Source organism: Polymorphobacter fuscus, assembly GCF_011927825.1.
Classification (GTDB): Bacteria; Pseudomonadota; Alphaproteobacteria; order Sphingomonadales; family Sphingomonadaceae; genus Sandarakinorhabdus; species Sandarakinorhabdus fusca.
Genome location: NZ_JAATJI010000001.1, coordinates 1,936,132 through 1,989,088, shown reverse-complemented (window position 1 = coordinate 1,989,088; position 52,957 = coordinate 1,936,132). Strand labels below are relative to the sequence as shown.

The 52,957-nt window shown below is 67.1% G+C and carries 65 protein-coding genes (2 of these 65 running past the window's edge); 40 read left to right on the top strand and 25 right to left on the bottom strand.

Translation table 11 applies throughout. The features are described from left to right. Positions 1-540, bottom strand: the 5' end (the start) of a protein-coding gene (locus tag GGQ62_RS09400; protein WP_152577557.1) for an acyl-CoA dehydrogenase family protein. It extends 603 nt beyond the left edge of the window; only the first 540 of its 1,143 coding nucleotides appear in the window; it begins with the start codon at positions 538-540; its stop codon lies off the left edge, out of view. A gap of 100 nt (positions 541-640) precedes the next feature. After that, positions 641-1,849 carry an acyl-CoA dehydrogenase family protein gene (locus GGQ62_RS09395; RefSeq protein ID WP_152577558.1) on the bottom strand — a complete coding sequence of 403 codons (1,209 nt, stop codon included), beginning with the start codon at positions 1,847-1,849 and terminating at the stop codon, positions 641-643. 110 nt (positions 1,850-1,959) lie between these two features. Here GGQ62_RS09395 and GGQ62_RS09390 point away from each other — a divergent pair, with 110 nt between their 5' ends. Further along, positions 1,960-2,181 carry a hypothetical protein gene (locus GGQ62_RS09390; RefSeq protein ID WP_152577559.1) on the top strand — a complete coding sequence of 74 codons (222 nt, stop codon included), beginning with the start codon at positions 1,960-1,962 and terminating at the stop codon, positions 2,179-2,181. Positions 2,182-2,360: 179 nt separating this feature from the next. On the opposite strand, the gene rpsD is transcribed toward GGQ62_RS09390, so the two are convergent. Then, positions 2,361-2,972, bottom strand: a complete 612-nt coding sequence (gene rpsD, locus GGQ62_RS09385) for a 30S ribosomal protein S4 (protein WP_152577560.1) — start codon at positions 2,970-2,972, stop codon at positions 2,361-2,363. A 220-nt stretch (positions 2,973-3,192) separates the two neighbouring features. On the opposite strand from rpsD, the gene rpoZ reads away from it, so the two are divergent. The 4 genes from rpoZ to GGQ62_RS09365 all read left to right on the top strand — a co-directional run bounded on the left by rpoZ (position 3,193) and on the right by GGQ62_RS09365 (position 8,339). Then, complete coding sequence (gene rpoZ / locus GGQ62_RS09380) at positions 3,193-3,534, top strand: DNA-directed RNA polymerase subunit omega (RefSeq protein ID WP_152577561.1); 342 nt, start codon at positions 3,193-3,195, stop codon at positions 3,532-3,534. Between the two features lie 245 nt (positions 3,535-3,779). Continuing rightward, entirely contained in the window at positions 3,780-5,882 is a 2,103-nt protein-coding gene (locus GGQ62_RS09375; protein ID WP_152577562.1) for a RelA/SpoT family protein, read from the top strand. A 99-nt stretch (positions 5,883-5,981) separates the two neighbouring features. Beyond that, on the top strand, positions 5,982-7,934 hold the full coding sequence (locus GGQ62_RS09370) for a serine hydrolase domain-containing protein (RefSeq protein ID WP_207790489.1): 1,953 nt from the start codon (positions 5,982-5,984) through the stop codon (positions 7,932-7,934). A gap of 15 nt (positions 7,935-7,949) precedes the next feature. Then, positions 7,950-8,339 (top strand): VOC family protein, encoded by a 390-nt coding sequence (locus GGQ62_RS09365; protein ID WP_153401230.1) that lies wholly within the window; start codon positions 7,950-7,952, stop codon positions 8,337-8,339. 10 nt (positions 8,340-8,349) lie between these two features. Here the strand turns inward: GGQ62_RS09365 and GGQ62_RS09360 are convergent, their stop codons facing one another. Continuing rightward, positions 8,350-9,291, bottom strand: a complete 942-nt coding sequence (locus GGQ62_RS09360) for a CsgG/HfaB family protein (RefSeq protein WP_243446093.1) — start codon at positions 9,289-9,291, stop codon at positions 8,350-8,352. 157 nt (positions 9,292-9,448) lie between these two features. Here GGQ62_RS09360 and pyrE point away from each other — a divergent pair, with 157 nt between their 5' ends. From pyrE to lepB, 4 genes are all read left to right on the top strand, one after another. Further along, positions 9,449-10,030 carry an orotate phosphoribosyltransferase gene (pyrE, locus tag GGQ62_RS09355; RefSeq protein ID WP_152577565.1) on the top strand — a complete coding sequence of 194 codons (582 nt, stop codon included), beginning with the start codon at positions 9,449-9,451 and terminating at the stop codon, positions 10,028-10,030. Further along, complete coding sequence (locus GGQ62_RS09350) at positions 10,027-10,773, top strand: pyridoxine 5'-phosphate synthase (RefSeq protein WP_152577566.1); 747 nt, start codon at positions 10,027-10,029, stop codon at positions 10,771-10,773. The genes pyrE and GGQ62_RS09350 overlap by 4 nt, the downstream gene beginning before the upstream one ends. 76 nt (positions 10,774-10,849) lie before the next feature. Then, entirely contained in the window at positions 10,850-11,197 is a 348-nt protein-coding gene (gene acpS, locus GGQ62_RS09345) for a holo-ACP synthase (RefSeq protein ID WP_243446136.1), read from the top strand. Further along, a complete protein-coding gene (lepB, locus tag GGQ62_RS09340) occupies positions 11,194-12,009 on the top strand; it encodes a signal peptidase I (protein WP_152577567.1) in 816 nt (271 codons plus the stop codon). The genes acpS and lepB overlap by 4 nt, the downstream gene beginning before the upstream one ends. A 2-nt stretch (positions 12,010-12,011) precedes the next feature. On the opposite strand, the gene GGQ62_RS09335 is transcribed toward lepB, so the two are convergent. Then, complete coding sequence (locus tag GGQ62_RS09335; RefSeq protein ID WP_152577568.1) at positions 12,012-12,530, bottom strand: GNAT family N-acetyltransferase; 519 nt, start codon at positions 12,528-12,530, stop codon at positions 12,012-12,014. A 47-nt stretch (positions 12,531-12,577) separates the two neighbouring features. On the opposite strand from GGQ62_RS09335, the gene GGQ62_RS09330 reads away from it, so the two are divergent. From GGQ62_RS09330 to GGQ62_RS09320, 3 genes are read left to right on the top strand one after another with little or no spacing between them, the layout of a single operon-like run. Further along, the gene (locus tag GGQ62_RS09330) at positions 12,578-13,591 is read left to right on the top strand and encodes a phosphotransferase family protein (RefSeq protein WP_207790490.1); all 1,014 of its coding nucleotides are present in this window, start codon (positions 12,578-12,580) and stop codon (positions 13,589-13,591) included. Beyond that, on the top strand, positions 13,588-14,784 hold the full coding sequence (locus GGQ62_RS09325; protein WP_152577570.1) for an acyl-CoA dehydrogenase family protein: 1,197 nt from the start codon (positions 13,588-13,590) through the stop codon (positions 14,782-14,784). Before GGQ62_RS09330 ends, GGQ62_RS09325 begins: the two co-directional genes overlap by 4 nt. Further along, complete coding sequence (locus GGQ62_RS09320; RefSeq protein WP_152577571.1) at positions 14,781-15,278, top strand: NUDIX hydrolase; 498 nt, start codon at positions 14,781-14,783, stop codon at positions 15,276-15,278. Before GGQ62_RS09325 ends, GGQ62_RS09320 begins: the two co-directional genes overlap by 4 nt. Before the next feature lie 8 nt (positions 15,279-15,286). Here the strand turns inward: GGQ62_RS09320 and ccmB are convergent, their stop codons facing one another. Together ccmB and ccmA are read right to left on the bottom strand one after the other, a co-directional pair. Then, positions 15,287-15,913: a heme exporter protein CcmB gene (gene ccmB, locus GGQ62_RS09315; RefSeq protein ID WP_152577572.1), complete on the bottom strand. Its 627-nt coding sequence runs from the start codon at positions 15,911-15,913 to the stop codon at positions 15,287-15,289. Beyond that, positions 15,913-16,488, bottom strand: a complete 576-nt coding sequence (gene ccmA, locus GGQ62_RS09310) for a heme ABC exporter ATP-binding protein CcmA (protein WP_152577573.1) — start codon at positions 16,486-16,488, stop codon at positions 15,913-15,915. Before ccmA ends, ccmB begins: the two co-directional genes overlap by 1 nt. A gap of 88 nt (positions 16,489-16,576) precedes the next feature. On the opposite strand from ccmA, the gene ispZ reads away from it, so the two are divergent. After that, the gene (gene ispZ / locus GGQ62_RS09305; RefSeq protein ID WP_152577574.1) at positions 16,577-17,176 is read left to right on the top strand and encodes a septation protein IspZ; all 600 of its coding nucleotides are present in this window, start codon (positions 16,577-16,579) and stop codon (positions 17,174-17,176) included. Here ispZ and pspF read toward each other — a convergent pair whose 3' ends face one another. Beyond that, complete coding sequence (gene pspF, locus GGQ62_RS09300; protein ID WP_152577575.1) at positions 17,177-18,235, bottom strand: phage shock protein operon transcriptional activator; 1,059 nt, start codon at positions 18,233-18,235, stop codon at positions 17,177-17,179. It abuts the gene before it with no gap. Between the two features lie 185 nt (positions 18,236-18,420). Between pspF and GGQ62_RS09295 the strand changes: the two genes are divergently transcribed. The 14 genes from GGQ62_RS09295 (at position 18,421) to GGQ62_RS09230 (ending at position 23,433) form a co-directional block, all read left to right on the top strand. Further along, complete coding sequence (locus GGQ62_RS09295) at positions 18,421-18,597, top strand: hypothetical protein (RefSeq protein ID WP_153401235.1); 177 nt, start codon at positions 18,421-18,423, stop codon at positions 18,595-18,597. 103 nt (positions 18,598-18,700) lie between these two features. Then, positions 18,701-19,375 carry a phage shock protein PspA gene (pspA, locus tag GGQ62_RS09290; protein WP_152577576.1) on the top strand — a complete coding sequence of 225 codons (675 nt, stop codon included), beginning with the start codon at positions 18,701-18,703 and terminating at the stop codon, positions 19,373-19,375. 4 nt (positions 19,376-19,379) lie between these two features. Then, positions 19,380-19,670, top strand: coding sequence for an envelope stress response membrane protein PspB (gene pspB, locus GGQ62_RS09285; RefSeq protein ID WP_152577577.1), 291 nt, complete (start codon positions 19,380-19,382; stop codon positions 19,668-19,670). Positions 19,671-19,688: 18 nt separating this feature from the next. Then, positions 19,689-19,886, top strand: coding sequence for a PspC domain-containing protein (locus GGQ62_RS09280; RefSeq protein WP_152577578.1), 198 nt, complete (start codon positions 19,689-19,691; stop codon positions 19,884-19,886). Positions 19,887-19,915: 29 nt separating this feature from the next. Next, positions 19,916-20,296, top strand: a complete 381-nt coding sequence (pspC, locus tag GGQ62_RS09275) for an envelope stress response membrane protein PspC (protein ID WP_152577579.1) — start codon at positions 19,916-19,918, stop codon at positions 20,294-20,296. 22 nt (positions 20,297-20,318) lie between these two features. Then, positions 20,319-20,570, top strand: a complete 252-nt coding sequence (locus GGQ62_RS09270) for a hypothetical protein (RefSeq protein ID WP_152577580.1) — start codon at positions 20,319-20,321, stop codon at positions 20,568-20,570. Positions 20,571-20,594: 24 nt separating this feature from the next. Then, positions 20,595-20,888: a hypothetical protein gene (locus GGQ62_RS09265; protein WP_152577581.1), complete on the top strand. Its 294-nt coding sequence runs from the start codon at positions 20,595-20,597 to the stop codon at positions 20,886-20,888. A 12-nt stretch (positions 20,889-20,900) separates the two neighbouring features. Further along, positions 20,901-21,164, top strand: a complete 264-nt coding sequence (locus GGQ62_RS09260) for a hypothetical protein (RefSeq protein WP_243446094.1) — start codon at positions 20,901-20,903, stop codon at positions 21,162-21,164. Between the two features lie 11 nt (positions 21,165-21,175). Beyond that, entirely contained in the window at positions 21,176-21,490 is a 315-nt protein-coding gene (locus GGQ62_RS09255; RefSeq protein ID WP_167649558.1) for a hypothetical protein, read from the top strand. 37 nt (positions 21,491-21,527) lie between these two features. Further along, positions 21,528-21,800: a hypothetical protein gene (locus GGQ62_RS09250; protein ID WP_152577583.1), complete on the top strand. Its 273-nt coding sequence runs from the start codon at positions 21,528-21,530 to the stop codon at positions 21,798-21,800. A 21-nt stretch (positions 21,801-21,821) separates the two neighbouring features. Then, entirely contained in the window at positions 21,822-22,061 is a 240-nt protein-coding gene (locus GGQ62_RS09245) for a hypothetical protein (RefSeq protein ID WP_152577584.1), read from the top strand. 48 nt (positions 22,062-22,109) lie between these two features. Beyond that, positions 22,110-22,520 carry a SufE family protein gene (locus GGQ62_RS09240; protein ID WP_152577585.1) on the top strand — a complete coding sequence of 137 codons (411 nt, stop codon included), beginning with the start codon at positions 22,110-22,112 and terminating at the stop codon, positions 22,518-22,520. Continuing rightward, complete coding sequence (locus GGQ62_RS09235) at positions 22,517-22,978, top strand: PaaI family thioesterase (protein ID WP_152577586.1); 462 nt, start codon at positions 22,517-22,519, stop codon at positions 22,976-22,978. The genes GGQ62_RS09240 and GGQ62_RS09235 overlap by 4 nt, the downstream gene beginning before the upstream one ends. Beyond that, positions 22,975-23,433 carry a PaaI family thioesterase gene (locus tag GGQ62_RS09230; protein ID WP_243446095.1) on the top strand — a complete coding sequence of 153 codons (459 nt, stop codon included), beginning with the start codon at positions 22,975-22,977 and terminating at the stop codon, positions 23,431-23,433. The genes GGQ62_RS09235 and GGQ62_RS09230 overlap by 4 nt, the downstream gene beginning before the upstream one ends. Before the next feature lie 162 nt (positions 23,434-23,595). On the opposite strand, the gene GGQ62_RS09225 is transcribed toward GGQ62_RS09230, so the two are convergent. The 3 genes from GGQ62_RS09225 to GGQ62_RS09215 all read right to left on the bottom strand — a co-directional run bounded on the left by GGQ62_RS09225 (position 23,596) and on the right by GGQ62_RS09215 (position 27,706). After that, entirely contained in the window at positions 23,596-24,669 is a 1,074-nt protein-coding gene (locus tag GGQ62_RS09225; RefSeq protein ID WP_152577587.1) for a glycerophosphodiester phosphodiesterase, read from the bottom strand. A gap of 71 nt (positions 24,670-24,740) precedes the next feature. Further along, a complete protein-coding gene (locus tag GGQ62_RS09220) occupies positions 24,741-25,937 on the bottom strand; it encodes a right-handed parallel beta-helix repeat-containing protein (RefSeq protein ID WP_152577588.1) in 1,197 nt (398 codons plus the stop codon). A gap of 155 nt (positions 25,938-26,092) precedes the next feature. After that, the gene (locus tag GGQ62_RS09215; RefSeq protein ID WP_152577589.1) at positions 26,093-27,706 is read right to left on the bottom strand and encodes a phytoene desaturase family protein; all 1,614 of its coding nucleotides are present in this window, start codon (positions 27,704-27,706) and stop codon (positions 26,093-26,095) included. 333 nt (positions 27,707-28,039) lie between these two features. On the opposite strand from GGQ62_RS09215, the gene GGQ62_RS09210 reads away from it, so the two are divergent. Continuing rightward, positions 28,040-30,646, top strand: a complete 2,607-nt coding sequence (locus GGQ62_RS09210; protein WP_243446638.1) for a TonB-dependent receptor plug domain-containing protein — start codon at positions 28,040-28,042, stop codon at positions 30,644-30,646. 99 nt (positions 30,647-30,745) lie between these two features. Further along, on the top strand, positions 30,746-31,240 hold the full coding sequence (locus GGQ62_RS09205; RefSeq protein ID WP_152577591.1) for a RidA family protein: 495 nt from the start codon (positions 30,746-30,748) through the stop codon (positions 31,238-31,240). A 51-nt stretch (positions 31,241-31,291) separates the two neighbouring features. On the opposite strand, the gene GGQ62_RS09200 is transcribed toward GGQ62_RS09205, so the two are convergent. Both GGQ62_RS09200 and GGQ62_RS09195 read right to left on the bottom strand, forming a co-directional pair. Further along, the gene (locus tag GGQ62_RS09200; protein ID WP_152577592.1) at positions 31,292-32,062 is read right to left on the bottom strand and encodes a tetratricopeptide repeat protein; all 771 of its coding nucleotides are present in this window, start codon (positions 32,060-32,062) and stop codon (positions 31,292-31,294) included. Further along, the gene (locus GGQ62_RS09195; protein ID WP_152577593.1) at positions 32,062-33,672 is read right to left on the bottom strand and encodes a lysine--tRNA ligase; all 1,611 of its coding nucleotides are present in this window, start codon (positions 33,670-33,672) and stop codon (positions 32,062-32,064) included. The genes GGQ62_RS09200 and GGQ62_RS09195 overlap by 1 nt, the downstream gene beginning before the upstream one ends. Positions 33,673-33,719: 47 nt before the next feature. Here GGQ62_RS09195 and GGQ62_RS09190 point away from each other — a divergent pair, with 47 nt between their 5' ends. Both GGQ62_RS09190 and GGQ62_RS09185 read left to right on the top strand, forming a co-directional pair. Beyond that, entirely contained in the window at positions 33,720-36,542 is a 2,823-nt protein-coding gene (locus GGQ62_RS09190; RefSeq protein ID WP_152577755.1) for an ATP-dependent DNA helicase, read from the top strand. After that, on the top strand, positions 36,539-37,087 hold the full coding sequence (locus GGQ62_RS09185; RefSeq protein ID WP_152577594.1) for a SixA phosphatase family protein: 549 nt from the start codon (positions 36,539-36,541) through the stop codon (positions 37,085-37,087). The genes GGQ62_RS09190 and GGQ62_RS09185 overlap by 4 nt, the downstream gene beginning before the upstream one ends. Positions 37,088-37,157: 70 nt before the next feature. Here GGQ62_RS09185 and GGQ62_RS09180 read toward each other — a convergent pair whose 3' ends face one another. Genes GGQ62_RS09180 through GGQ62_RS16700 form a run of 3 tightly spaced genes read right to left on the bottom strand, consistent with a single transcriptional unit; the run spans position 37,158 to position 40,182 of the window. Beyond that, complete coding sequence (locus GGQ62_RS09180) at positions 37,158-38,366, bottom strand: acyl-CoA dehydrogenase family protein (protein ID WP_152577756.1); 1,209 nt, start codon at positions 38,364-38,366, stop codon at positions 37,158-37,160. A gap of 11 nt (positions 38,367-38,377) precedes the next feature. After that, entirely contained in the window at positions 38,378-39,475 is a 1,098-nt protein-coding gene (locus tag GGQ62_RS09175) for an acyl-CoA dehydrogenase family protein (protein ID WP_167649557.1), read from the bottom strand. Further along, positions 39,472-40,182 (bottom strand): limonene-1,2-epoxide hydrolase family protein, encoded by a 711-nt coding sequence (locus tag GGQ62_RS16700; protein ID WP_243446639.1) that lies wholly within the window; start codon positions 40,180-40,182, stop codon positions 39,472-39,474. Before GGQ62_RS16700 ends, GGQ62_RS09175 begins: the two co-directional genes overlap by 4 nt. A gap of 49 nt (positions 40,183-40,231) precedes the next feature. Between GGQ62_RS16700 and GGQ62_RS09165 the strand changes: the two genes are divergently transcribed. After that, positions 40,232-41,002 carry a helix-turn-helix transcriptional regulator gene (locus GGQ62_RS09165; RefSeq protein ID WP_152577596.1) on the top strand — a complete coding sequence of 257 codons (771 nt, stop codon included), beginning with the start codon at positions 40,232-40,234 and terminating at the stop codon, positions 41,000-41,002. 39 nt (positions 41,003-41,041) lie between these two features. Here the strand turns inward: GGQ62_RS09165 and GGQ62_RS09160 are convergent, their stop codons facing one another. From GGQ62_RS09160 to GGQ62_RS09150, 3 genes are read right to left on the bottom strand one after another with little or no spacing between them, the layout of a single operon-like run. Continuing rightward, on the bottom strand, positions 41,042-41,704 hold the full coding sequence (locus GGQ62_RS09160) for a TPM domain-containing protein (protein ID WP_152577597.1): 663 nt from the start codon (positions 41,702-41,704) through the stop codon (positions 41,042-41,044). Next, positions 41,704-42,525, bottom strand: a complete 822-nt coding sequence (locus tag GGQ62_RS09155) for a TPM domain-containing protein (protein ID WP_152577598.1) — start codon at positions 42,523-42,525, stop codon at positions 41,704-41,706. The genes GGQ62_RS09160 and GGQ62_RS09155 overlap by 1 nt, the downstream gene beginning before the upstream one ends. 50 nt (positions 42,526-42,575) lie before the next feature. Beyond that, the gene (locus GGQ62_RS09150) at positions 42,576-43,175 is read right to left on the bottom strand and encodes a LemA family protein (RefSeq protein ID WP_152577599.1); all 600 of its coding nucleotides are present in this window, start codon (positions 43,173-43,175) and stop codon (positions 42,576-42,578) included. Positions 43,176-43,333: 158 nt separating this feature from the next. Here GGQ62_RS09150 and mscL point away from each other — a divergent pair, with 158 nt between their 5' ends. The 3 genes from mscL to GGQ62_RS09135 are packed head-to-tail and all read left to right on the top strand — an operon-like array spanning position 43,334 to position 44,765. Then, entirely contained in the window at positions 43,334-43,768 is a 435-nt protein-coding gene (gene mscL, locus GGQ62_RS09145) for a large conductance mechanosensitive channel protein MscL (RefSeq protein WP_152577600.1), read from the top strand. Then, positions 43,765-44,319: a hypothetical protein gene (locus GGQ62_RS09140; RefSeq protein ID WP_152577601.1), complete on the top strand. Its 555-nt coding sequence runs from the start codon at positions 43,765-43,767 to the stop codon at positions 44,317-44,319. The genes mscL and GGQ62_RS09140 overlap by 4 nt, the downstream gene beginning before the upstream one ends. Next, on the top strand, positions 44,316-44,765 hold the full coding sequence (locus tag GGQ62_RS09135) for an META domain-containing protein (protein ID WP_152577602.1): 450 nt from the start codon (positions 44,316-44,318) through the stop codon (positions 44,763-44,765). Before GGQ62_RS09140 ends, GGQ62_RS09135 begins: the two co-directional genes overlap by 4 nt. Positions 44,766-44,807: 42 nt before the next feature. Here GGQ62_RS09135 and GGQ62_RS09130 read toward each other — a convergent pair whose 3' ends face one another. The 5 genes from GGQ62_RS09130 to GGQ62_RS09110 all read right to left on the bottom strand — a co-directional run bounded on the left by GGQ62_RS09130 (position 44,808) and on the right by GGQ62_RS09110 (position 49,187). Continuing rightward, the gene (locus GGQ62_RS09130) at positions 44,808-45,869 is read right to left on the bottom strand and encodes a sulfate/molybdate ABC transporter ATP-binding protein (protein ID WP_152577603.1); all 1,062 of its coding nucleotides are present in this window, start codon (positions 45,867-45,869) and stop codon (positions 44,808-44,810) included. After that, positions 45,866-46,705 (bottom strand): sulfate ABC transporter permease subunit CysW, encoded by an 840-nt coding sequence (gene cysW, locus GGQ62_RS09125; protein WP_152577604.1) that lies wholly within the window; start codon positions 46,703-46,705, stop codon positions 45,866-45,868. Before cysW ends, GGQ62_RS09130 begins: the two co-directional genes overlap by 4 nt. Beyond that, complete coding sequence (gene cysT / locus GGQ62_RS09120) at positions 46,702-47,541, bottom strand: sulfate ABC transporter permease subunit CysT (RefSeq protein ID WP_152577605.1); 840 nt, start codon at positions 47,539-47,541, stop codon at positions 46,702-46,704. The genes cysW and cysT overlap by 4 nt, the downstream gene beginning before the upstream one ends. An 81-nt stretch (positions 47,542-47,622) precedes the next feature. Beyond that, a complete protein-coding gene (locus GGQ62_RS09115; RefSeq protein ID WP_152577606.1) occupies positions 47,623-48,627 on the bottom strand; it encodes a sulfate ABC transporter substrate-binding protein in 1,005 nt (334 codons plus the stop codon). 134 nt (positions 48,628-48,761) lie between these two features. Next, positions 48,762-49,187 carry an RrF2 family transcriptional regulator gene (locus GGQ62_RS09110; RefSeq protein WP_152577607.1) on the bottom strand — a complete coding sequence of 142 codons (426 nt, stop codon included), beginning with the start codon at positions 49,185-49,187 and terminating at the stop codon, positions 48,762-48,764. Positions 49,188-49,457: 270 nt separating this feature from the next. Between GGQ62_RS09110 and GGQ62_RS09105 the strand changes: the two genes are divergently transcribed. Continuing rightward, positions 49,458-49,790 carry a UrcA family protein gene (locus GGQ62_RS09105; protein ID WP_152577608.1) on the top strand — a complete coding sequence of 111 codons (333 nt, stop codon included), beginning with the start codon at positions 49,458-49,460 and terminating at the stop codon, positions 49,788-49,790. 76 nt (positions 49,791-49,866) lie between these two features. Here the strand turns inward: GGQ62_RS09105 and GGQ62_RS09100 are convergent, their stop codons facing one another. Next, on the bottom strand, positions 49,867-50,085 hold the full coding sequence (locus GGQ62_RS09100) for a hypothetical protein (protein ID WP_152577609.1): 219 nt from the start codon (positions 50,083-50,085) through the stop codon (positions 49,867-49,869). Between the two features lie 136 nt (positions 50,086-50,221). Here GGQ62_RS09100 and GGQ62_RS09095 point away from each other — a divergent pair, with 136 nt between their 5' ends. The 4 genes in view from GGQ62_RS09095 to GGQ62_RS09080 are tightly spaced (each overlapping or abutting the next) and all read left to right on the top strand, a layout consistent with a single transcriptional unit that may run on beyond the window. Continuing rightward, positions 50,222-51,256, top strand: a complete 1,035-nt coding sequence (locus GGQ62_RS09095; protein WP_152577610.1) for an alanine racemase — start codon at positions 50,222-50,224, stop codon at positions 51,254-51,256. Further along, positions 51,253-52,050 (top strand): MlaE family ABC transporter permease, encoded by a 798-nt coding sequence (locus GGQ62_RS09090; protein WP_152577611.1) that lies wholly within the window; start codon positions 51,253-51,255, stop codon positions 52,048-52,050. The genes GGQ62_RS09095 and GGQ62_RS09090 overlap by 4 nt, the downstream gene beginning before the upstream one ends. Next, complete coding sequence (locus GGQ62_RS09085; RefSeq protein WP_152577612.1) at positions 52,047-52,805, top strand: ABC transporter ATP-binding protein; 759 nt, start codon at positions 52,047-52,049, stop codon at positions 52,803-52,805. The genes GGQ62_RS09090 and GGQ62_RS09085 overlap by 4 nt, the downstream gene beginning before the upstream one ends. Further along, positions 52,802-52,957, top strand: the 5' end (the start) of a protein-coding gene (locus tag GGQ62_RS09080) for a sigma-70 family RNA polymerase sigma factor (RefSeq protein WP_243446640.1). The gene runs 423 nt beyond the window's last position; only the first 156 of its 579 coding nucleotides appear in the window; its start codon is at positions 52,802-52,804; its stop codon lies beyond the right edge, outside the window. Before GGQ62_RS09085 ends, GGQ62_RS09080 begins: the two co-directional genes overlap by 4 nt.

Genomic DNA, 52,957 nt, shown 5'->3' with positions numbered 1-52,957 from the left:
CTGGTCGCCGCCGGTGCGGGCGGTGACGAGCAGGTGCGTCGCATAGGGCGCCGAATAGACCACCGATTTGTGGCCGCTCAGCAGATAGCCGGCGCCGTCCTTTTTCGCCGTCGTGCGCAGGTCGGCGAGATTGTAGCGGCCCTGGGGTTCGGCATAGGCAAAGGCGATGACGGCGGTGCCGGCAATGATCTCGGGGATAACGGCGTCGGCCAGGTCGCCGCCGGTCGCCTTCAGCGCGCCACCGGCGATGACGACGGTCGGCAGATAGGGTTCGATCACCAGCGCGCGGCCGATCTCCTCCATGACGATCATGTTTTCGACAGCGCCGCCGCCAAGACCGCCATGCGCTTCGGCAAAGGGCGCGCCGAGGATGCCGAGTTCCTCGGCAAAGGCCTTCCAGACGGCAGGGTTCCAGCCGGCACCGCCGGCGACATCACCATGCACGGTCTTCATGCGGTTATCGAAGCTGTAGGTGTCGGCGAGGTAGCGCGCGACCGTGTCGCGCAGCATCGTCTGTTCGTCGGTGGTGTTGAAATCCATGGTGCGTCTCCCCGGCGCTTCTGGTGAGCGCCATATGTACAAAGCACAATGCCGGCGGGGGGTGTCGCACCCCACGCCGGCCGCGTGTCGCAGTCCGAATTTAAAGCCCCAGCACCATCTTCGCGATGATGTTCCGCTGGATCTCGTTCGACCCGCCATAGATGCTGGTCTTGCGCATGTTGAAATAGGTCGGCGCGGTCCGGTGGGTATAATCGGGGCCGATCGGGTGCTCGTTGTCGCCTTCGCCGAAGCCGCGGAAATAGGGAGCGCCGTAATGGCCCGCGGCTTCCAGCGCCAGTTCGGTGATGCGCTGCTGGATCTCGGTGCCCTTGATCTTGAGCAGCGACGATTCGGGCCCCGGGCCCTTGCCCGACGATTCGCCAGCCAGCGTGCGCAGCTCGGTGAATTCCAGCGCCGACAGGTCGACCTCCAGCTCGGCGATCTTGCGCTTGAAGAACGGGTTCTGGATCAGCTGCTCGCCTTCGTCGAGTTCGGAACGGGCGATGGTCTTGATCCGCTCGACCCCGCGCTTGGAGGCGGCGACGCCGGCGATGCCGGTGCGTTCATGGGCGAGCAGGAACTTGGCGCAGGTCCAGCCCTTGTTCTCCTCATAGATGCGCTGGTCAACCGGGACGATGACATCCTCCAGCCAGACCTCGTTGACCTCATGCTCGCCGCCCAGGGTGATGATCGGGCGCACGGTGATGCCGGGCGATTTCATGTCGATGAGCAGGAAGGAAATGCCCTCCTGCGCCTTGGCCGTGGGGTTGGTGCGCACGAGGAAGAAGCCCCAGTCGGCGTGCTGCGCCATCGTCGTCCAGGTCTTCTGGCCGTTGACGCGGTAATATTCCTTGCCGTCGTCGCCGGTGAAGCGCTCCGCCTTGGTGCGCAGGTTGGCGAGGTCCGACCCGGCGCCCGGCTCCGAATAGCCCTGGCACCACCAGACATCGCCCGACAGGATGCCGGGGAGGAAGCGGTCCTTCTGTTCCTGGGTGCCGAAGGTGTAGATGACCGGACCGACCATCGACAGGCCGAAGGGCATCAGGCGGATGGCGTCGGCGCGCGCCGTTTCCTCCGACCAGATGTAGCGCTGGACGCTCGTCCAGCCGGTGCCGCCGTACTGGACGGGCCAGGCCGGCGCGATCCAGCCCTTCTGGGCAAGGACCTTGTGCCAGCTGAGAAAATCTTCCTTGGAAAGCTCCTCGCCCTCCTCGATCTTGCCGTTAAGGTGCGGCGGATAGCTGTCCTTGATGAAGGCGCGGACTTCGTCGCGAAAGGCGATATCCTCAGCCGAGAAACTCAGGTCCATGAACGCTCTCCCCAGATGCGATAGTGGTTTACGTTCACGTTAAGCGTGATTCGAATGGGGGGCAAGCGGTGCCACTTGTCGCGCGACGTTTCGGCCCCATATGCGCGGCCATGCTCAACATCCTCTCGATCATCATCGGCCTCGGCGCGCTCCTGCTGCTGGTGCCGGCCTTTCTGCCGCTGCTGGGCTGGGCCAACTGGGGCATCATCCCGGTGGCCGCCGTCGGCCTGGCGCTGGGCGCGATGTCGAGCAGCAATGCCGGGCGGAATCTCAACATCGTGGTGATCGTGATCGGCGTGCTGCGGCTGATGCTGGGCGGCGGGATCTTTTAGGCGCTGCCGGCAGGGGGCCAAAAAGAGGCCTGCGTGGAACAAAAAAATACCCGGGCAAAGCCCGGGCAGCCTGCCCCGGACTTGATCCGGGGTCGGACGAGTCCGGCGGGGAAACCCCGCCGTCTCGCCGTCCGGCCTCTGGCGAGTCGGTGCGCAGCAGATGCTGCGCACGCGCCGCCTTATCGGCTGTAAAATTCGACGACCAGGTTGGGTTCCATCTTCACCGGATAGGGCACTTCGTCGAGCGTCGGGACGCGGACATAGGTGGCCTTGGGGCCTTCGATGGTGACATATTCGGGCACTTCGCGCTCGGTCAGGCCCTGGGCTTCGATGACCAGTGCCATGTCCTTGGCCTTGGCGCCGAGTTCGACGGTGTCGCCGGGCTTGATCCGCGCCGAAGCGATGTTGCAGCGCTTGCCGTTGACGATGATATGGCCATGGTTGACGATCTGGCGGGCCGCGAAGATCGTCGGCGCGAACTTGGCGCGATAGACGACCATGTCGAGACGCTGTTCAAGCAGGCCGATGAGGTTCTGCGAGGTATCGCCCTTCATCTGCACCGCGGCGGCATAGGTGGCGCGGAACTGCTTTTCGGTGACGTCGCCGTAATAGCCCTTGAGCTTCTGCTTGGCCTTGAGCTGGATGCCGTAGTCCGACACCTTGCTCTTGCGGCGCTGGCCGTGCTGGCCGGGGCCGTATTCACGCTTGTTGACCGGCGACTTGGGGCGACCCCAGATGTTCTCGCCCATGCGGCGATCGAGCTTGTACTTGCTGTTCTGGCGCTTCGACATGTCTTGCTTTCATTTGCAGGCCCGACCATTCGGGCTGAAACCCCGGCCTCGCACCGACCGCCCTTGAAAGCGGCCGCGGCGCCTGCTTCACCGGGGGTGCAGGGCCAATTGCGAAGCGGCGGCGATTAGACGAAGGACGGGCCTGGGTCAAGTGTTTGCTTGACTTTTGGCGGGGTTTGCCACAATTGCCGCGCTTCCCGAAATCGGAAAGTTCTGCCCCATGGCACGCGTTACCGTCGAAGATTGCGTCGACAAGATCCCCAACCGGTTCGACCTGGTGCTGTTCGCCGCCACCCGCGCCCGCGCCATTTCGTCGGGCGCCGAAATCACCGTCGACCGCGACCGTGACAAGAACCCCGTCGTCGCGCTGCGCGAGATCGCCGAGGAAGAAATCAAGCCCGCCGACCTGAAGGAAGCGCTGATCGCTTCGATGCGGCGTGTGGTCGAGAATGAGGACGATACACCCGATGCGATCGGGTCGCTGTCGGCATCGGCCGAGGCGTTGCGGATCACCGCCGCGCAGCCGCCGCGGAACCAGAATCTCGGGCCGGATTACGAATAAACGCGGCAGCGAATAGCGAAGCTATTCGCCGACTCGCGTTTATTCCGGCCGGCGGGGCGTTCCGACTCGCGGAACGAACCCGCCCGACGCGTGGGCTTTGCCCACGCCCCGCCTTCCTTGCTGCCTTCCTCCCTTGCTTTCTTTCTCTCCAACCCCGGGCCGCGCGTCGCGCGTCTCGCAATCTCTATCCGGCGGGTCGAGGTTAAGTGGTTGCGTGTGTGCGCCCCGCACACCACACTCGTGCCATGCTCCGCCAGTATGAACTCGTCGAACGCGTCAAGGCCTATGATCCCGATGCGGACGAGGATCTGCTGAACCGCGCCTATGTGTTTTCGATGAAGGCGCATGGCAGCCAATTGCGGGCCAGTGGCGACCCCTATTTCAGCCATCCGATCGAAGTCGCCGGCATCCTGACCGAATTGAAGCTCGATGCCGAAACGATCGCCACCGGCATCCTGCACGACACCATCGAGGATACCGTCGCCACCCAGGAACAGATCATCGCCCTGTTCGGGACCAATGTCGGGCGGCTGGTCGACGGCGTCACCAAATTGTCGAAGATCGAGGCGCAGACCGACAGCGAACGCCAGGCCGAAAACCTGCGCAAGTTCCTGCTCGCCATGTCGAACGACATCCGCGTCCTGCTGGTCAAGCTCGCCGACCGGCTGCACAACATGCGGACGCTGCACTTCATCAAGTCGGAGGACAAGCGCCGCCGCATCGCCCGCGAGACCATGGACATCTATGCGCCGCTGGCCGAGCGCATCGGCATGTACGGCTTCATGGACGAACTGCAGGAGCTGGCGTTCCGGCAACTGGAGCCCGACGCCCATGCCACGATCGCGGCACGGCTCGCCAAGCTGCGCGAAGGCGGCGGTGACACGGTGGCGCGCATCGCATCGGGGATGAAGCTGCTGCTGGCGCAAAAGGGCATCGATGCCGAGGTGACGGGGCGCGAAAAACGGCCGTTCTCGATCTGGCGCAAGATGCAGGGGCGCGGCGCCGCGTTCGAAACCCTGTCGGACGTCATGGCCTTCCGGGTCATCGTCGCCGACACCGCCGACTGCTACCGGGCGCTGGGGACGGTGCACACGCGCTGGCCGATGGTGCCGGGCCGGTTCAAGGACTTCATCTCGACGCCCAAGCGCAACGGCTACAAGTCGATCCACACCACCGTGCTGCACAGCGAGAATTCGCGCATCGAGGTGCAGATCCGCACGCGGCTGATGCACGAGGAGGCCGAATTCGGCCTGGCGGCGCACTGGGCCTACAAGCAGGGCGGCGACGGTGCCAAGGCGCGCGAGGCCTATCCCTGGCTCGACGACCTTCTCGAAGTGCTCCACGACGCCGCCAGCCCCGAGGAGCTGCTGGAAAATGCCCGGCTGGCGATGTTCCAGGACCAGGTGTTCGCATTCACGCCGAAGGGCGCACTCCACCAGCTGCCGCGCAATTCGACGCCGGTGGATTTCGCCTATGCGGTCCATTCGGATCTGGGTGACAGCTGCATCGGCGCCAAGGTCAACGGCCGCATCGTGCCGCTGCGGACAAAGCTGGCGAATGGCGACCAGGTCGAGATCATGCGATCGAAGATCAAGGCGCCCGACCCGGCATGGGAAGGTTTTGTCGTGTCGGCCAAGGCCCGCGCCGCGATCCGCCGCCATGTGCGGCAAAAGGCGTTGCAGGAAAGCCAGGCAATGGGCAGCAAGCTACTCGAATCGCTGGCATTGCGGCTCGGCATCGGGCTCGGCGACGACATGATGGGGCCGGCGCTCGGGCGGTTGAAGCTGGCCGACCGCGCGGCGCTGGAACTTGCCATGGCGCGCAACCAGTTGACCGACGCACAGGTGTCGGAAGCCCTGGTGCCGGGATCGACGGCGGGCAAGAAGCCGCGGCGCATGCGCGGCAAGCCGGGCCCGGCGGCGGTGGTGATCAGCGGCATGACGGCCGGCGTGGCGTTCGAGCTCGGCGCCTGCCATCCGGTGCCGGGGGACCGGATCGTCGGCATCCGCCATCCCGACCAGCCGATCATGATCCACACCATCGATTGCGCCAGCCTTGCCGACGAAGCGGGTGAATGGGTGGAAGTGTCCTGGGGTCCGGAAAGCGATGGCGCCACGGCGCGGCTGGCGATCGTCGTCCACAACCAGCCGGGGTCTTTGGCATCGCTGGCGGCGTCGCTGGCGGCCCACCATGCCAATATCGTCAACCTGTCGCTCAAGCATCGCGACCGCGAATTTCACACCGATGTCGTCGATATCGAAGTCGAGGACCTGAAACATCTGACCGCCATCATCGGCGCGCTGCGACAGGTGAAGGCGGTCGTCTCCGTGGAGCGGATGCGCGGATAAGGTTGTCCGGTTGCGAACGGCACCGGAATGACGATAAAATTAACCGGGGATTCCGGGGGACTGACGATGCGCATCCTGTTTGCCACGGCCTGCACAGCCATGATGACGGCATCGGCCCTGACTCCAGCGGCGGCACTGGCGGCGCCGGTCGCGGCAGATACCGCCGGCAAGACAGCGGCCGGAACCGCCTTCATCCAGCCGACCGGGTTCGATCGCGTCGACAAGGGCGCGGTGACCGAAATCCAGGCCCCCGAGGCGGATACGCGCGTCGCGATCGTCGAGGTCGGCGCGGCGGCCGATGCCGCGGCGGCGGCCAAGGCGGCGTGGGGGCAATGGCCCGGCCATGCGATGCCGCCGGTGCGGCTGGAAACGGCGCGCCCGGCGAAGGATGGCTGGGATGCGCGCGCCGTGTTCGGTTACGACACGCCGCCCAACGCCCGGCGTGCGGTCCAGGCGGTCGCACTGCGCCACGGCAGCAGCTGGACGGTGCTGTTGTTCGATGGCGCCGAGGCGACGGGGGAAAAGCGCGGCGCGGCGCTGGGCCTGGTCAGCCAGAGCCTGCGCCCGGCCGGTTACACAAGGGAGAGTTTTGCCGGCAGGACGGCGCTGCCGCTGACACCGGAGCGGGTCGAGGCGTTGAAGGCCTTTGTGCGCGACGGCATGGCGGCGCTCGACGTGCCGGGCGTCGGGCTGGCCTTCATCGAAAATGGCAAGGTGGTCTGGGAAGGCGGGCTCGGCGTGCGGTCGCTGGCGACCCGGCAGCCGGTCGACGAACACACCAATTTCATGATCGCTTCGAACACCAAGTCGATGGCGACGATGCTGCTCGCCGAACTCGCCGACGCCGGCAAATTGACCTGGGACACGCCGGTCACCAAGGTTTACCCCGCCTTTCGCCTCGGCGATGATGCGACGACGGCGGCGACGCAGATTCGTCATCTTGTGTGCGCCTGCACCGGCCTGCCGCGCAAGGACATGGAATGGCTGTTCGCCACCACCGCCCAGACGCCGGCGAGCGACACCTTCCGGCAGCTGGCGGCGACCCAGCCGACGAGCAGGTTCGGCGAGGCGTTCCAGTACAACAATCTGATGGCGTCGGCGGCGGGCTATGTCGCGGCGAACCTGTTCTATCCCGGCATGGAAGTCGGCGCCGGCTTCGACAAGGCCGTGGGCGAGCATATCTGGGCGCCGGTCGGCATGACCGATTCGACGATGGCGTTCGACCGTGCGCTCGCCGGCAACCATGCCAGCCCGCACGCTGTCGATCTCGACGGCAAGGCCGTCGTCAGCGTCGCCGGCGCGGACGTCAACCGCACCATCGCGCCGTTCCGCCCGGCGGGCGGCGCCTGGTCGTCGGCGCATGACATGATCCGTTATGTCGGGCTGGAGCTGGCCGGCGGCAAGCTGCCCGACGGCAAGCAACTCGTGTCACAAAAGAACCTGTTCGAGCGGCGCGCGCGCGGCGTGCCGACCGGGCAGGACCGCTGGTACGGTATGGGGCTGGAAGAGGACATGGCCTGGGGCGTGCCGATCATCCACCATGGCGGTGACCTTCTGGGCTTTCACAGCGACATGATGTGGCTGCCGCAGGCCGGTGTCGGTGCCGTCATCCTGACCAATGGCGATGACGGTTATGCGCTGCGCCGGCCGCTGATGCGGCGCCTGGTCGAGATTCTGTATGACGGCAAGCCCGAAGCGGTCGCCGATGTGGCCGCCGCCGCGACGCGCACCCGGGCCGAAGTCGCAGAGTTCCGCGGCCGGGTGACGCAGCCGGCCGACCCGGCGGCGACCGCGGCGCTCGCCGTCCGGTACAGCAATCCCGAACTGGGGCCGCTGACCGTCACCCGGCGCGGCGACAAGGTCGATTTCGCCTTCACCGCCTGGCACAGCGAGATGCTGACGCACGTCAACACCGACAGGACAATCAGCTTCCTGACCGTGACACCGGGGCTGACCGGGCTCGATTTCGTCGTCGGCGGCAGCGGTGGCAAGCGCACGTTGACAATGCGCGACGCCCAGCACGAATATGTGTTCACCGAAGCGGGTGGCTGACGAAAGGCGATCGCGATGGATACTCCCAGCCTGATGAGCCATGTCTCGGTCGGTGTTGCCGACCTGGACCGGGCCAGCCGCTTCTATGACGCGGTGCTGGCCACGCTGGGTGCGCGGCGGATCGTCGATGAAGCCTTTGGCATCGCCTATGGCCGGCAGTTCCCGGAATTCTGGATCGGCCGGCCGCACGATGGCCAGCCCCCCGTGGCGGGCAATGGCGCGCATTTCGCCTTTCTCGCCGCCGATCGCGGGCAGGTCACGGCCTTCCACGCCGCCGCGCTGGCAGCCGGCGGCAGCGACGACGGCGCCCCCGGCCCCCGGCCGCATTATGGCGCCGAATATTACGGCGCCTTCGCGCGCGACCCGGACGGCAACAAGATCGAGGCGATGGTCTGGGAGGGGTAGGCCCGCCCGGTCAGCGCGCGACCGCGAGCGCGACCTCGCTGACCCAGCCCTTGCTGCCCAGCTCGTCCTCGACTTCCCAGAAGCCGCCCTGCTTCTTGCCGGTCGGATAGAGCATGGCGCCGGCATCGAGCGGCTTCAGGACCTTGGTGTTGGTGGCGGGGCCGGTGAACATGCGGCCGGCATTCTTCATGGCGACGGCGCGTTCGGCCTGCGGCCCGGCGATGGCTTCGCTCATGCCGCCGAGATCGTTGACCAGCTTGGTATAGGCATCGAGATAGGCCAGCGCGACGACCTGGCCGATTTCGGTATTGTCATAGCCGCTGGCGCCACCGGCGCCGAGGAAGCCGCCAGAAAACAGCCCGCCGCCACCGCCCCAGCCCAGATCGGACTTCTTCGACTGGCCCTCGGCGACGAATTCCTCCGACGACTTGTTGTTGACGACGTTGAGGATGACGTTGGCGGACTTTTTCTTGATGCTGATGCCGCTGGCCAGCGCGCCGAAGCCGCCGGGCAGGAAACCGCCGACAAGGCCGCCGATGTTGAGGCCGCCCTTGTTGTTGTTGCTGGTCACGATGTCGGGGATGACGGTGAAATCGGCTTCGACCATCTGGCCCTTGCCGAAGCTGCCGCCGCGCCGGGTTTCGCCGCCGGCGGCAAGCGCGCGTTCCTGCTGCATCGCCGCCATGCCGCGATTGCTGCGGTTGACGAGGCGGAAGCACTTCGATTTCTGGACATAGACGCGGATCAGCGCCTCGGGCGAGCTGAGCCCCAGTTCCGTCCACCAGCGGTTGGTGTTTTCCGGTTCGGACAGCGCCAGCGTGCCGATCGGACGGGCACAGACGGGAAGTTCGGCGACCTTGGCGGCGCGGTCGTTCTCGATCTCCTTGCCGGCCTTGGACTTCATCTGTGCCGTGGCCGGCATCGCGGTGACCGCCATCGCGATGACAGCCAAGGCTGCGCCGTTCCGAATCAATGCCCGCATGTTCCGCTCCCCCAATGAACCGCGGCTCTTTACAGAAATGCAATGCGGCAGGAAAGCCGATTTCAGGGGGGTCGGCGCGCCGATTTGCTCGCTTTGCCCGCGGCCGCTGCGATGCTAAGCGCCGACCATGACCGACGATGACATCCTTGCCGAATTCCGTGCTGCCGAAGCCTTGCTGGAAGGCCATTTCATCCTGTCGTCCGGCTTGCGGAGTTCGCGCTATCTGCAATGCGCGCGGGTGCTGATGGACCCGGCGCGCGCGGCGCGGCTGGCGACCGCACTGGCGGCGAAGATCCCGGCGGACGTGAGGGCGCGGGTCGATGTGGTGGTCGCGCCGGCGATGGGTGGGCTGATCTGCGGGCATGAACTGGCGCGGGCGTTGGGCGTGCTGTCGATGTTCGTCGAGCGGCCGACGGGGACGTTCGAACTGCGCCGGGGCTTCCGGCTGGAACCGGGGCAGACCGTGCTGCTGATGGAAGATGTCGTGACGACGGGCCTGTCCTCGCGTGAGGCGATCGCGGCCGTGCAGGCGGCCGGCGGCGCGGTCATCCATGCAGCGTCGCTGGTCGACCGGTCGAACGGCACGGCCGATCTGGGCGTGCCGTTCACGCCGCTGATCCGGCTCGATGTGCCGAGCTATTCCGCCGACGCGCTGCCGCCCGAACTGGCGGCAATTCCGGCGGTCAAGCCAGGGAGCCGGGCAGCGTGAACCACCTCAGACCCGATCGATTGAGACTGGGCGTCAACATCGACCATGTCGCCACCATCCGCAACGCCCGCGGCGGGCTGCACCCCGATCCGGTGCGCGCGGCGCTGATGGCGGCCGAAGCCGGCGCCGATGGCATCACGGCGCATCTGCGCGAGGATCGGCGGCACATCACCGATGCCGATCTCGACGCGCTGGTCGGCAGCATCAGCCTGCCGCTCAACCTGGAAATGGCGGCGACCGATGAAATGCTCGGCATCGCCCTGGCGCATCGGCCCCATGCCGCGTGCATCGTTCCGGAACGCCGGGCGGAACGGACAACGGAGGGCGGGCTCGATGCGGCGGGCCAGCACAATTCGCTGGCACCGATCGTGGCGCGGCTGCGGGATGCCGGTATCCGGGTCAGCCTGTTCGTCGCGCCCGAGCGTCACCAGCTCGATGCCGCGGCCAAACTCGGCGCGCCGGTGGTCGAACTGCACACCGGGCCATACAGCCACGCCGTCACCGACGCGGAGGTGGCGGCGGAACTGGCGCGGTTGCGCATCGCGGCCGAACATGGCGCGGCGCTGGGGCTGGAGATCCACGCCGGCCATGGGCTGACCTATGACAATGTCGCCCCTGTCGCGGCAATGCCGCAACTGGCGGAACTCAACATCGGGCATTTCCTCATCGGCGAGGCGGTCTTCACCGGGCTGGGCCCCGCGATCGCGCGGATGCGGGCCGCCATGGACGCGGCGCGGGCCTGACGTGAACATCCCGCCGGGCCTGCTTGTCCTCGGCCTCGGGTCGGACCTGTGCAACATCACCCGCATCGAAGCCAGCATGGCGCGCTTCGGGGACCGGTTTCTCGATCGGCTGTTCACCGATGTCGAACGCGCCAAGGCCGACCGGCGGCAGCTGACGCGCGCTGCCACCTATGCCAAGCGCTTTGCCGCCAAGGAAGCGTGCGCCAAGGCGCTGGGCACCGGCTTTCGCCGCGGCGTGTTCTGGCGCGACATGGGGGTCGTCAACCTGCCGTCGGGCGCGCCGACGCTGGCGCTGACCGGCGGCGCCGCGGCAAGACTGGCGGAGATCACGCCAGCGGGCTATACGCCGGCCATTCATCTGACGATAACCGACGACCATCCCTGGGCGCAGGCCATCGTGCTGATCACAGCGAGTTCCCAATGAGCGAAGCAACAGCCGTGGCGAAAAAGCCGACAAACTGGGCGCACGAGATCTGGCAGCTGTTCCTGCTGGTGCTCGCCGTGCTTGCGGTCCATTCGCTCGTTGCCAAGCCCTTCTTCATCCCGTCGGGGTCGATGCTGCCGTCGCTGCTGATCGGCGACCGGCTGATCGTGTCGAAATTCCCCTATGGCTATTCCTATCTGTCGCCGTCGATCAACATCCTTCCCGAAATCCCGGGGCGCATCTTCGGGCGGCTGCCGGAACGCGGTGATGTCGCGGTCATCAAGGCGCCGCGCGACAAGGTCGACTATATCAAGCGCGTCATCGGTCTTCCCGGCGACACGGTGCAGATGAAGAACGGCCAGCTGTGGCTCAACGGTGCCCCGGTGTCGCGCGTGCGCGTTGCCGATACCGAAATCCCGGTGTCGCCGAACAGCGATTGCGTGTCGCCGATCGACGCCCGGTTCCGCACCACCAACGCCGCCGGCGAACCGGTGTGCAAGCTGCCGACCTATCGCGAGACGATGCCCGGCGGGCGCAGCTATCTGACGCTCGATCTCGCCGACACGCCGCAGGACAACACCGATCCGATGATCGTGCCCGAAGGCCATATCTTCCTGATGGGCGACAATCGCGACAACAGCGAGGACAGCCGTTTCGACCCGCTGATCGGCGGGTTGGGCATGCTGCCGATCGAAAATCTCGTCGGCCGGGCGGAGTTCCTGACCTTTTCGCTCGACGGATCGACCAGCCTCAACCCGACGACCTGGGTGAGCGCGCTGCGGCAGGGGCGGTTCTTCAAGACGATCGAATAGGGTCAGCCGAACCGATATTCCCACAGCCCCGTGGGCGCGTCCTTGTAGCGGCCATCGGCGAAGTGGCGAAAGCCGCAGCGCCGCGCCACCGCCTGCGACGCGGCGTTTTCCGGATTGATCATCGCCACGGTGCGCGCGAAGCGGCCGTTGCCCCAGGCCAGCGCCGCCGCGACCGCTTCGCTGGCGAACCCCTGGCCCTGGGCAGCGACGGTCAGCCCCCAGCCGATTTCGGGATCGCCGTCGAAACCGTCAACGCCGGTGCGCCGCGCCTCCAGATAGCCGATGTCGCCGACATAGGCGCCGGTGTCGCGCCGGCGGACGCACCAGAAACCATGGCCGAGCAGCGCCCAATTGCCGGCATAGCGCAGCAGCCGCGCCCAGCTTTCCTCGGCATTGCTGGGCACGCCGCCGAGCAGCCGGACGACCCGGGCGTCCCCCCACAGGGCGCAAAGATCACCGAAATCGGCAACGCGGTGCGGCGCCATGGTCAGCCGGGGGGTGGTGAGGATGCGGTCCTCCATGGGAAGTTTATAGAAGGCCGCCGCCGGCCATGCTAGCGGCGGTGGCGATGGACGATGATCGTGACGCCCTTGCCGCCTGGCTGCCGGCGCAGGGGCTGGCCATGGTGCCGGGCAGCGGGCTGGTGCCGCTGTCGGGCGGCATCGCCAATCGCAACGACCGGATCGAATTGACGACGGGCCCGGCCGTTTTGCGGCGGCCGCCGCCGGGGGTGCTGGCGACCGGCGCCAGCGACATGGCGCGGGAATGGCGCGTCGTGTCGGCGCTGGCGCCGCATTTCCCGCTGGTGCCGCGCGGGCTGGCCTTTTGTCCCGACGCGGACGTGCTGGGGACGCCGTTTCTGGTCATCGAACATCGCCCCGGCATCGCGGTCGGCGCTGCCCTGCCGCGCGGCGCCGACATCGCGGCGCTGGTCGGCGCGACTCTGGGCCAGATGGTGGCGCTGCACGCGCTGGCGCCGGAGGCGGTGGGCCTGGGCAATCTGGGCAGGCCCGAAGGCTTTTATGCGCGCCAGCTGGTCGGCTGGGCGCAGCGCGCGGCCACGGTCTGGCCGGACGGCCTGCCCGGCGCCGCAGCGGCGCTGATCGGCGCGCTGGAAAATGCGCCCGCGCCTTTGGACGCGGCGCCGGTGCTGCTGCACATGGATTTGAAGCCCGACAATCTGCTGGTCGACCCGGTGACGATGGCGCCGCTGGCGATGATCGACTGGGACATGGCCACCCGCGGGCCGCGCGGTTTCGACCTGGCGATCCTGCTGTCCTACTGGATCGAACGGGGCGATCCGGTGGCGGTGCACGCCCTGCAGGCGGTGCCCTCGCTGACGCCCGGCGCGCCGGGGCGGACGGCGATTGCGGCGCAGTACGCGGCAATGGGCGGCATCGACCCGGGGCCGCTGGCCTGGCCGGTGGCGCTGGCGCGGCTGCGCCTGGCGGTGGCGTGGATGCAGCTTTATCGAAAATGGCAGCGCGGCGAGATGGCGAGCGACCGCTATGCGGGCTTCGATGCACTGGCGCAGGCGATCCTGCGCCAGGCGCTCGACCAGTTCAGCAAGGGACGCATATGACCGATTTCACCATGGCGCCGGACACCGTAGCGCTCGCGCGGCGGGTGCGCGACTTCGTCATCGACAAGATCATCCCGTTCGAAAAGGACCCGCGGCTGACCCAGCACGGCCCGACCGATGGCTTGCGCGACGAGCTGGTGGCGCTGGCCCGCGCCGAAGGGCTGCTGACGCCGCAGGCGCCGGTCGCCCTCGGCGGCATGGGGTTCGACCATGCGACACAGGCGGCGGTGTTCGAGGCGGCGGGCTGGTCCACGCTGGGTCCGGTGGCGATGAACTGCGCGGCGCCCGACGAGGGCAACATGTATCTGCTCGGCCGCATCGCGCGGCCCGACCAGGTCGAACAGTTCCTGCGCCCGATGGTGGCCGGCGACCGCCGCTCGGTATTCGCGATGACCGAGCCCGGCGGCGCCGGCAGCGACCCGAGCCAGTTGCAGACGACGGCGGTGTTCAACGGCAATGATTACGAGATTTCCGGGCTGAAATGGCTGATCACCGGTGCCAATGGTGCCAGGACCTGGATCATCATGGCGCGGGTGCCGGAAAATCCCCATGGCCCATCCGGGCCGACATTGTTCCTGTGCGAAGGCGATACGCCGGGAATCCACATCGAACGTGTCATGGATTCGATGGACCGCAACTATGTCGAAGGCCATGCCGTGGTGCGCTTCGAAGGCTTGCGGCTGGGGCCGACCCAGGTGCTGGGGGAGGTCGGCAGCGCGCTGCGCTATGCCCAGATGCGGCTGGCGCCGGCGCGGCTGACGCACTGCATGCGCTGGCTGGGCGCGGCGGCGCGGGCGCAGCATATCGCGCTGGAACACGCCCGGGTCCGGACCGCCTTCGGCAAGCCGCTGGTCGAGCACCAGGGCGTCAACTTCATGCTGGCGGACAATGAAATCGCCATGCACCAGTGCCGGCTGGCGATCCGCCACACCGCCTGGCTGCTCGACCAGGACGTGCGGGCGCGGCACGAAAGCAGCATCGTCAAGGCGTTCGTTTCCGAGGAATTGTTCAAGGTTGCCGATCGCTGCGTGCAGATATTGGGCGGCATCGGCGTGACCGGCGAAACGGTGGTGGAAATGATCTTTCGCGACATGCGCGGCTTCCGGCTTTACGACGGCCCCACCGAAGTCCACAAATTCGCCATCGCCACGCAGTTGCTGCGCACCGGCACGGCATTCGCGGAGCCGACATGACACTGGAATGGCAGGGCAAATATCTCGAGGTCCGCAAGCAAGACACCTGGGAATATGCGGCCCGCGTCGGGGCGATGGGGGCCGCGGTCATCCTCGCCATCACTGACGCCCGCGAGATCGTGCTGGTCGAACAATATCGCGTCGCCCATGGCCGGCGCAGCATCGAATTGCCGGCCGGCCTGATCGGCGACACCGACGCCGATGATACCGGCGCAGCGGCCGCGGCACGCGAATTGCAGGAGGAAACCGGCTTCGACGCGGCGACATGGGAGGAGGTCGGCGCCTTCGCCACCTCGCCGGGTATGTCGTCGGAAATGTTCACCCTGTTCCGGGCGCGCGGGTTGACGCGCACCGGGCCGGGCGGCGGGGTCGATGGCGAGGATATCACCGTCCATGTCGTGCCACTGGCGGGGCTGGCGGATTTTCTCGGGCAACAGCGGCAGGCCGGGCGGGTGATCGATTGCCGCCTCGTCGTGGCGCTGGGGCTGGTCTGACCCTTTGGTCAGTCCTGTTTCAGGGCAGCGGCGGCGGCAAAGGGGCTGACGGCAAGGGCGACGAGGCTGGCGGCGGCAAGCAGCTTCAGGGCGCCCGGCGCATCGGCGCCGACGCCGAAGATCAGGATGGGCAGCGCCAGCGGCAGCACGATGAGCCCGGCAAGCGCGCCGCCGCCGCGCAAGGTCGCGGTCAGCGCCGCAGCCACAGTGCCGAGCGCCGCCAGCGCCGGCGTGCCGAGCAGCAGTGCCAGCGCCAGCCGGCGCGCGGCGGCGCCATCCATGCCCAGCAGCACGGCGGCGACGGGCAGGGCGGCGATCAGCGGCACGGCAAAGCCCAGCCAATGCGCGAGGATGCGGGCCGCCACGACCATCTCCATGGCGATGCCGCGCGATGCCAGCTGGTCGATGGTGCCATCCTCGACATCGGGCGCGATGAGGGTTTCGACCGGCAGCAGCGCCGCCAGCAGCGCCGCCACCCAGACGACGCCGGGGGCGATGCGCGCCAGCAGCCGGGCATCGGGACCGACGGCGAAGGGGAACAGCGCGGCGACGAGGACGAAGAACATCACCGGCATCCACAGCGCCGGGGAGCGCGCGATGAGCGTCAGGTCGCGGCGGATGAGCAGCCAGAACATCAGCCGAGCCGCAGCGTGGCGGGGGCCGCAAGGCCGATGTCGCCATGGACGGCGGCGACGACCATGCCGCCTGCCGCGCGGTGGCCGGCCATGGCATCGGCCAGCAGCGCCGACGACGCGGTGTCGAGCCCGGCGGTGGGTTCGTCGAGCAGCCACAGCGCCGCGCCGCTGGCGATGACACGGGCCAGCCCGGCGCGGCGGCGCTGGCCGGAGGACAGGTGGCGGCACGGGACATCGGCAAGCCCGGCCACATTGACCGCAGCCATGGCTGCCGGCAGCCGGGCCAGGCCGCCATCGAGGCGGGCCCAATGGGCAAGTTCGGCGCCAAGCGTCATGGCCGGTTTGAGCGCTGCGTCATGGCCGAGATAGCCACGGGCGCCGCCGCCATCGATGGTGCCTTCGGCAGGGGCCAGCAGCCCGGCGAGGATGCGGAGCAGGCTCGATTTGCCGCTGCCATTGGGGCCTTCCAGCGTCAGCGCAGCGCCGGGTTCGACGCGGAACGACAGACCGCTGAACAACAGCCGGTCGCCGCGCCGGCAGGCAAGATCGGTGACGGTGAGCGGGTCGGGTGGCACGCGGCGGACGCTAGCGTGGCGGATGGGGGGTGCAAGCGGAGAATGGCACCGGTTCCGCAAAAGCCCGAAAGCCTTTATAGCGACAGCGATGTCCCAGCCTGTTCCCGAACCCGCACCCCGCCCGCAGCTTTCGACCGGCCTCAACCTGGCGGTCAACTATGGCCCCCTGCTGCTGTTCTTCGTCGCCAACAAGTTCGGCGACCTGTTCATCGCGACGGGCGTGTTCATGGCGGCGATGGTCGTCGCCGTCGGGGTTTCGTGGTGGAAGATCCGCCATGTGCCGCCGATGCTGCTGCTGACCTTTGCCATCGTGCTGGTCTTCGGCGGGCTGACGCTGTGGCTGCAGGACGAAACCTTCATCAAGCTCAAGCCGACACTGATCTACGGCATTTTCGCTGCGCTGCTGTTCTTCGGGCTGGCGACGGGACGGCCGACGCTGAAGCTGGTGATGGATGGCGCGCTGCCCGGAATCGATGCCGCCGGCTGGACCAAGCTGACACGCAACTGGGCGCTGTTCTTCGTGGCGATGATGGTCGCCAACGAAGTGGCGCGGCGGATGCTGACCACGGACCAGTGGGTCAGTTTCAAGGTCTGGGGGGTCACGCTGGCGTTCTTCGTCTTTGCCCTTGCACAGGCGCCGTTGATGACGCGGCACGGGCTGAACCTGGGCGACGAGCCCAAGCCCTGATCAGTCGCCGCCGGGTTCGGCGCCCAGCATGTTGTGGCGTTTCAGGGCATGGCGGAGCTGGTCGTAGGTCAGCGCGAGCGCGGTTGCGGTGCGGCGCTGGTTGTGGCGGCAGCGCTCGAGCGCGGCGATGAGGATGCCGCGTTCATAGGCATGGACGGCGGCGCGCAGGTCGCTGACGCTGGTCAACGACGGGGACGGCAGCGCGGCGGTTTCGGCGATGGGATCGATGCTCGGCCGGTCTTCGGCGGCGGCCGCAAGCGCGGTGCCGGGCAGCGGCGCGGGCCGCCAGGGGGATTCGAACGGGTCGAGGATGATGCGTCCGATGGGGGTTTCGCCATCGGCCCAGCGGTAGAGCGAGCGTTCGACGACATTCTTCAGTTCGCGGACATTGCCGGGCCAGGGGTGCGAATCGAGCAGCGTCCGGGCCCTGGCCGCGAAACCCGGAAAGCGCGCCCAGCCAAGCTCGGCGGCCATGCGGCGGGCGAAGTGCAGCGCCAGCGCCTCGATGTCCTCCGCGCGTTCCCGCAAGGGGGGCAGGGTGATGACTTCAAAGCTCAGCCGGTCGAGCAGATCGGCGCGGAAGCGGCCGCGGTCGACCAGCCGCGGCAGGTCCTCGTTGGTGGCGCCGACCAGCCGGACATCGACGCTGATGGCGCGGTTGGAACCGATGCGGGTGAGTTCGCCATATTCGACGACGCGCAGCAGGCGTTCCTGCGCCGCCGGGGACAGGGTGGCGATTTCGTCGAGGAACAGCGTGCCGCCATCGGCGTCCTCGAATCGGCCGGCGCGCGCCCGCTGGGCGCCGGTGAAGGCGCCGGCTTCGTAACCGAACAATTCGGCGTCGATGAGGTTTTCGGGCAGCGCCGCGCAGTTGATCGAGATCAGCGGCGCACCCCAGCGCGGGGACAGCCGGTGGAGGCGTTCGGCGATCAACTCCTTGCCGGTGCCGCGTTCACCGATGACCAGCACCGGGCGGTTGAGCGCCGCCGCCGCCGAGGCGCGTTCGACGGCATCGAGGAAGATCGAGGACGAGCCGATCAGGGCGGCGGGTTTGGCCATGCCGGGAGTTAGTGCGATTTCCCAAAAAATCGCAAGTTATCTCGTTCCGGCCCAAAACAAATCCAACCGACACAAGTGATTCCAACAAGTTGCGAACGGCGCGCCACTTGGCACGGGATATGCATTGCTGTTGGCATGGAGGCAGCGGCCATCGCCGCAGCGCCCCACCAGACAGGAGAACGACGATGAACAATCTTTTCAACCCCGCCGAAATCGCCCGCAACCTGACCGGCCTTGTCGCCGCGCTGGTGCTGGGCACCACCTTGATCGCCGCGGCCGCCGGCCCGGCCGTGGTCGGCAATCCCGCTGCAAACGCGGGCATGACGGCAGCCACGGAATCGAATATCGTCGCCCGTGCCTGATGCACTCGTGACGATGGCCGGAGGGGCCCGGTTGCAGGGCTATCCCCTCCCCCTCCCCGCTTCCCCTCCGGCCCCCTTTTCGAACTTTGTGGAGATCAAGATCATGGGCATTTTTTCGCGGACCCGCGATATCATCGCCGCCAACGTCACCGACCTTCTCGATCGCGCCGAAGATCCGGCGAAGATGATCCGCATGATCATCATGGAGATGGAGGAAACGCTGGTCGAGGTTCGCGCCGGCGCCGCCCGTACCATCGCCGACCAGAAGGAGATGCGCCGCGCCATCATCCGCGCCGAAGCCGCCCAGCTGAGCTGGGGCGAAAAGGCCGAGCTGGCGCTGAGCAAGGGCCGCGAAGATCTCGCCAAGGCAGCGCTGATCGAAAAGGGCAAGGCCAAGGCCTTTGTCGACCAGACGCGCGCCGAAGTCGGCGTGCTCGACGACAGCCTGGCGCTCAACGAGGCGGATATCGCCAAGCTGGAAGCCAAGCTGCGCGAAGCCCGCACCCGGCAGAACACCATCCTCAACCGCATCGAAAGCGCCGACCAGCGCTCGCGGATGCGCGAGATGATCAAGGGCCCGCGCGTCGACGAAGCCTTTGCCCGGTTCGAGGTGATGGAACGCCGCGCCGATCTCGCCGAAGGGCGCGCCGATGCGCTCGGCCTGGGTGGCCCGGGCCGCAGCCTGGCGGACGAATTTGCCGAACTGTCGGTCGATGACGATGTCAACGCCGAGCTGGCCGCCATGAAGGCGCGGTTGGCGCCGAAGTCGGAAGGCTGAGGCGATGGAAGACATTCTTGTCCCCATCGGCGTCGTCGGCATGCTGTTCATCGGCCTGCCGTGGCTGGTCCTCCACTATCTGACCAAGTGGAAGTCGGGCCGGGGCATTTCCCCGCAGGACGAGGTCCTCCTCGACGACCTGCACGAAATGGCCCGCCGGCTCGATGCCCGGCTCGACTCGGTGGAACGCATCATCGCCGCCGACAACCCCCATTGGAAGGACAGCAAGCTGTCCGACCTGTCGGGGGAACGCATGGAACGCTTCGAACGCGACGCGCGCCGCGAGCTGCGCTGAACCCTGAAAGGACCGATCATGACTTTCAACACCCCTTTCCGCCTCGACAAGGCCAACGCCCGGCTGATGGGCGTCTGCGCCGGCATCGCCAACTACACCGGCATCGAAACCGTCTGGATCCGCGTCGCCTTTGTCGCCGGCACCCTCTTCGGCTTCGGCAGCCTGGCGCTGGTCTACCTCATCATCGGGCTTGTCGCCGACAAGCAGCCGGCCTGATCGCCCTTCAAACCCCGAGGATACGCGTCATGTCCGTTCGCCGCACACGTTTCTATCTCGACAAGCGCAACAAGCGCTTCATGGGGGTCTGCTCAGGCATCGCCGATTACTTCGGCTGGGATGCCACCTGGGTGCGGGTTGCCGCGGTCGCGGCGACGGTGCTCGGGGTCGGCTTCCTGCCCTTCGTCTATCTCGCCGTCGGCTGGATCGCCGATCCCAAGCCGTCGATGCTGTACAATGACGATCCCGAGGAAGCCCGCTTCTGGAAGAATGTCCGGGTCGCGCCGCAGCGCACCGTTCGCGATGTCCACGCCTCCTTCCGCGAATCGGACCGCCGGCTGCGCGACATGGAGGCCTATGTGACCTCGTCGAACAGCCGCCTTGCCAACGAGATCGAAAAGCTGCGCTGAAGCGCCGCCGGGGGGACGCGCCATGTCGGGGACAATGGTTTTCATCATCATCATCGTGGCGATCGTCACGGTCGGGCGGATCGTCAAGGCCGGGCTCGAATCGGAACGCCGCAAGGGCGGCAAGGACGGGGACAACGAGGCCCTTGCCCGACTCGAACGCGAAAACGCCGCGTTGCGCCAGAAGCTGGAGCGCCTCGAAGGCCGCACCGCCGTCCTGGAACGCATCGCAACCGACGCCCCCGCGCGACTGACCGCGCAGATCGACGAGCTGTAACGCTCAGCAACAGGGATTTTCACCATGAGTTTCGGCGGACCTGCCTTTGTCCTCGCCATCATCGCGATGAGCTTCATCGCCTGGATCATCACCACCGCCATCCGCGCCAAGCACGGTTACCCGGTCAGCAATGAATGGGGCGGCGCGGTGAAGAAGGACGACGGCGAAATGAAGCGCCAGAACGATATTCTGGAGCGTGAGAACGAGATGCTGCGCGGCAAGGTCGGCCGGCTGGAGGAACGCATGGCGGTGCTCGAACGCATCGCCACCGACACCCCGGCGCGGCTGACCGCCGAAATCGACAAACTGCGCGATTGAGGAGCAACGACAATGTGGAACTACATGGTCCCCATCCTGGTGTTCATGATCCCGATCGTCGCGATCCTGTCGGGCGTCGCCAAGCGCTGGATGAAGCTGAAGGAAAAACAGCTCGAACTGGCAGCCCAGACCGCCGGCGAGCAGGCGGCGCAATATGCCGCCAAGATCGAGCGGCTGGAGGCGCATGTCGCGGTGCTCAACCGCATCGTCACCGACCGCAACGAGGGGCTGACGGCGCAGATCGAAGCGCTCGGCGACAGCCCCCGGCCGAACTGAAAGGAGACGTCATGGCCCTTGATCCCAACATCATCGGCGCCCTCGCGCCTGTCGCGGTGGTCGGCGTCATCGGCTGGGTGGTGACCACCTGGTTGCGCGTCAAGCACGGCTATCCGCTGGAAAACAGCTGGGGCAAGCCGATGTTGCCGGCAAAGAACAACGAGATGGTCGAGCGGATCAAGCTGCTCGCCCAGGAAAATGCCCAGCTGCGCGCCGAGGTCGGCAGCGTCAAGGACCGGCTGCAGGTGCTGGAACGCATCGCCACCGATCCGGGCAAGCGCCTGGCGTCCGAAATCGACGCGCTGTCGACCAAAGCCCTCAACTGACCCGATAACCCCGCAACCTTCTGCCGCGAGAGCCACGATGAACCCGTTTGAAATGGTCGTGCTGATCATCCTGATCGTCACCATCGGCCGCGTCGTTTCCGGGCGCATGAACAACCGCCGCGACCGGGAACGGCTGCGCGCCTTCGACCGCGGCGAAGGCACCGGCGACGGGGCTTCGGCAGCCGAGGAGGCGCGGCTGCGCAGCGAGGTGACCCGGCTCAACGAACGCATCCAGGTGCTCGAACGCCTGGCGACCGACCCGGGCAAGCGCCTGTCGGACGAGATCGAAGCGCTGAAGAACAGCAAGTGACAGTGGAAAAGGAGGACGGACATGCCACCGCTTGAATCGCTCCTGGTGCTCAGCACCGCCAGTCTTGCCGGCATCGGCCTTGTCGGCGGCTTTGCCGCCTGGGGCTGGGGCGGGTGGCTGCGGCTGCGCGCCCAGGAGATCGAACGCGACCGCACCGCCGGCGGCAACGACTTGCCGGCGATCGGCCAGCGCATCGACCTCGCCGACCTGAAGGAACGCATCCGCAAGCTGGAAGCGATTGCAGCCGGCGTCGATTTCTAGACGATTTGCAGCATTGACCCGCTGCCGCCAGCGCCGCAAACCGCGCGGATGACGATTGCCACTTTCGACGATGTCGAGGCCGAATTCGAAGCGCTCGATGACTGGGACGACCGCTATCGCCTGCTCATCGACCTCGGCCGCGCCCTGCCGCCGATGCCCGAGGCGCTGAAAACCGATGCCACCCGCGTCCGCGGTTGCGCGTCGCAGGTCTGGCTTCACACCCGCCATGACGGCGATGTGCTGCGCTTCGCCGCCGACAGCGACGCCGCCATCGTCAAGGGCCTCGTGGCGCTGGTGCTGATGCTGGCCGATGGCCGGCCGGCGGGCGCCATCGACGCCGCCGCGATCCGCGCGCGACTCGACGCGCTGGGGCTGGCGAAGCACCTGTCGTCGAACCGCACGCAAGGCCTGGCATCGATGGTAGCGCGCATCGGTGACCTGGCGCGCGAGGCCGCATGACCGAACGTCCGGTGCTGACTCCCGAGCAACGCCAGCAGCGCTTCGTCCAGCGCTTCCTGGGGGCGGTGCCGCACCTGGCGGCGCTCGGCATCGCCTATCGCACCCATGGGCCGGACTGGGCGGAACTGGAAATGCCCTTCGCCGACCAGCAGCTTGCCGACCCCGATTACGGCATCATCGCATCGGGGGCGATCTTCACCTTGATGGATTCGGCGGCCGGCTTTTCGGTGCACATGGCACTGGGGGAATTCCTGCCGATCGCCACCATCGACCTGCGCATCGATTATCTGCGCGGGCCGGCGCCGGGGGCGACCGTGGTCGGGCGCGGCAGCTGTTACCGGATGACGCGGCAGATCGCCTTTGTCCGCGGCTATGCCCATGATGGCGACCCCGACCGTCCGATCGCCAACATGGCCGGAACCTTCATCGTCACCCGCCCGCCGGTGGTGGCGGCATGACCAGCATGGCCCTCGCGCAGGCGCTGCGCAGCGACCGGCACGGCCGGCTCGACATGCTACCCTATGCGCGGTTGCTCGACCTGCGTTTCGAACAGGATGACGAGGAAGTGCGGCTGGTGATGCCGTTCAGCATCGGGCTGGTCGGATCGCCGGGGCGGTTGCACGGCGGTGCCATCGCCGGGCTGCTCGAAATCGCCGGGCTGGCGGCGGTGATTCTCGCGCAGCAAGGGGCGCAGCCCGATGCCGACCGGCTGCCGCGGCTGCGGCCGGTGACGGTGACCGCCGATTTCATGCGCGAAGGCACGCCGGTGGACACCATCGCTGCGGCCGAGGTGACGCGGCTGGGGCGGCGGATCATCAACGTCAGCAGCCGCGCCTGGCAGGTCGACCGTGGCCGGCCGATCGCGATGGCGAATATCAACTTCCTGGCGGATTGGCCGGACGCCGGGGCCTGATCCCTGTCCTACACGCGCCGCATCGGATACGGACAGGACTGTCCTCGGCATCGATCAGACTGATGGGGGCCGCCGTTCGTCACACACCCGCAATCGCTGTGACTTTCGAGACTTTCCGAAGATTTGTTAACCTTTTCCGGGCGTCCGGACGATGGCGAGGGCTCAGCGGACCGGCGCCATCGCGGCCATTGCCGCGGCCGGCGAATCGCTGAAGACGCCATCGACGCCGGCTTCCAGCCACAGCCGGATCTCGCCGGGGGCATCGCCGCGAGCGCGGGGGTCGCTGCCGCTGCGGAACGGCCGGGCGAGGAAATAGTTTTCGGGGCGGAAGGTCCAGGGGTGGACCTGCAGGCCGGCGGCATGGGCGTCGGCGACGACGGCGGTCGGCTTGCCGAGCACGCCGTCGGCATCGCGCGGGATGATGCGGTCGCGCGCCGGGCCGATGCCATTGGCATAGGCGGCGATCGCCTTCAACCCGGCGGGGGTCAGCATGGCGTCATAGGATTGCCCGTCGGCGGAGGTGCCGCTGTCGATGAGCTGGACCAGCCGGACCTTGGTGAGCGGCCGCAGCGCCTTCAGGTTGCCGACTTCGAACGACTGGATGAACACCGGGCTGTCGGCCTGGGTCCAGCCGGCCCTGGCCAACGCCGCCAGCAGCACGGGTTCGAGCGGCAGCTCGATCCCGCGAAAATAGCTCGGATGCTTGGTTTCGGGGTAGATGCCGATGGTGCGGCGGGTGCGCGCGCTGGCGGATTTGGCGAGCGCGATGATCTCGTCGAGCGTCGGGATACTCTCCTTGCCGTCAAAGGCGGTGTTGGCGGTGCGCAGCTGCGGCAGGCGTTCGCGGGCCCGCAGTGTCTTCAGTTCGGCAAGGGTGAAGTCTTCGGTGAACCAGCCGGTCATCGCGGTGCCGTCGATGGTCTTCGTCGTCTTGCGGCTGGCGAATTCGGGGTGGTCGGCGACGTCGGTCGTTTCCGAAATCTGGTTCTCGTGGCGGGCGACGAGTTGATGGTCCTTGGTCGACACCAGGTCCGGCTCGATGAAGTCGGCGCCCTGTTCGATGGCGAGGGCATAGGCGGCCAGCGTGTGTTCGGGGCGGTCGGCACTGGCGCCGCGATGGGCAATGATGATCGGCGGCGCCGGCGGTGCCAGCGGGCGCACCGGCGGCAACGGGGCGCCCGGGGCGGCGGTGCTGGCAACCATGGCAAGAACTCCGGCAAGCACGAGACGGCGCATCTGGGCATCCTGATGGCCCTGATGGCCGCCGCCGTGGTAGCCGGAGTTTGTGACAGGCGCGAGCCGCCAGATCAGGCGAAGACGTTGAAATTCTGGTCGTAGGTCGGCAGCCATGCGGCGGCCTGGGCAGCGGCCGTGCCCGACAGTGCGCCGATTTCGGCAACGGCGCGGAACCCGGCGCCCGACTGGGCGGCCGCCGAGGTGCCGATGACATCGAGGTCACTGAAATCCAGATCGCCATTGTTCGCCGGCGCGAACAGGTCGGCGACGGCCACGCCCTTCTTGAACTGGGAATCCCAGACGTCGATGTTGTTGGAAAACACCATGTCGCTGTTCTTGAGGGTGCGGTGTTCCAGCATCAGCGTCGAGACATTGTTTTCGATCAGCCCGCCGCGGATGTCGTTGAGGTTGATGGCCGGCACCAGCCCCTTGTGGTCGCCCATCAGCACGGTGTTGTCGCGAACGATGACGTCGTCGGCATTGGCGACGGTGATGGCATGGCGATAGGCGCCTTCATAATAGTTGTTCTCCACAAGGATATTCTCGTGGCGTTCCCCGCGCCCCACCGCCTGGCTGCTGATGAAGAAGCCGCCGACCGGGCCATCGCCCGGCAACAGCACATTGTCGCGAAAGATCAGGTCGGAACTGGCAACGGCGGTGCCGCCGCTGTGGACCTGGAACATGTCCGGGTGGGCGCCGGCGGCGTAATTGGCCTGCCAGTCGGCCATGTAATTCTGGGCAAAGACCCCCTTGGTCATCGAACTGATGCTCAACCCTTCCTGGACCTCGGTGACGCTGTTGCCGGCAAACAGGAAATTGTCGCCGCGCACGATCAGCGCGGTGCGAAGCTGGGTGAAGGTCGAATTGAGGATGGAGATATGGCTGCCCGTCGAAATCGACATGCCATGGCCATCGTCGAGCGCCGATCCGTTCATCGATCCGCTGATGTCCATCCCGATGAAGGTGACATTCTTGCCGCCATTCACCTGCACGGCGGCGCCGTTGCTGCTTTCGCCGGGGTTCAGCGGGCGGTGGACGTCGAAATCCTGCAGCGTGACGTTGTTCGACCGCGTCATCCGCAAGGTGCGGAACACGGCGTCATTGTCCGGATCGGCCGACTTGATGGTAATATTGCCTGCCGGGTTGAGGTTGGACAGGTTGACGTCGCCATAATTGCCCGGGGCAAGAAGGATGGTGTCGCCCGCCTTGGCCACCTTGGCGGCGGCGGACAACTGGGCGGCGGTGGCGACGGTGACGGTCTTCGACATGGGGACACTCCTCGACTGGTTACGCAACACGACGTGTGGACACGGGCTGAAGGGAATCGAAGCGTGCGTGCCGACAGCAGCAGCAACGGCGTCGCGGCGCCGGGCTTGCCGCGGCTTCGTGGTAAATCGCGGTTGAGGTTAACCCGCGAAAACCGTCAGCGCCGACGCCACCAGCGGCGTGCCAGGGCGCGGTCGCGGAGCATTTCCCGCGCGGCATTGTGGCCGGGGGCGCCGGTGACGCCGCCGCCGGGGTGGCTGCCCGACCCGCACATGTATAGGCCGGCGATCGGCGCGCGATAATCGCCGGCGCCGAGCACCGGCCGCGCCGCCCAGAGCTGGTCGAGGCTCATGCGGCCGTGGAAGATGTCGCCGCCGACAAGGCCGAACTTGCGTTCGAGGTCGAGCGGCGCGTGGATCTGCCGGGCGATGATCGCGTTGCGGAAATTGGGGGCATGGGCGGTGACGGTGTCGATGATGTGATCGGCAGCGGCCTCGCGCACATCGTCCCACGACCGGCCGCCGGGCAGCGTCGGGGCGAAATGCTGGCAGAACAGGCTCGCGACATGGGCGCCGGGCGGCGCCAGGCTGTCGTCGACGGTGGACGGGATGGTCATCTCCACGACCGGCTGCGCCGACCAGCCGTCGCGCCGGGCATCGGTGAAGGCGCGGTCCATATAATCGAGGCTGGGGGAGATGACGATGCCGGCGCCATGATGTTCGGCCTGGGCGGTGCCGGGCAGCACGGCGAAATCGGGCAGTTCCGACAGCGCAACGTTCATGCGGAAACTGCCCGACCCGGTGCGGTAGGTCGCCATGCGGCGGCGAAAATCGTCGGGCAGGTCGGCCGCGTCGACCAGCTGGCGGAACAGCAGCGCCGGGCCGACATTGGCGGCGACCGTGCCGGCCGCGATCTCCAGTCCCGATGCCAGCCGCACGCCGGTGACCCGGCCGCCGCCGACGAGCAGCTTTTCGACCGGCGATTCGAGGCTGATCTCCACGCCGGCCGCGGTGCACGCCGCCGCCATCGCCTGGGTGATGGTGCCCATGCCGCCGACGCTGTGGCCCCATTGGCCCTTCTTGCCGTTGACCTCCCCGAAGACGTGATGGAGCAGCACATAGGCGCTGCCCGGGGTGTCGGGGCTGGCGTAATTGCCGACGATCGAATCGAACCCGAAGGCGGCCTTGACCGCATCCGATTCGAACCAGCCGTCGAGGACATCGCGCGCCGACCGGGTGAACAGCGCCAGCGCGTCGCGCTGTGTCGCCAGGTCGAGCCGCAGCAGCGGGCGCCCCTGCGCGGCGGCAGTGACCAACGCCCGCAGACCCACGCCGGCGTTGGGCGGTGTGCGCAGGCTGAGATCGCGGAGCAGCGCGGCGACGCGCTCCAGCGCCGCCTCATAGGCGGGCAGCGCCGCGGCGTCGCGGGGCGAAAAGCGCGCGAACTCGGCCTGGGTGCGCGCCGTGCCGCCGCCGAGCTTGAGATAGTCGTTCGCCAGCGGGAGGAAATTCGCCACCGGACGTTCGATGACGCGAAAGCCATGGTCGCCCAGCCGCATGTCGGCGATGATTTTCGGGCGCAGCAGGCTGACGGTGTAGCTTGCCGTCGAGTTGCGGAACCCCGGCGCGAATTCTTCGGTCACGCAGGCGCCGCCGACGACCGTGCGCGATTCCAGGATGCGGACCTTCAGCCCGGCGCGGGCCAGATAAAAGGCGCAGACCAGCCCGTTGTGGCCGCCGCCGATGATGACCGCGTCATAGGATTTCGTCATGAACCCCGCCCGGTTGCGAGGATGGCCGGGGTGTCGACGGGGGTCAAGATTGCCGACCGCACCGGAGTGCGTGGCAAATATGTTACAATCGACTCGCGATTTGAAAGTGGGTTTGTGTAACATCTTGCCAATCGGCAAGGCTCTCACGCACTCTTGTTGCCTGAACACCGGGGTGTGGGTGTGATGCGGGGCGGTTGCAACGAACGCACAAATCTGCGGCGGGGCGAGCGTTCCGGGTGGCGGGGACTTCGATCGGAGAGTTCGAAGCCGCGCCTTTGCGATGGGGAGGTCCGACGATTCATTTCGAAAGGGCCAGACGTGATATCGACCAGAGTGAAGTTCGACCGAATTGCTGCAGTATCGCTGTCGGCGCTGGCAATCGCCAGCCTGGGCGATGCCGCGTCCGCACAGACAACGTCGGCGACGGCGGCGGCCGATGAACGCGCCGGGGGCGACGCGATCATCGTCACCGGCACTCGCCGGACCGACCGGACCGTGACCGAATCGGCGGTGCCCGTCGATGTCTTCACGACCCAGGATCTGGCGACTCAGCCCAGCCCGAGCTTGCAGACGATCCTGAAGAACCTGGTTCCGTCGTTCAACCAGCAACGCAATGCCGGTGCGGACGGGTCGGCTTTCGTCCGCCCCCCGACGCTGCGCGGCCTTCCGCCTGACCAGATCCTCGTTCTCATCAACGGGAAGCGCATGCACCGGTCCGCGCTGGTGCAGGTTGCCGGTGACTCGCTGTCGGCGGGTTCGCAAGGTGCCGATCTTTCGCAGATCCCTTCGGTTTCGCTTGGCCGCATCGAAGTGCTGCGCGACGGTGCCGCGGCCCAATATGGGTCGGACGCCATCGCCGGCGTCATCAACCTCGGGCTGCGCACGAACGATTCGGGCTATGAACTCAATGCGCGCTACGGCCAGACCTACCGCGGCGACGGCAAGGACATCCAGGTGTCCGGAAATGCCGGTTTCAAGCTTGGCGAAGGGTTCATCAATATCTCGGGTGAATTCGTCGACCAGGGGCTGTTCGACCGCGCTGTCGATCGCCCCGACTCGGCGGCGCTGCGCGCTTTGGGCGTCGATGTCCCGAGCCCGCCGACGCGCTATGGTCAGCCGGAAAGCACGACCTACCGCTTTGTCATCAATTCGGCGGTGCCGGTCGGTGACAAGGATGAAGTCTATTTCTTCGGCAATTATGGCTATGCCGACCAGGAGGTCGACTTCAACTATCGTCGTCCGATTGCGGTTACGGTGCCGGGTGCATCGCCGGCGCCGGGGCAGCCTTTCGCGCCGTCTCAGACCTTTGGGCGATCGCACTCGACCATCTATCTCGACACGATCCCAGGGTTGTTCAACGCACAGGGCCGGCCGGTGTACAGCGCCACCGGTGCAACGTTCGAACGCAGCAGCCTGTATCCCGAAGGCTATGTGCCGCTGTTCCTCAGCACCAACGAGGACGTGGCAGGGGTTATTGGCTATCGTGGCGAAACCGAAAGCGGCATCCGCTTCGACGTCAGCGCCGCGTCGGGGCGCAACCGCATCCGCTACAACATGACCAGCACGCTCAACCCGTCCCTGGGCCCGACGTCGCCGACCGAATTTTACCTCGGCACGCTCGAACAGCGCGAAACCAACCTCAATCTCGATGTCAGCAAGCCGGTCGAGGTCGGCTTCGCCAGCCCGCTCAACATCGCGGCTGGCCTTGAATTCCGCCGTGAATCCTATGTCGTCGGATTGGGCGATGAAGCGTCGTGGACGGCAGGCCCCTATGCCGTGCAGACGGTGCAGCGCGCTGACGGAACGCGCTTCCAGACCACTGCGGGGATCGGCGCCGATGGCTTCCCGGGCTATGGGCCGTCGTCGGTTACCGATACGTCGCGCAACAGCTATTCGGCCTATCTCGACCTGGAAGCCGATATTGTCGAAAGCTTCACGCTGGGTGTCGCAGCGCGTTACGACAATTTCAGCGATTTCGGCGGGACCTTTAACGGTAAGGTCAGCGCGCGCTGGGCGGTCAACGATGCGTTCGCGCTGCGCGGGGCCGGCAGCACCGGGTTCCGGGCTCCGACCCCGGGCCAGGCGGCGACGGCCAATGTGCAAACCGGTTTCCCCAACAACAGCCCGGTGCCGGTCGCAACGGCGACGGTGACTCCGGGGAGCACGACGGCGCTTTATTTCGGGTCGGAACCGCTGAAACCCGAAAAGTCGGTCAGCTTCTCGGGCGGTGTGGTGGTCACGCCGGGTGGTGGCTTCAACCTGACCGTCGACTATTACAACATCACCGTGCGCGACCGCATCTCGATCACCTCGCCGTTCGTGGTGACGGCAGGGGATCAGGCGGCGCTGTTCGCACAAGGCGTGTCCAATGCGTTCGATCTGGGGCAGGTGACCTACTACACCAACGGCTTCAAGACGCGGACACAAGGTGTCGATGCCGTGGCGTCGCATCGTGCCAGCACCGATTTCGGGACCTTCAACACGTCGCTGGCGATCAACTACAACCAAACCCGCGTGATCGAACGGACGCGACCCGAAGCGATCAACCTGCAGCGGGCCGCGAACATTGAAGGGCTAACGCCCAAGTTCCGCGGCGTCCTGGCCGAAACCTGGAACCTCGGCATGTTCGATGCCACGGGCCGGGTGAATTATTTCGGGACAATCACCTCGTACAACAGCAACGACGTGTCGGCGACGGCCTTCACCACCCAGAAATTCGGTGCGGACGTCAGCTTCGACCTGGAAGTGGGCATCACCTTTGCCGAGCGGTTCCGCGTCGCGGCAGGGGGCGAAAACCTGTTCAATCGCTACCCTGACCGAGACCTGCGCAACATCTATGCGCAGACCGGGGCCAGTGCTGCGGGCCGGCTGTACAATGATGCATCACCGCTCAGCTACATGGGTGGCTTCTGGTATGTTCGCGGCCAGGTGAAGTTTTGAAGACGCTCGTTTTGATTACGGCCCGGTAATCCGGGTTGCGGATGCGGGCGGCAGGGCTATCCTGTCGCCCGCACTGCTTTTTGCTGAGGGGACAATTGCATGAAGACCTTGATTGCCGTTCTGGGCCTTGCCACCGCGGCGCTGGCAGCGTCGGCAAATGCGCAGGCGGTCAACCGCATTACCAACCCGCCACCGGCGATCATCCTGTCGGGCGCCATCGTTCCGCCCGGTGCCGAGATCTTCCATCTTTCGGGGCAGCTGGCTTCCCCGATCGACCCGTCCAAGCCGGTCACCGGGCCCGAGAGCTTTGGCGACACCAAGACGCAGACGATCAGCATCTTCAACAAGATCAAGGCGATCCTGGAGAAGCAGGGCTACAAGATGTCCGACGTCTTCAAGCTGACGGTGTTCGTCGCCGCGGCGCCGAACATGGGCGGCAAGATGGACTTCACCGGCTTCAACGACGGCTACAAGCAGTTCTTCGGCACCGCCGAAAACCCCAATCTGGTGGCACGCTCGACAGTGCAGGTCGCGGGCCTTGCCGGGCCGAATTTCCTCATCGAGATCGAGGCGACGGCAGCCAAGGTCAAATAAGCGCGGCGCCGGGGCCGATGGCCCCGGGCCCGTCTGTCAGGCCCCCGTCTGTCAGGCCAGCGTGCCGAAGGCCTGGAGCCGCCTCGCCAGTGCCTGGGCGGCCTTGACGTTGCCCGCCTTCAGCGCGGCGGCGAGTTGAACGCCCTGGGCGCGCAGCAACGCTTCGAACCCGTCGCGCGCCGGCAGCGCGCCGATGCCGCCGAGCACGGTCGCGGCGCGCGCGGCGTTGCCGGCATTGAGATCGAGCAACGTCATCGCATAGATGGTGCGCAGCGACGGGTTGTCGGGATCGAGCTTCAACGCCTGGCCGAAATTGCGATCGACTTCGGCCGATTTGGCGCCGAGCACGGTGCTCGCCATGAAATTGCCCAGCGTCGCGATGGCGCCACCATGCCAGCCGCCGATCGCCGACCAGGCCAGGCTGTTGTCGGGATGGGCGTCGCGAAGGGTTTCGAACCGCTTGCGCGCATCCTTGGCAAGGCCGGGGGCCTTGGTCAGCTTGGCGCGATAGCCGATGGCGACGGCCTTTTGCATCTGCGCGGCGATATCGCCGGGATTCTTGGCCAGCGCCGCGTCGAAATCGGCTTCGGCGCGCTGGACCAATGCCAGCGCCTGCGCCTTGTCGCGCGTGTCATAGGCCGCGATCGCAAGCTGGGCACGCCCGGCCAGGGTCAGGCTCGCCGGCGTGGCCTCGGCACGGCCTTGGCTGATCGCCGCCGGCCATTTGCCGTCACGAAAGGCGCCACTGGCATCGGCCAGTGCCGGGCCGGCCAGTGCCAGAGACGCCAGGCCGGTGAGCAGCAGCGCGAAACGTGATGTCATCAACCATCCTTTGCGAGCGCGGTCCGAATCAGCGCCCGGGTCTGCTCAAGCCCGTAAAGCGCAATGAAGCTTCCCATACGCGGTCCCTGTGAACTGCCGATGAGCGTTTCGTAGAGCGCCTTGAACCAGTCGCGCAGATTGTCGAAGCCGGCGGCCTTGCCGGCTTCATAGACTTCGAACTGATAGGCCTCCGCATCGGCGCCGGGACCGACGGCCGCGAGGCGGGCGTCGAGATCGGCCAGCGCTGCGGCCTCGCGCGCGTCCGGGGCGCGGCGCTGCAGGCCGGGGACGACGAAATCCCGGGCATAGCGCGCGGCATGGTGGACGAGGCGGTCGAGCTCGGCATGGGTTTCGGGGCTGGTGCCGGGCGCCTGGCGGGCGACATAGGCCCACAGCTTTGCGGGGTCGTCGGTCGCCGCCACCGAAGCGAGGTTGAGCAGCAGCGAAAAGCTGATCGGCAGGTCGGTCGCCGGCGGCGTGCCTTCGTGGATGTGATGGACCGGGTTGCCAAGCTGCTGTTCGACCGGCTGGTCGGGGTATTTGCCCAGGAAATCGGCATATTCGTCGATGGCGCGCGGGATGACGTCGAAGTGCAGCCGCTTCGCCTTGCGCGGATTCTGGAACATGTAGAGCGCGAGGCTTTCAGGCGGGCCATAGTCGAGCCATTGTTCGATGGTCAGGCCGTTGCCCTTCGACTTGGAGATCTTCTGGCCTTCGGCATCGAGGAAGAGTTCGTAATTGAACCCCGCCGGCGGTTCGGCGCCGAGCACGCGCGCGACGCGGCCCGACAGCAGCACAGAATCGATCAGGTCCTTGCCGGCCATTTCATAGTCGACGCCCAGCGCGACCCAGCGCATCGCCCAATCGACCTTCCACTGCAGCTTGCAGGCGCCGCCGGTGACCGGAACGGTAACGGTCTCGCCGGTTTCGGGGCGCTGGTAGGAAATGGTGCCGGCGGCGACATCGCGGTCGACGATCGGCACCTGCAGGACGATGCCGGTGACCGGGTCGATCGGCAGGAAGGGCGAATAGGTGGCGCGGCGATCGGGGCCGAGCGTGGGCAGGATGACGTTGATGACGGCGTCATAATGTTCGAGGATGCGGCGCAGCACGGCGTCGAACCGGCCCGCCTGGTAGCAGGCGGTGGAGGACAGGAATTCATAGTCGAAGCCGAAGCCATCGAGGAAGGCCTGCAGCCGGGCGTTGTTGTGGGCGCCGAAACTGGAGTGGGTGCCGAACGGGTCGGGCACCTGGGTCAGCGGCTTGCCGAGGTTGGCGCGCAGCAGTTCGGGGTTCGGGATGCCGTCGGGGACCTTGCGCAGCCCGTCCATGTCGTCCGAAAAGGCGATCAGCCGGGTCTTGACGCCCGGCGCCATGGTTTCGAAGGCACGGCGAACCATCGTGGTGCGCACGACTTCACCGAACGTGCCGATGTGCGGCAGGCCGGACGGACCATAGCCGGTTTCGAAGAGCACGCCGGAATCGGGAAAGCCGGTCGGGTAGCGCGCGATGACCTTGCGCGCCTCTTCATAAGGCCAGGCCTTGTTATCCTGCGCAGCGGCGCGGAGGCTATCCAGCGCAGCAGCGCGAAGTTGGGTGGCGTTGCTCATCTGTTCCGTCTATTCCTGTGTCCCTGTTCTCTGGCGGCGATAGCGGCATCGTGCAACCCTCCTCCCATCCGGCGTTGACGGCCACCCACGCCGGTGTCTGGATCGCGCTGCCCGGCGCGCCGGCGGAAGCGGTGTCGCGCGGCGAGGCGATCCGGCGCGTCGCCGATGCCCCGCACCTGCTGCTCAACGCACCCGTCATCGCCAGCCGGCTGGGTCTGGGGGAAATTGCCGGGCTCGACCTGCTCGAACTGTTCGCCTTCGTCCATCCGGCGCGGTTCACGGTGCCGACGCCGGGCGGACTGGCGGCGGCGCTGGGGATCGACCCGCCGCTGCGCGACAGCGATGCGGGGTTCCTCCACCGCGCCGCGACGGCGCTGCTCGATACCGCCGACGATCCGGCGTGGCCGGCACGGCATGGCGCCTGGGGAATCTTGCAGGCGCTGGGCCGGCAGCGCTGGCCCTGGGCGGCGTTGCTGGCGCGGCGCCTGCGCCAGCCGGTGCCGCCGGAACGGTCGCTGTTCACCGCCCTGCCGAAATGGGAGGAAGCCGCTGCCCGCCCGGCGCCGCGTCCGGTGACACTGTCGGCCGGCGCCGTCGATGCCCGGCTCGACGCGATGCTGGGGGCGGGCGCCGAGCGCCGCGCCGGGCAGCGCGCCTATGCCGAGGCGGTGACGGCGGCGTTCCAGCCGCGCCGCATCGCCGGGGCGCCGAACATGGTGCTGGCCGAAGCCGGGACCGGCATCGGCAAGACCCTGGGCTATCTGGCGCCCGCCAATGGCTGGGCGATGGCCGCCGATGGCGCGGTGTGGTTGTCCACCTTCACCAAGGCGTTGCAGCGCCAGCTCGACCAGGAATCGGTGCGCGCCTATCCCGACGCAGCGGAAAAGCGCCACAAGGTCGTGGTGCGCAAGGGGCGGGAAAATTACCTCTGCCTGCTCAACCTGGAAGATGCGGTGCAGGGCGGGTTCGCCAACCGGGCGCAGGTGTTCGCGCAACTGGCCGCGCGCTGGGCGGAATATAGCCGCGATGGCGACATGGTCGGCGGCGACCTGCCGGGCTGGCTGCCGGCGCTGTTCGGGCGGTCGAGTTTTTCCGGGCTGACCGACCGGCGCGGCGAATGTATCCACGCCGGCTGCCCGCATTACCGCATCTGCTACATCGAACGCGCGACACGGGCGTCGGCGGCGGCGGACCTCGTCATCGCCAACCACGCGCTGGTCATGGTCAACGCGGTGCGTGGGCGCGCCGAGGGCATGGCGATGACGCGGCTGGTGTTCGACGAGGGGCATCATCTGTTCGACGCTGCCGACGCGACCTTTGCCGTCGAATTGACCGGGCGCGAGGCGGTGGAACTGCGCCAGTGGCTGCTGGGGCCGGAACGGACCAACCGCGAGGGCGGGCGCTCGGCGGGGCGGCGGCGGGGGCTGGCGGCGCGGCTGGCGGAACTTGCCGGCTATGATGATGAAGGCGCGGCGGCGATCGACAAGGTGGTCGCCGCGGCGCGCGTGCTGCCGGGCGAAGGCTGGTTGGGGCGCATCCTGTCGGCGACGCCGGATGGGGCGATCGAAACGCTGCTTGCCGCAGTGCGGGCGCAGGTGCTGGCACGGTCGGACGGCAAGGCCGCCGATGCCGGCTATGGGCTGGAAACGGAGATTGCGGCGGTGCTGCCCGCGGTGATCGACGCGGCGGCAGCGGCGTCGACCGAACTGGCGCGGCTGGCAACGCCGATGGCGGTGCTCGAATCGCGGTTGCAGGCGATGCTCGACGACCCGCCCGACTGGCTCGATGGCGGCGGCCGGGCGCGGGTGGAGGGTGCCGCCGCCGGGTTGCGGCTGCGCGCGGCGCTGCTGGCGGCGTGGCTGGGCCTGCTGGCGCGGCTGGGCGGGGCGGCGGACCCCGACTTTGTCGACTGGTTCGCCGTGGCGCGGATCGATGGGCGCGAACTCGACATCGGCATCCACCGCCACTGGCTCGACCCGATGCGGCCCTTCGCCAAGGCGGTGCTGGAACCGGCGCATGGCGTTCTCGTCACTTCGGCGACGCTGCGGACACCGGTGGTGGCAGAAGGCGACGACGGCTGGGCCGGGGCGGAAGCGCGGACCGGGGCGCGCCAGCTGGCGTTGCCGGCGACGCATTTCGCCGTTGCCAGTCCGTTCGATTACACCCGCAATGCCCGCGTGCTCATCGTTACCGACGTCCGGCGCGGCGACATGTCGGGCCTGGCCCATGCCTATCGCAGCCTGATCGAAGCGGCAGAGGGGGGCACCTTGGGGTTGTTCACGGCGATTTCGCGGCTGCGCGCAGTCCATGCCCGCATCGCCGATCCGTTGGCGCGGGCGGGGCTGCCGCTTTACGCCCAGCATGTCGATCCGATCGAGACCGGAACGCTGGTCGACATCTTCCGTGCCGAACCGCGCGCCTCGCTGCTCGGCACCGACGCCCTTCGTGACGGAGTCGATGTGCCGGGGGCTTCGCTGCGGCTGGTGGTGATGGAGGGTGTGCCCTGGCCGCGGCCGACGGTGCTGCACGCGGCGCGGCGCGCCATGAACGGCGGCACCGCCCATGACGATGCCGTGGCGATGGGACGGTTGGCACAGGCCTTCGGGCGGCTGATCCGCCGCGCCGATGACCGCGGCTGCTTTGTGCTGATCGGGCCGGCGGTTCCCTCGCGGCTGCTCGGCGCCTTCCCGCCGGGCACGCCGGTGGACCGGGTCGGGCTCGAGGATGCGGTGGCGGCGGTTGCTGCCGCCCATCGTCGCCTCCCACTCGCACACGAAAGCCGGCCGCCCGACGCCGGCGCGGGGGACTTGCCGCCGGAGGGCGGGGCAGGGCATGGTCGCGCGATGACCGGTCCTGAGGAGCGCGGGTGAAGACGCTGACGTTATTGCGGCATGCCAAATCCGGCTATGACGACCCGTTGCTGCGCGATTTCGACCGGCCGCTCAACGATCGCGGCCGCCGCGCTGCCGCCACCATCGGCGGCTGGCTGCGGCGGTCGCTGGCGGCTGGAACGATCGCCGATTTCGACCATGTCGCGGCATCGCCGGCGGTGCGCTGCCGCCAGACCATCGAGGGTGTCGAATCCGGCATGAAGGCGCGGCTGGCGCCGCTGTACGAGACACGCATCTATCTGGCGTCGTCGGCGACGCTGGTGGAACTCGTCGCCGGTTTTGCCGATCATCACCACCACGCGCTGCTCGTCGGGCACAATCCGGGGCTGGAGGACCTGCTGCTCGAACTGGTGCCGCCGGGCAGCGACCTGCGCGGCGAGGCGGAGACGAAATATCCGACTGCGACGCTGGCGCGGCTCGAAATCGCCATCGATCGCTGGGCACAGGTCGATGGCGGACGCGCGGTGCTGACCCATTTCATCAGGCCGCGCGATCTCGACCCGTCGCTCGGGCCGGACGATTGAACGGGTCGGCGGGGAACGGCACCGCCGCCGCGCTGGCCGTCCTGTCGGCGCCCGGCACGCGCGCGCGGCGCTACAGGCCCAACACCGTCTTTGCGATGATGTTCTTCTGCACTTCGTTGGAACCGCCGAAGATCGTCCAGGCGCGGCTGTTGAGATAGGTCGGCATCGCCATCTGCGCCGGTTTCGATCCGATCGGTTCGGGACTTTCATTGCCATAGAGCGGACGTTCGGTGGCAAGCTGCAGGCCATCGAGGCTGAAGGTTTCGACGACCAGTTCGTCGATATGCTGGCGCAGGTTGGACGCGACAAGCTTGACCATCGAAGTCTGCGGGCCGGGCGATCGGCCCTGCGCCAGTTCACCCAGGATGCGCAACTCGGTCATTTCGAGCGCTTCGGCCTCCATCCGCAGTTTCGCCAGCCGGCGCCCATAGTCGGCGTCGGCGCCGAGCGCGCCGCCGTGGCCCGACGGCTGGTCACCCGCCAACCGTTCGAGCCGGTCGAGCTCGGCAAGCAGTCGCGGCGCCGCGCAGGAACCGCCACGCTCGTTCTCGAGCAGATATTTGGCGATCGTCCAGCCCTGGCCCTCGGCGCCGATGCGGTTTTCGACCAGCGCCTCGACATCGTCGAGGAAGACCTGGTTGACCTCATGGTCGCCGGCCATGCCGATGATCGGGCGGATGGTGACGCCGGGCTGGTGCATGTCGATGAGCAGGAAGGAGATGCCGGCCTGGGGCTTCACATCCGGGTCGGTGCGGGCGAGGCAGAACATCCAGTCGGCATAATGGGCGTGGGTCGTCCAGATCTTGGTGCCGTTGACGCGGTAACGGTTCCCGTCGCGCACGGCGCGGGTTTTCAGGCTGGCAAGGTCGCTGCCCGACCCGGGTTCGGAATAGCCCTGGCACCACAGCTCCTCACCGGTGAGGATGCGATCGAGGAAGCGCGCCTTTTGCGCCGGCGTGCCGAATCGCGCGATGACCGGGCCGACCAGCTTCAACCCCAGCACCGAAAGCGACGGCGCATCGGCAAGCGCGCATTCCTTTTCGAAGATATAGCGCTGCACCGGCGTCCAGCCGGTGCCGCCGACGTCCACCGGCCATTGATAGGCGAGCCAGCCCCTGGCGTGGAGAATGCGCTGCCATTCCAGGCCGATTTCGGGTTCGACGAACACCGACGGCGTGCCGTTCATGCCGTCGCGCAACCGTTGCGGCAGTTCGGCGGCGAGGAAATCGCGGACCTCGTCGCGAAAGGCCAGGTCGGCGGCGGAAAAGCGGATGTCCATGCGGGTCCCGATCAAGCAGCCTGGCGGTAATCGTCGATCGCGGCATTGGCATCGCCGAAGGTCAGCGCCAGCACGCGGATACGCTTCAGGCCATGGCCGATGACCAGTTCGTCGGTGACGCCCATGCCGCCGTGCAACTGGACAGCGGTATGGGCGACGGCCAGCGCGGCCTCCGCCACATAGGCCTTGGCGCCGGCGGCAGCGCGGGCGAAATCGGCATCGGGTGCCAGCGCGGCGCGGAAGACCTGCGACCGCGCCTGTTCGACCAGCACATAGGCGTCGGTCATTCGATGCTGGATGACCTGGAAGGCGCCGAGCGGCTGGCCGAACTGCGTGCGCGTCTTCACATAGGCGAGCGTCGTGTCGAACAGCAGCGTCATGATGCCGAGCATTTCGGCCGCCGCCGCCAGCCGCGCCATGGCGACAACGGGCCACAGTTTCGCCACCCCGCCGGCAAGGCGGGCATCGGCGGCGACCGTCACCTGGCGCAGGGTGATCTCGGCGGCGACCGAGCCGTCGGCGAGGCGGTAGCGGCGCCGGTCGACCCCCGGTGCAGCGGCGGGAGCGAGCCAGAAGCCGATGCCATCGGCCGTCTGTGCCGAGACGATCAGGGTGTCGGCGGCGCCGCCGGCCAGAACCGCGATCTTGGTGCCGTCGATCAGCACATCGGCGCCGACGGCCCTTGCCGTGGCACCGACATGCGCGAGGTTGTGGCGGGCGTCGCGTTCGGCATGGGCGAGGGCGACGAGGCGGTCCCCGGCGATCAGCGGCGCCAGAACGTCTGCCTGCTGGGCGGGCGTGCCGGCCGCGTCGAGCAAAGCCGCGGCGATGGCCGCTTCGAGCACCGGCTCGGCAATAAGGCCGCGGCCGAGCGCCTCCATGGCCAGCATCAGTTCCACACGGCCGGCGCCAAGCCCGCCATGGGCGGCCGAAACCGGCAGCGCCAGCACGCCGGTCGCTGCCAGCCGCGCCCAGTGGGTCGCGGAAAACCCGGTCTCCGCCAGCCGCGCGGCGCGGCGCGCGGTCAGGTCGGTGCCATAGCTGTCGCTGACGAAACGCTCGACAGCCGCCTTGAGCAGCGCCTGGTCCTCGGTCGGATCGAAATTCATGCGAGCTCCGTCGGCATTTGCCGCGAGAACTCGGCAAGGTCGAAATAATCGCGCCATACGGCAATCTTGCCGTTGCCGATCTCGAACACGCCCATGACGCGGATGACGATGGTTGTTTCACCAAGGCGGAAGCGATCGGTGCGCTCGGTCATCACCACCGGGCCGTTGGCGGCGATATGGTGAATTTCGAACGCGGCCTCGGTCACTGGAAAGGCAGCATAAAAGGCCTTGAAGGCGGCCAGGCCCGCGACCGGCGCCATCGGAACATTGTGATAGAGCAGGTTCTCGGCAAGGTGGGCGTGGATGGCGTCCCAATCCAGCCGATCCCAGGCGGCACAGAAATCGGTGACGATCGCCAGGGGCGTGACGGGGCTTTCCATGGCCGGCAGGTTGGCGGCCGGGACGCCGCCCCGCCACTGGGCTTTGTCGCAGGGGCGGGGCGCGCCGCCACGGAACCCGCGCGATATCCGGCCGTTGATCGGCAAACCAGACATTGAAGGAACGTCATCATGGGCAAGGGTTGTATTCTCTGGGCCGTCGGTATCCCTCTTCCGATCATCATCCTGTTGTACGTGTTCAACGTCCTGTAACCGCCTTCGCATGTCGGCGCCATTGCAGTGCCAAACCGCCCGGCGTAAGACGCCCTTGGACTCGGCCAGCGCAAACCCGGCGTAGGGGCGGCATTGTTCCCATCGGAACGTCGCCACGACCCCTGCGGATAGAGGTGCTGGCCGTCACGACATGGGGAGATGCGTGATGGACCTGACCGCCGATCTGGCTGCTGTCTCGGTAACAACGGTCGACGATGTGCGCGGCGCCGCGGAGGCGCTCCATGCGATTGCAATGCGTTGCGGCGGACTGCGCGCCGCGGTTTGCGACAATATCGCGTCGAAGGCGACGATGCTCGATGCCGAAGGCAATGTCATCGCCGCGGACGTGTTCGGCTGGACCGGCGAAGGCGAGCGGTGGTGGGCCGATTCGCGTCTGGCGCTGTCGTCGCCGCTGCCGCGGGCTTGTCGGTATGAATCAGAGCCGTTCTGGGCAAATGCCAGTGGCTTTCGCACCCGCCAGCCCAACCGCTATCTCGATCAGATCGGCCTCGACAATTTCGAGCGGCGGTCGCTGACGCGCGGCGCCATCGTGGTGCCGATCCACCAGCCGTTCGGCCAGATCGGCATCGTCACCTACAATTGCAAGGACAAGGAACGCGACGATCTCAGCGCCGAATTCGCCGAATTTGGCGATTATCTGGGGATTCTCGCCTATCGCTTCGTCTCCGGTTACACCAAGGCGCATCGCACGCGCCACTGGTTGCCGGGCGACACGCAACTGACCAAGCGCGAAGTCGAATGCCTGCGGTGGGCAAGCATCGGCAAGACCGACAAGGAAATCAGCCTCATCCTGTCGCGCAGCCATGCAACGGTGCGCTTCCACATCCAGAACGCCGGTGAAAAGCTCGACGCGGTGAACCGGTCGCAGACGATCTTCAAGGCGGCGCAGCTGGGATATCTGGGCGCGGCCGCATAGGGGCGCCGCGCGGCGCATGTCGGGCCCGAACCTTCGCCGCTAGATCTCGATCAGCCCGTCCGGAAGTTCGTTCACGTCATCGGCAAGCCGCGGGAAATGCGTGGCGAGGACGTCGCCGGCCAGGGCCACGGCTGCAACCACGCCGTCTGCCGGTCGACCGGCCTTGATGCCGGCGGTCAGCGCGGCGATCGTCGTGCCCCAATGGTCGGCCGGCACCCGGGCGTAGATCCCGGTATCGGCGATGACTTCGGCGATATGCTCGGGCTCGTCGATGTAGATGAGGACACCGGTGCGTCCAGCCGTCCGTTCGAGGCTGCGCGCCTTGAATTGCGTTAGCGCCGCACGGTGCACGCGGTCGCGGCGCAGGCCGCCGGGAGTCAGGGTGCGGCCGAGGCCGGTGAACCAGAGCAGCGCCAGCACCGCGCCGAAGACCAGCACCTGCAGGATGACCAATGCCTCGAGGCTGCGGGTTTCGAGTGCCGGTCCCTCGCTCCAGTCCCCGAACAGCGCCGACGGCGACCATCCGGCGACAAGCGCCGCCATCGGCACGGCGAGCGCCAGCAAGGTGGCCACCGACAGGACGGTGGCCGGGTAGCGATGAGATTCGGTCGACACGATGACGACGATCTCGCCCGCCGTCGTCGCTTCGGCATCGGCGATGGCCGTGGCCACGCGGGCGCGGTCGGTATCGGTGAACAACATTACCAGCTGCCCGACGATCCGCCGCCGCCAAAGCCGCCGCCGCCGCCTCCGAAGCCGCCGCCTCCGCCGCCCCAGCCGCCACCACCACCGCCGCCGCCCCAGCCGCCCATGCCCGGGCCCCAGAGGATGACGGGGCCGCTGCCGCGCCCACGCCGCTGCCGCGCGACGCTGATGACGACCCAGATGACGATGATGATGATCCAGATCACGGCGCCGAAGCCCGAGCCCGAGCGCTGCCGTCCGGCGCCCTGGCGTTCGCTCGCCGCCGCCGCGACCGCCGCCTGCTGGCGTTGGTCGGCGGGCAGTTGCAACAGGTTGATGATGGCATCGGTGCCGCCGACGACGCCTGCGGCCATGTCGCCGGCGCGGAACGACGGGATGATATCGCGGCGGATGATCTGCGAGGTCAGCGCGTCGGTCAGCACGCCTTCGAGGCCATAGCCGACTTCGATCCGCACCTTGCGTTCATTGGGGGCGACGATGAGCAGGGCGCCGTTGTTGGTGCCTTTCTGGCCGATGCCCCAGCTGCGGCCGAGCTGATAGCCATATTCGTCGATTTCATAGCCCTGGAGATCGGGAACCGTCGCCACGACCAGCTGGATGGTCGTGGCCTTTTCCAGCGCCGCCAGCCGGGCGTCGAGGCTGGCGCGGGTTTCAGGAGCCAGGATGCCGGCCGCATCGGTGACACGGCCATCGAGCTTGGGAAAGCTGGGCGCCGACCACGCCGGACCGGCGAGCGAAAGGACAAGCACAAGCGCCGCCAGGACAAAGGCGACCAGGCTCAGCCGGCTGGTGGTGCGGTCGTGCCGCCCGGGACTCATGTCAACTCCTGGCCCCGGCGGCCACGGCCGCCGGGTCTGGGTGGGGATCGTCAGAAGGCGACGGTCGGCGCGGTGTTGGCGTTGGTCGTCGTTGCCTTGAACGGCGGGATCGGCTCGCTGCCATAGATCACCTTGGCGGCGACGATCGACGGGAATGTGCGGATCTCGGTGTTATAGGACTGCACGGCCTCGTTATAGTCGCGGCGTGCCACCGTGATACGGTTTTCCGTGCCTTCGAGCTGCGACTGCAGCTGCAGGAAATTCTCGTTCGACTTCAGTTCGGGATATTTTTCGACCGTGACCAGCAGGCGGCCGAGCGCGCTGCCGACCTGCCCCTGCGCCTGTTCGAACGCGGCCATCTGCGCCGGGTCGCTCAGCTTGGACGGGTCGACGGTGACCTGGGTGGCGCTGGCGCGTGCCCGGGTGACGCTTTCGAGCACATCCTTTTCCTGCGCCGCGAAACCCTTCACGGTCGAAACCAGGTTCGGAATCAGGTCGGCGCGGCGCTGATACTGGTTTTCGACGTCGCCCCACTTGGCCTTGACGTTTTCTTCCTTGGTCGGGATCGAATTGACGCCGCAGGCCGACAGGCCGACTGCCAGTCCGGCGATGATGCCGATCCGCGCCAGGTTGCTTGCAATCCGCTGCATTGTTTCAAATCCTCACAACCGATGCCAACCGTCCCACCTGCCAAACAGGCTTTCACGGCCGTCGCGGTCCATGGCATGATGCCGGAACGCGACCGCGACATAGATAGTGCGACTGGCCGATTTTCAATAGGGTGCGGACCTGCAACGGAGAAATGCCGATGATTCAGGAGTTCAAGACGTTCATCGCACGCGGCAATGTGCTCGACCTAGCCGTCGCGGTGGTCATCGGCGCAGCGTTCGGCAAGATCGTTTCCTCCCTGACCGACGACATCATCATGCCGGTCATCGGCGCGATCACCGGCGGCGTGGATTTTTCCAGCTATTTCATCACCCTTGGCAGCATTCCCGCCACTTATGCCGGGTCGCCGAATGATTATGCGGCATTGAAGGCAGCCGGCGTGCCGATGATCGGCTTTGGCAGTTTCGTCACCGCGGTCATCAACTTCCTCATCATCGCCTTCGTGATCTTCCTCATCGTCCGCGCCGCCAATCGCGTCATCCGGCCCGCCGAGGCGCCCGCGCCGGCCGGCCCGACGCCGACCGAAGCGCTGCTCGCGGAGATCCGTGACGAACTGCGCGCCGGCCGGCCTTGATCACGCTGGCGCTCCTGCTCGCGGCCGCGACCCCGGCACCGCCGGCCGTGTCGCTGTACGGTGACCGGTTCTACCGGGGCCCGGCCGACGTCTTCACCACCGACCAGCCCCGCTTGCCCCGTGCGATCGCGCCCGAAAGCCTGAAGATCGTCGGGCGGTGGGAACTTTGCGCCGACCGCGACTACAAGGGCCAGTGTATGGAGATCGACCGCGATTATCCGGTCGCGGCGGGGCTTGGACAGGGCTTCAGCGTGCGTTCGTTGCGGCAATTGGCGACCGGCGACGGGGTCGCCCGGCCGACACCGAGCGTCACGCCCGGCGGCCCCAGCCTGGGCGGCGTCGCGTCGCGCTATTGGGCGGCGCCGACCTATGGCAATGAACGGGTGCTCGCTTGCCCGCGCGGCAAGGCGAACTTGAACTGCGCCCATGACACGGCCGAGGAACTGTGCCGGCGCGCCGGCTATCGTGTCGTGCGCTATTGGCAATTGCAGACCGTCGATGCGCGTGTTTATCTTGCCGACATCCTGTGCACCCGGAGTGACGAGAAATGACCAGGCGTGTCGTGTTGATCACTATCGGGCTGCTGGCGCTGTCGGCGTGTGCGAAGGAGGTGGCATTGGTCAAGGGTGACCTGCCGGCGCTCGGCGGCAGCCTGGAAGGCGGGCCGTGGCTGGTCGAGGATCTGAACGGCGGCGGCGTCCCCGACGGCGTGCGGGTCGATGCCACGTTCGAGCCGGGCGACCAGAACACCAGCGTCGTCTACGGCGCCGGCGGCTGCAATCGCTATCGCGGCAGCTGGCAGCAGACCGGTGCCACGGTCAAGTTCGGGCCGCTGGCGGGCACCATGATGATGTGCGAACCGGCCAAGATGGATACCGAGCGCAAGTTCCTGCAGACGATGGAAGCGGTGCGGACGGTCAGCTTCGACAGCACCGGCGCCGCCTTGCTGAAAGCCCCCGACGGGCGGACGATCAGGCTTCGCCGCGAGGCGAAATAGCGCGTCGCCGGCAGCGGTCGCCGGCAGGGCGATGACAATGATTCAACCTGATCGAGAGCCGCTCTGGTCCGCCGGATAGGCGCGGACCGTTGTCGGCACCAGCACCAGCGCTGCACCGGGGAGCAGGCCGGGCGGCAGATCGCCGATGCTCGCTTCGACGATGCTGCCATCGGGAAGGGCGGTTTCGAGTGCGGCCGCGGCGCCGGTGCGCTGCAGGCGGCGCAGGGTCACGGCCAGGCCCGGCCCATCCGCGCTGCCAATGCGGAACTCGTGCGGGCGGATGAAGCCCGTTGCCGGGCCATCGGCGATCGGTGGTGCCGTGTTGGGCAGGACGACGCCGCCGATGTCGATCCCGCCTTCGCGCGCCGTGCAATCGATCCGGTTGGCGCCGCCGAGGAAGTCGCAGACAAAGGCCGTCGCCGGGCGGTTCCAGACATTTTCGGGTGTGTCGATCTGCTCGATAGCGCCTCTGTTCATCACCACGACGCGGTCGGCGAGGTCGAGCGCCTCCTCCTGGTCATGGGTGACGAACACCGACGTCAGCCCCATGCGGTCATGCACATCGCGCAGCCACCGCCGCAGGTCCTTGCGGACCTTGGCATCGAGGGCACCGAACGGTTCATCGAGCAACAGGATGCGCGGTTCGACGGCCAGCGCGCGCGCCAGGGCGACGCGCTGGCGCTGGCCACCCGAAAGCTGCGACGGATAGCGGTCGCCCAGATGCGACAGCTGCACAAGGTCGAGCAGTTCGGTAACGCGCGCCGCGATCGCCGCCGCCGCCGGCCGGCTGGCGCGTGGCCGTACCGACAGGCCGAAACCGATATTGTCCGCCACCGTCATGTGGCGGAACAGGGCGTAATGCTGGAAAACGAAGCCGACCCGGCGGTCGCGGGCACCGGTGCCGGCCATGTCCTCCCCGGCGATGGCGATGCTGCCGCTGTCGGGGAATTCCAGCCCGGCGAGGACGCGCAGCAGCGTCGTCTTTCCCGACCCCGATGGTCCGAGCAGCGCCAGGAATTCGCCATCGGCCGCATCGAGGCTGACATTGTCGAGCGCGGTGAAGGCGCCGAACTGCTTGACGACATTGCGGGCTGAAACGCTCAAAGTGCTTTCCCTGCCAATTGCCCGGCATAGCGCCATTCGAGCAGCGTCTTGACCACCAGTGTCACCAGCGCAAGCCCGGCGAGCAGCGAGGCGACGGCAAAGGCGGCGACGAAATTATACTCGTTGTAGAGGATCTCGATGTGCAGCGGCAGGGTATTGGTGCGGCCGCGGATATGGCCTGACACGACCGATACAGCGCCGAATTCGCCCATGGCGCGGGCATTGCACAGCAGCACCCCATACAGCAGTCCCCAGCGGATGTTCGGCAGCGTCACCTTGAGGAAAGTGGTGATCGGCGAGGCGCCGAGCGACAGCGCGGCCTCCTCCTCATCGCGGCCCTGTTCCTCCATCAACGGGATGAGCTCACGCGCGACAAAGGGGAAGGTGACGAACAGCGTGGCAAGGACGATGCCGGGAACTGCGAAGATGATCGGCAGGCCCTGGTCGCGAAACCATGGCCCGAACCAGCCATCGACGCCGAACACCAGCACAAAGATCAGCCCCGACACGACCGGCGAGACCGAAAACGGCAGGTCGATGAAGGTGATCAGCAGCGAACGGCCGCGGAAGTCGAACTTGGCGATCGCCCAGCTGGCGGCGAGGCCGAACACGATGTTGATCGGAACCGCGATGGCGGCAATTGTCAGCGTGAGGCGCAGCGCGGCGCGGGCATCGGGGTCGACGATCGCGCGGGCATAGGTGTCGGCGCCCTTTCGAAACGCCTCGGCGAAGACCACCGCCAGCGGCAGCGCCAGGTTGAGCAGCAGGAACAGCAACGCCGCGCCGATGAGCAGCCAGCGCAGCCAGCGCGGCTCGGTGGTCGATCCCGGTGTCATGCCAGCGTCCGCCGGCGCTGCCAGTTTTGCAGCAAATTGGTGAACAAAAGCAGGATGAAGCTGGCGACGAGCATCGTCACAGCGATGGCGGTCGCGCCGGCGATATTATGTTGTTCGAGCTGGACGACGATCAGCAGCGGCGCGATTTCGGTTCGATACGGCATGTTGCCGGCGATGAAGATCACCGAGCCATATTCGCCGACGCCGCGCGCGAAGGCGAGCGCGAAGCCGGTCAGCAGCGCCGGGCCCAGCGCCGGCAGGATGACCCGGGCGAACGTCTGCCAGCGCGTGGCGCCCAGGCTGGCGGCGGCTTCCTCCACGTCCAGCCCAAGGTCGGCGAGCACCGGTTCGACCGTGCGGACGACGAACGGCAGGCCAACGAAGACCAGCGCGATCACGACGCCGAGCGGTGTGAAGGCAACATCGATGCCCCATGGTGCGAGCACGCCGCCGATCCAGCCATTAGGGGCATACAGCGCCGTCAGCGCGATGCCCGCCACGGCGGTCGGCAGGGCAAATGGCAGGTCGACGAGCGCCGACACCAGCCGGCGGCCCGGAAAGCGATAGCGGACCAGAACCCATGCCGTCAGCAGGCCGAAGACGGCGTTGATAAGGGCCGCGATGGCCGCCGCACCGAAACTGAGCCGATAGGCCTGCAGGGCGCGATCCGACAAAGCGACGGCGACGAACCCCTGCCAGCCGAGACCGGCGGCGCGGATGAACACGGCCGACAGCGGGATCAGCACGATGACCGACAACAGGGTCAGGGTGATGCCGAAGGTCACCCCGAAACCGGGGATGATCGACGGCCGCACGTTGAGGATGCCGGTGCGCATGGCGCTGACTTGCCGGGTCGCCGGCGATACCGCAACCGTTCCGACCGCGATGGCCGTCACCCGCGTCGGCCCGTCGGCGCGTCAGTGTGGCGCTGAGGCATAGATCTGGTCGAACTGGCCATTGTCGGAAAAGAAGATTTTCTGGGCCTTGGTCCAGCCGCCGAAGTTGCGATCGATGTCGAACAGCCGGATGTCGGGGAACTGCGCCGCATAGCGCGCCGCGACCTCGGGGTCGCGCGGGCGATAGCCGTTGCGCGCGATCATCTCCTGTGCCGTCGGCGTGTAGAGATATTGCAGATAGGCTTCGGCAACGGCGCGGGTGCCGCGGCGATCGACGACCTTGTCGACAACGGCGACCGGGGGCTCGGCGCGGATCGAGATGGAGGGAACGACGATTTCGAACCGGTCGGCGCCAAGTTCGCGCGTCGCCAATATGGCTTCATTTTCCCAGGTCAGCAGCACATCGCCGATACCGCGCTCGGCAAAGGTCGTGGTCGCGCCGCGGGCGCCGGAATCGAGCACCGGCACACGGCCCAGCAGCTTTGCGACATAGTCGCGGGCGCCGCGCGCCGACCCGGTGGTTTTCTGGCCATAGCCCCAGGCAGCCAGGAAGATCCAGCGTGCGCCGCCGCCGGTCTTGGGGTTGGCCATGACGACCTTGACGCCGGGCTTTACCAGGTCGTTCCAGTCCTTGATGCCCTTCGGATTGCCCTTGCGGACAAGAAACACGATTGTCGACCAATAGGGCGTCGACTTGTACGGCAGCCGCGCCTGCCAGCCGGGATCGACCAGCTTGCCGCGGCGGGCGATCTCGTCGATGTCGCCGGACAGGGCGAGGGTGACGACATCGGCGTCGAGCCCGTCGATGACCGACCGCGCCTGTTTGCCCGACCCGCCATGCGACTGGTTGATGGTGACGCTGGTCCCGGTCCTGGCCTTCCATTCGGCGGCGAAGGCGGTGTTGACGGCGCGATAGAGCTCGCGCGTGGGATCATAGCTGGCATTGAGGATGGTGACCGGCTGCGCGACGCCGGCAGCCGCAGGCAGCAACGCCAGCGCGGCGGCAAGGATCAGGCGACGGATCAAATTGTCAAAACCCCAACGGACATGGCCCCACGCTATTCCCACCCGCCGAATAGGCAATCACGGATTTGTTGGCATTGCTAAAGCCAGCCTTCGGGCGTCCGTTCGGGAACGTTCCGGAACGGCCGTCGTTCCGGTCAGGCCGCTTCGCGGTCAATCGACAGATCGGCGAGGCTGGTGTGGTCGAGAATGGCGGCGGTGTTGTCGCGAACGACCAGCATCGTCTTGCGGATGACGCAGGTGCTTTCCTCGAAACAATCGGCGCAACGCTGATAGGCTGTCATCGAAACGCAGGGCACCAGCGCCAGTGGCCCTTCGATCAGCCGGATGATGTCGCCAAAGCTGATCTGGCTGGCCGGTCGCGCGAGCCGATAGCCGCCGGCCTTGCCGCGATAGCTTTCGACCAGGCCGCCGTTCTTCAAGTCGAGAAGGATGATCTCGAGGAACTTTCGCGGCAATTTCTGGTGGGCCGCAATGACCGAAATCGGCACAGGCGCGATGCCACCAGAGCGGGCGATGAAGATGAGCGCGCGCAACGCGTAACGGGACCGTTGGGTGAGCATGGCTGGCGCGCTCTATGCACGCGGGGGGTCGCGACGGCAAGCTTTCGGCACTTCGGCGACACGCTCGGTCACAAATCCCGGAACTTGGCGCAACGGCCCAATTTATTGGAAAATTTTCGTAGATTGACATGGCGTGTTAGTCTCGCACATCAGACAAGTCTCTGAAAACACGCCAATTTCCTGAAGCCGCAACGGTTGGCACGAAGCCTGCATTGCTGTTGGCATGGAGGCCTGGATGGTCCGGGCGCTCCACCAAACAGGAGCAATGCCATGTTCACCACCGCCCCCACCGCTTTCGGCCGCACCTTCGTCGCCACGCTCGGCACCGCCCTTTTCGCCGGCGTCTGCCTGTTCGGCGCCACCGCTCCGGCCGCTGCCGCGCCTGCTGACGCCCATGCCCGGACCATCGCCTATGGCGACCTCAACCTTGCCAGCGACAGTGGCCGCAAGACGCTCGATGCGCGCATTCGCCAGGCGGCCCGCGCCGTGTGTGAAACGGGCGGCAATGATGTGCGCTCGCTCGACGCCGAATCGCGCTGCATCCACGTTGCCATCGGCGAAGCCCGTGCCAAGGTCTACACCGCCAGCGCCAGCGCCAATTGATCGGCGCGCCGTGCCACCCGCCGGCGGCAGTGTCCCATGATGGACGCTGCCGCCGGTCGCGTGTCAGCCGGTCGTGTCAGCCGGTTGTGCGGTTGATGATCCGGCCGTCGGGCAGATAGACTTTTTCCGCCGTCACATATTCGCCCTTGGGCGTGCAGATACCGCCGGGGTCGCGCTGACGCATCTTGGCGCAGAATTCGGTGTCGGGGCGCTGGTTCTGCGCCGCCACCGGGACAGCCAGCGTGGCGATGCCCAAGGCGAGCAGCAGCGACGACAAGAGGCGGGCGGTGGTCATTATGGTTCCAGAGCTCCTGTAGCTGGAGCAGGCGTGGTGATACACGACTGCGCCTGACACCGACATGAATAGCATTCGCGGCACGGCCTTGCCAGAAGGCGTGACAGGCGTCGTCGTCATGGCTAGTCCAGACAGGATGCCAGCGTCTCCTCTTTCGGCCCGGTTGCATGTCGACACCGCGGCGATCGTCGCCAACTGGCGGCGCTTCGCTGTCGCCAGCGGGCCCGCGGACTGCGGTGCCGCGATCAAGGCGGATGGCTATGGTCTCGGCGCCAGGCCGGTACTGGCGGCGTTGGCGGCGGCGGGCTGCCGCGACGCCTTTGTTGCGCATTGGGACGAAGTGGCAGCGCTCGGCCCGTTGCCGGAGGGCGTGCGCGTCGCAGTGCTGCACGGCGCCGCGCCTGCCGAAATCGGCATGGCGATGACATTGCCGGCGCGGCCGGTGCTGGTCACCGCTGCCCAGGTGGCAGCGTGGCGGGCCACCGGGCGCCCCTGCGACATCATGGTCGATACCGGGATGAACCGGCTCGGCCTGTCGCCGGCAGAGGCGGTGTCGGGGCTTCTCGACGGCCTTGCCGTCGACACGCTGCACAGCCACCTCGCCTGCACCGAAGAGCCCCTGCATCCGCTCAACGCCGCCCAGCGCGCTGTCTTTGCCGATGTCGCCGCACGGGTCCCGGCGCGGCGATACGCCCTTGCCAATTCGGGTGGTGTCTGCCTCGGTCCAGACTATGTCTTCGGGCTGACGCGCCCCGGAATCGGGCTCTATGGCGGCGGTGCTGCGCCCGGGGGCGCTCGTCTCGACCCCGTCGTGCAGCTCTCGGCGCCGGTGTTGCAGGTTCGCGATGTGCCGCCGGGCGGCGGCGTCGGCTATGGGGCCAGCTTCGTCGCGGCGCGGCCGACGCGCGTTGCCGTCGTCGGCCTGGGCTATGCGGACGGCTATCCGCGCAGCGCCGCGGGCTTCGGTGTCGTGGACGGGGTCGTCTGTCCGCTGATCGGCCGGGTGTCGATGGACCTGACGACCTTCGATGTCACCGATGCCCCGGCGGCGCGCGAAGGCAGCTGGATCGACGTCGGTTTCGACCTTGCCGCCATGGCCGCGGCGAGTGGCCGATCGCAATATGAGTTGCTTACCGGGCTTGGGCGTCGCTATGCCCGGACGTATAGATGACCGGCCTGGCCACCACCCTTGCGCACGCGCTGATCGCCCTTGGCGGGGTCGTGGTGGCGTTGTTTGCCAGCATCGGGCGGCTGACGCGCTTTGCCGGCACGGCAATCGGCCGGCTGGTGCGGCCGCCCTGGTATCCGGTGCAGCTGTTCGAACAGATGCTGGTGATCGGCTATTTCTCCCTGCCCGTCGTCGGACTTACGGCGTTGTTCACCGGGTCGGCGCTGGCGCAGCAGATCTATATCGGCGGCAGCCGCTTCAACGCATCCTCGACGGTGCCGGCGGTGACGGTCATCGGCATCGTGCGCGAACTGGGGCCGGTGCTCGGCGGGCTGATGGTTGCCGGCCGGGTTGCCAGCGCGATGGCGGCGGAACTCGGCACGATGCGGGTCACCGAACAGATCGACGCACTGACGACGTTGCGCACAGATCCCTATCGATACCTTGTCGGCCCCCGGATCGTCGCGGCCGTGCTGGTCATGCCGATCCTCGTGCTGGTGTCCAATGCGCTGGGCGTGATGGGCGGATGGCTGCTGGCGACCGGCCGGCTGGGGTTCAATTCGGCATCCTATCTCAATACCACCGCATCGTTCCTGAAGGCCGACGACGTCTGGTCATCGATGGTCAAGGCCGCGGTGTTCGGCTTTTTCATCGCGCTGATGGGCTGCTACCATGGTTATCATTCATCGGGCGGTGCCGCGGGCGTCGGCCGGGCAACGACCAATGCCGTGGTATCGGCATTCATTCTCATTTTGTTGTCGAACCTAATCATCACCGTGATCGTTTTCGGTTCATGACACCGAAGATCCAACTTTCCGATGTCCACAAGCGCTTCGGGCCCAAGGTCGTCCTGAACGGAGTCGACCTGTCGGTCGCACCCGCCGAATCGATGGTCATCATCGGCGGGTCCGGCACCGGCAAGTCGGTGACGATCAAGTGCATCCTTGGGTTGCTGCGACCCGATTCCGGCAGCATCAAGGTCGATGGCGTCGATGTCGCCGGCCTGTCGGGGCGGGCGCTGGCGGCGCATCAGGCACGATTCGGCATGTTGTTCCAGGGCGGGGCGCTGTTCGATTCGCTCCCCGTGTGGCGCAACGTCAGCTTCGCCCTGTCGGGCGGGGCCGCCGATCGGCGCGCCGCCGCGATCGACAATCTGGCACGGGTGGGACTTGGCGCCGACATCGCCGACCTGCGGCCGTCGGAATTGTCCGGCGGCATGCAGAAGCGCGTCGCGCTGGCGCGGGCAATCGCGGTGCGCCCCGAAATCCTGTTCTTTGACGAGCCGACGACCGGCCTTGACCCGATCATGGCCGATGTCATCAACGATCTGATCCGCAATCTGGTCACCGACCTCAAGATTACCGCGCTGACCATCACCCATGACATGTCGAGCGTGCGCAAGATCGCCGACAGCGTCGCGATGCTGTATGAAGGGCGGATCATCTGGCACGGGCCCAGGGATGGCATCGATTCGGCCGGCAACCCTTATGTCGACCAGTTCGTCCATGGTCGTGCCGAAGGCCCGATCCGCATGCAGGTGCGGCGGCTGTGACGGCGCGGACGCCCCAAGGCAGCGCCGGTGCCGATGCGCTGGCGCAGTTGCTGGCACAGTCGGCTGCCGGCGACGCAGCGGCGTTTCGTGACTTTTACGATCGGACATCGGCGAAGCTATTCGGGATCATCCTGCGTATCTTGGTCGAACGC

Excerpts from the sequence above, each read along its gene's own strand:
- GGQ62_RS09215 (WP_152577589.1), bottom strand. The coding sequence starts at position 27,706 with ATGACGAAATCCTATGACGCGGTCATCATCGGCGGCGGCCACAACGGG.
- GGQ62_RS09085 (WP_152577612.1), top strand. The coding sequence starts at position 52,047 with ATGACACCGAAGATCCAACTTTCCGATGTCCACAAGCGCTTCGGGCCC.
- GGQ62_RS09095 (WP_152577610.1), top strand. The coding sequence starts at position 50,222 with ATGCCAGCGTCTCCTCTTTCGGCCCGGTTGCATGTCGACACCGCGGCG.
- GGQ62_RS09280 (WP_152577578.1), top strand. The coding sequence starts at position 19,689 with ATGACTTTCAACACCCCTTTCCGCCTCGACAAGGCCAACGCCCGGCTG.
- pspC (WP_152577579.1), top strand. The coding sequence starts at position 19,916 with ATGTCCGTTCGCCGCACACGTTTCTATCTCGACAAGCGCAACAAGCGC.
- GGQ62_RS09220 (WP_152577588.1), bottom strand. The coding sequence starts at position 25,937 with ATGTCGAAGACCGTCACCGTCGCCACCGCCGCCCAGTTGTCCGCCGCC.
- pspB (WP_152577577.1), top strand. The coding sequence starts at position 19,380 with ATGGAAGACATTCTTGTCCCCATCGGCGTCGTCGGCATGCTGTTCATC.
- cysT (WP_152577605.1), bottom strand. The coding sequence starts at position 47,541 with ATGCGCACCGGCATCCTCAACGTGCGGCCGTCGATCATCCCCGGTTTC.
- lepB (WP_152577567.1), top strand. The coding sequence starts at position 11,194 with ATGAGCGAAGCAACAGCCGTGGCGAAAAAGCCGACAAACTGGGCGCAC.
- GGQ62_RS09205 (WP_152577591.1), top strand. The coding sequence starts at position 30,746 with ATGAAGACCTTGATTGCCGTTCTGGGCCTTGCCACCGCGGCGCTGGCA.
- GGQ62_RS09365 (WP_153401230.1), top strand. The coding sequence starts at position 7,950 with ATGGATACTCCCAGCCTGATGAGCCATGTCTCGGTCGGTGTTGCCGAC.
- rpoZ (WP_152577561.1), top strand. The coding sequence starts at position 3,193 with ATGGCACGCGTTACCGTCGAAGATTGCGTCGACAAGATCCCCAACCGG.
- GGQ62_RS09375 (WP_152577562.1), top strand. The coding sequence starts at position 3,780 with ATGCTCCGCCAGTATGAACTCGTCGAACGCGTCAAGGCCTATGATCCC.
- pspF (WP_152577575.1), bottom strand. The coding sequence starts at position 18,235 with ATGGCCAAACCCGCCGCCCTGATCGGCTCGTCCTCGATCTTCCTCGAT.
- GGQ62_RS09325 (WP_152577570.1), top strand. The coding sequence starts at position 13,588 with ATGACCGATTTCACCATGGCGCCGGACACCGTAGCGCTCGCGCGGCGG.
- GGQ62_RS09335 (WP_152577568.1), bottom strand. The coding sequence starts at position 12,530 with ATGGAGGACCGCATCCTCACCACCCCCCGGCTGACCATGGCGCCGCAC.
- GGQ62_RS09295 (WP_153401235.1), top strand. The coding sequence starts at position 18,421 with ATGAACAATCTTTTCAACCCCGCCGAAATCGCCCGCAACCTGACCGGC.
- GGQ62_RS09265 (WP_152577581.1), top strand. The coding sequence starts at position 20,595 with ATGAGTTTCGGCGGACCTGCCTTTGTCCTCGCCATCATCGCGATGAGC.
- GGQ62_RS09180 (WP_152577756.1), bottom strand. The coding sequence starts at position 38,366 with ATGGACATCCGCTTTTCCGCCGCCGACCTGGCCTTTCGCGACGAGGTC.
- GGQ62_RS09165 (WP_152577596.1), top strand. The coding sequence starts at position 40,232 with ATGGACCTGACCGCCGATCTGGCTGCTGTCTCGGTAACAACGGTCGAC.
- GGQ62_RS09330 (WP_207790490.1), top strand. The coding sequence starts at position 12,578 with ATGGACGATGATCGTGACGCCCTTGCCGCCTGGCTGCCGGCGCAGGGG.
- GGQ62_RS09200 (WP_152577592.1), bottom strand. The coding sequence starts at position 32,062 with ATGACATCACGTTTCGCGCTGCTGCTCACCGGCCTGGCGTCTCTGGCA.
- GGQ62_RS09245 (WP_152577584.1), top strand. The coding sequence starts at position 21,822 with ATGCCACCGCTTGAATCGCTCCTGGTGCTCAGCACCGCCAGTCTTGCC.
- GGQ62_RS09390 (WP_152577559.1), top strand. The coding sequence starts at position 1,960 with ATGCTCAACATCCTCTCGATCATCATCGGCCTCGGCGCGCTCCTGCTG.
- GGQ62_RS09160 (WP_152577597.1), bottom strand. The coding sequence starts at position 41,704 with ATGTTGTTCACCGATACCGACCGCGCCCGCGTGGCCACGGCCATCGCC.
- GGQ62_RS09110 (WP_152577607.1), bottom strand. The coding sequence starts at position 49,187 with ATGCTCACCCAACGGTCCCGTTACGCGTTGCGCGCGCTCATCTTCATC.
- GGQ62_RS09155 (WP_152577598.1), bottom strand. The coding sequence starts at position 42,525 with ATGAGTCCCGGGCGGCACGACCGCACCACCAGCCGGCTGAGCCTGGTC.
- GGQ62_RS09175 (WP_167649557.1), bottom strand. The coding sequence starts at position 39,475 with ATGAATTTCGATCCGACCGAGGACCAGGCGCTGCTCAAGGCGGCTGTC.
- GGQ62_RS09240 (WP_152577585.1), top strand. The coding sequence starts at position 22,110 with ATGACGATTGCCACTTTCGACGATGTCGAGGCCGAATTCGAAGCGCTC.
- GGQ62_RS09225 (WP_152577587.1), bottom strand. The coding sequence starts at position 24,669 with ATGCGCCGTCTCGTGCTTGCCGGAGTTCTTGCCATGGTTGCCAGCACC.
- GGQ62_RS09260 (WP_243446094.1), top strand. The coding sequence starts at position 20,901 with ATGTGGAACTACATGGTCCCCATCCTGGTGTTCATGATCCCGATCGTC.
- ccmB (WP_152577572.1), bottom strand. The coding sequence starts at position 15,913 with ATGTTCTGGCTGCTCATCCGCCGCGACCTGACGCTCATCGCGCGCTCC.
- cysW (WP_152577604.1), bottom strand. The coding sequence starts at position 46,705 with ATGACACCGGGATCGACCACCGAGCCGCGCTGGCTGCGCTGGCTGCTC.
- GGQ62_RS09250 (WP_152577583.1), top strand. The coding sequence starts at position 21,528 with ATGAACCCGTTTGAAATGGTCGTGCTGATCATCCTGATCGTCACCATC.
- GGQ62_RS09255 (WP_167649558.1), top strand. The coding sequence starts at position 21,176 with ATGGCCCTTGATCCCAACATCATCGGCGCCCTCGCGCCTGTCGCGGTG.
- GGQ62_RS09235 (WP_152577586.1), top strand. The coding sequence starts at position 22,517 with ATGACCGAACGTCCGGTGCTGACTCCCGAGCAACGCCAGCAGCGCTTC.
- rpsD (WP_152577560.1), bottom strand. The coding sequence starts at position 2,972 with ATGTCGAAGCGCCAGAACAGCAAGTACAAGCTCGATCGCCGCATGGGC.
- GGQ62_RS09100 (WP_152577609.1), bottom strand. The coding sequence starts at position 50,085 with ATGACCACCGCCCGCCTCTTGTCGTCGCTGCTGCTCGCCTTGGGCATC.
- GGQ62_RS09090 (WP_152577611.1), top strand. The coding sequence starts at position 51,253 with ATGACCGGCCTGGCCACCACCCTTGCGCACGCGCTGATCGCCCTTGGC.
- GGQ62_RS09135 (WP_152577602.1), top strand. The coding sequence starts at position 44,316 with ATGACCAGGCGTGTCGTGTTGATCACTATCGGGCTGCTGGCGCTGTCG.
- GGQ62_RS09105 (WP_152577608.1), top strand. The coding sequence starts at position 49,458 with ATGTTCACCACCGCCCCCACCGCTTTCGGCCGCACCTTCGTCGCCACG.
- GGQ62_RS09230 (WP_243446095.1), top strand. The coding sequence starts at position 22,975 with ATGACCAGCATGGCCCTCGCGCAGGCGCTGCGCAGCGACCGGCACGGC.
- pyrE (WP_152577565.1), top strand. The coding sequence starts at position 9,449 with ATGACCGACGATGACATCCTTGCCGAATTCCGTGCTGCCGAAGCCTTG.
- ispZ (WP_152577574.1), top strand. The coding sequence starts at position 16,577 with ATGTCCCAGCCTGTTCCCGAACCCGCACCCCGCCCGCAGCTTTCGACC.
- GGQ62_RS09150 (WP_152577599.1), bottom strand. The coding sequence starts at position 43,175 with ATGCAGCGGATTGCAAGCAACCTGGCGCGGATCGGCATCATCGCCGGA.
- GGQ62_RS09195 (WP_152577593.1), bottom strand. The coding sequence starts at position 33,672 with ATGAGCAACGCCACCCAACTTCGCGCTGCTGCGCTGGATAGCCTCCGC.
- GGQ62_RS09320 (WP_152577571.1), top strand. The coding sequence starts at position 14,781 with ATGACACTGGAATGGCAGGGCAAATATCTCGAGGTCCGCAAGCAAGAC.
- acpS (WP_243446136.1), top strand. The coding sequence starts at position 10,850 with ATGGCGCGCTTCGGGGACCGGTTTCTCGATCGGCTGTTCACCGATGTC.
- mscL (WP_152577600.1), top strand. The coding sequence starts at position 43,334 with ATGATTCAGGAGTTCAAGACGTTCATCGCACGCGGCAATGTGCTCGAC.
- GGQ62_RS09370 (WP_207790489.1), top strand. The coding sequence starts at position 5,982 with ATGATGACGGCATCGGCCCTGACTCCAGCGGCGGCACTGGCGGCGCCG.
- pspA (WP_152577576.1), top strand. The coding sequence starts at position 18,701 with ATGGGCATTTTTTCGCGGACCCGCGATATCATCGCCGCCAACGTCACC.
- GGQ62_RS09395 (WP_152577558.1), bottom strand. The coding sequence starts at position 1,849 with ATGGACCTGAGTTTCTCGGCTGAGGATATCGCCTTTCGCGACGAAGTC.
- GGQ62_RS09270 (WP_152577580.1), top strand. The coding sequence starts at position 20,319 with ATGTCGGGGACAATGGTTTTCATCATCATCATCGTGGCGATCGTCACG.